The sequence below is a fragment of the Sporosarcina highlanderae genome, assembly GCF_030433715.1.
Lineage (GTDB): Bacteria > Bacillota > Bacilli > Bacillales_A > Planococcaceae > Sporosarcina > Sporosarcina highlanderae.
Genome location: NZ_JAROCC010000012.1, coordinates 55792 through 112844 on the forward strand (window position 1 = coordinate 55792; position 57053 = coordinate 112844).

Genomic DNA, 57053 nt, shown 5'->3' on the forward strand with positions numbered 1-57053 from the left:
TCGGTTCGCGAATTATTTTACGGACGTCCCGCATTTAAAAGGATCCGTCAGCCGTCGTGCTTGGCTTGGTTTTTTAGTGCGTCAGGCGAAGTTTGGACAAACTTCACCACAGCGATATTTATTGAAAAGGACACTTATCCGGACAGATGATACGTTTTGGCTTTGGGTCAGATTAACGGCTCTTTCCATGATCGGAGTCGTTCTTATTCCATTCCCGATAGTGGTCTATCTATTTGTCGGTGCATTGGCTTTTGCCTCATCAATCCAACTTGTTCATGCACTACAAGCCGGCAATGATTTCCGAATGGATATGCTTTTTCCTGAACCGATAAACACTCGGACACCTGCAATTCGTAAAACGGTAAGTTCCGTTCAATTGCTGCAAGCACTATTTGTGCTCATCACAGCCCTTATTACGATTGGGATTTCGGTGACGCCTCTACTTATGGCAATCGTCGTTTTACTTGTCTCAGAAGTGACAATCCGTTCTTCAAATGTAAAAAATAGAGATTGGTAAGAGATTCAGCCGAACGGAAAATAATAATAGAATATTCTCAAAAACCTTGCAACTGGACCTGCATGTTAGTATAATAAAAAAAAGGCATCAGGGGTGAGGGAGATAGAAAATAATTATTCATACGCCGAGTTCTTAAAAGCCGTGGGGAAAAACAGTTCTTCAGCACAAGCGGAGAGATTATTAAATGATATCTACATGGATCTGTTCCTGAGCCATATTCACCGAGAACAAACAAAGAAACGTCTATGGGAATTGATCGATATTGCATTGGACGAAAAGGACGAATCGACTTTCAACAGACTGACGGACGAATTGATGAAAGTCGAAGATAATTAACTATAGTTTTGCGGGTCTGCCCGGGAGTCTACACTGACTACCAAGCAGACCCGCTATTTGTTTTGTTTTTTTTAAAACACACGTTCCCTTTTTCTTTTAGTCTAACAAAGAAATATGTTAAGATGTAGATAATTCAATATTGGGGAGGACTCGGTATGGTCCAAAAATTTGATTTACACGCTCCGTACGTCCCTTTAGGCGACCAACCTGCTGCTATAACTAAGCTTGTGGGTGGCATAAATGAAGGGAAAAAGCATCAAACGCTCTTAGGGGCGACTGGGACAGGAAAAACATTCACCGTTTCAAACGTAGTAACGGAAATCAATAAACCGACACTTGTCATCGCACATAATAAAACACTTGCTGGGCAACTTTACAGCGAATTCAAGGAATTTTTTCCGAACAATGCGGTCGAATACTTTGTAAGCTTCTACGACTTTTATCAACCGGAAGCCTACGTACCGCATACGGATACTTATATAGAAAAAGACGCTACCATCAACGATGAAATCGATAAGCTCCGACACTCGGCCACATCAGCCCTATTCGAACGGAATGATGTCTTAATCGTAGCTTCCGTCTCCTGCATTTACGGACTTGGATCTCCGGAGGAATATGGAAAGCATGTTGTTTCCCTTCGGACAGGCATGGAAATCGGCAGAAATGAGCTGCTTCGACGATTTGTCGACATTCAATATTCAAGAAACGACATTAATTTCACTCGAGGAACATTCAGGGTGAGAGGAGATGTAGTTGAACTATTCCCGGCATCGCAGGACGAACACTGCATTCGTATTGAATTTTTTGGAGATGAAATCGACCGGATCCGTGAAGTCGATGCATTGACAGGCGAAATCTTAGGCGATCGGGACCATGTTGCCATATTCCCGGCATCCCACTTCGTTACCGGCGAAGAAAAAATGGTGAAAGCCATTGCGAATATCGAAACGGAATTGGAAGAACGCCTTAAAATATTAAAAAAAGAAGATAAGCTGCTTGAAGCGCAACGGCTTGAACAAAGAACTCGTTACGACCTCGAAATGATGAGGGAAATGGGTTTCTGTTCAGGTATCGAAAACTATTCAAGGCATTTAACACTAAGGCCTGCTGGTGCAACGCCTTATACATTATTAGATTATTTTCCAGATGATTTCCTTATTGTCATCGATGAAAGCCACGTCACGTTGCCGCAGATTCGCGGAATGTACAATGGTGACCAGGCGCGTAAGCAAGTATTGGTCGACCACGGATTCCGCCTGCCTTCAGCATTGGACAACAGACCGCTTATGTTCGAAGAATTTGAGAACTATGTACATCAAGCAATCTATGTTTCCGCAACTCCGGGCCCATACGAGATCGAGCATACCCCGGAAATGGTTGAGCAGATCATCAGACCGACAGGATTGCTTGACCCGGTAATTGAAGTGCGGCCGATCGAAGGACAGATCGATGATTTGATCGGTGAAATAAATGAGCGTATTAAACGCAATGAACGGGTATTAATAACAACATTAACGAAAAAGATGTCAGAGGATCTTACAGATTACTTGAAAGATATCGGCATTAAAGTCCAATACTTGCATTCCGATATTAAGACTCTTGAGAGGATCGAAATTATCCGTGAGTTAAGATTGGGTACCTATGACGTGTTGGTCGGCATTAACTTATTGAGGGAAGGGCTTGATATTCCGGAAGTTTCCCTTGTTACCATTTTAGATGCGGATAAGGAAGGATTCCTTCGTTCTGAACGTGCTCTTATCCAGACAATTGGACGTGCAGCCCGAAATTCAGAGGGCAAGGTCATCATGTACGCGGACCGCTTTACTGATTCGATGAAAAAAGCGATTGACGAAACATCAAGGCGTCGGGAAATTCAGAAGGCTTACAATGAAAAGCATGGCATCACCCCGACGACTATTAAAAAAGAAATTCGTGATGTCATCAGGGCGACCCAAGTTGCTGAGGATACTACGACAGCTCTCGAAAAAGTAACTCAAGGTAGGAAATTAACGAAAGAAGATAAAGCGAAGCTACTTGTAACGCTTGAAAAAGAAATGAAGGAAGCGGCTAAGGCGCTTGATTTTGAAAGGGCTGCGGAACTTCGAGATAGTATATTAGAATTGAAAGCTGAAGGGTGAAGACGCGATGAAGAATAAAGAGATCGTCATTCAAGGGGCCAGGGCCCATAATTTAAAAAACATTAACGTCAACATTCCACGTGATCAAATGGTTGTGATAACCGGACTGTCAGGCTCAGGTAAATCATCACTTGCTTTCGATACGATTTATGCAGAGGGGCAAAGGAGATATGTCGAATCCCTTTCGGCATATGCCCGCCAGTTTTTAGGCCAGATGGATAAACCCGATGTGGATGTCATTGAAGGACTGTCACCGGCGATTTCCATTGACCAGAAAACAACGAGCCGAAATCCACGTTCCACAGTTGGAACAGTGACGGAAATATACGATTATTTACGATTGCTATATGCACGTGTCGGCAAGCCGATCTGTCCGAATCATGGTATCGAAATCACTTCCCAAACGATTGAGCAGATGGTCGACCGGATTATGCAGCTGCCCGAACGTTCAAGGCTGCAAATTCTTGCACCTGTCATTTCTGGCAGGAAGGGAACCCATGCAAAGCTGATTGAAGACATAAAAAAGCAGGGCTATGTCCGAATCCGTGTGAATGGGGAAGTAATGGATCTCGATGATAATATTGAACTGAATAAAAATAAAAAGCATACAATTGAAGTCGTCATCGACAGGATTGTTGTGAAAGAGGGAATCGAAGCCCGCTTAAGCGATTCCTTGGAGTCGGCTTTACGATTAGCCGAAGGGACCGTTTTAGTCGATGTGATGGAAGTTGAAGAATTGCTATTTAGCGAGCATCATGCCTGCCCACTTTGCGGTTTTTCAATTGGGGAGCTTGAACCAAGGATGTTCTCATTCAATAGTCCGTTCGGCGCTTGTGGAGAATGTGACGGCTTAGGGACGAAATTAGAAGTTGATCCGGAACTTGTCATCCCGGACACATCATTATCATTGAATGAAGATGCAATTGCACCATGGGTACCGACGAGCTCACAATATTATCCTGAGCTTTTGAAGACAATCTGCCGTCATTTTAAAATTCCGATGGATGTACCTGTCCAAGACCTTTCGGACGAGGATTTGAATATTATCCTTTACGGTTCTAAGGATCATATGGTCAAATTCCAATATACGAATGAATTCGGAAATACACGCGTGAATAATATCTATTTTGAAGGTGTCCTTGCAAATGTTGAACGTAGATTCAAGGAAACATCCTCTGATTATATTAGAGAACAAATGGAGAAATATATGGCGAGCCGTGCTTGCCCGACCTGCCACGGCTATCGATTGAAAGAGGAGACGTTGGCAGTCAAAGTGAATGGCTCGCATATCGGAAAGATAACCGAATTATCCATCACGGAAGCCGATCGGTTTTTCAAAAATCTCACACTATCCGAAAAGGATGCCCAAATCGCTAATCTCATCCTACGTGAGATTGAAGAAAGGTTAGGCTTCCTCGTGAATGTAGGTCTCGACTATTTGTCATTGTCGAGAGCTGCAGGTACATTATCGGGCGGTGAGGCACAGCGGATCAGGTTAGCCACACAGATCGGCTCCAGATTGACAGGGGTCCTCTACATTTTGGATGAACCTTCGATCGGTCTTCATCAACGAGATAATGACCGTCTGATCGGTACGCTGCAAAGCATGCGTGATATCGGAAACACGCTTATTGTTGTCGAACATGATGAAGATACGATGATTGCAGCCGATTATTTGATCGATATCGGACCTGGAGCTGGTGAAGCGGGAGGACAAATCGTTTCAGCTGGAACACCTGAAGAAGTGATGAATGACCCTAAGTCGTTGACCGGTCAATACTTGAGCGGTAAGAAATTCATTCCATTGCCGCTTGAAAGACGCGAATCGGATGGACGATTAGTTTCGATAAAAGGGGCATCTGAAAACAACTTGAAAAATGTCGACGCAGATTTTCCGTTAGGTCAATTCATTGCGGTTACGGGTGTCTCGGGTTCAGGTAAGAGTACGCTTGTTAACGAAGTATTGCATAAAGTGCTCGCCCAAAAACTAAACCGATCGAAACAAAAACCGGGCCGTTTCACATCGATCACCGGACTTGAGGAATTGGAAAAAGTGATCGATATCGACCAGTCTCCTATCGGAAGGACGCCAAGATCGAATCCGGCAACGTATACTGGATTATTTGACGATGTACGTGATGTGTTCGCGATGACGAACGAAGCGAAAGTTAGAGGATACAAAAAAGGCCGTTTCAGTTTCAACGTAAAAGGCGGACGTTGTGAAGCCTGCCGCGGAGACGGGATTATCAAAATCGAAATGCATTTCCTTCCGGACGTCTATGTGCCGTGTGAGGTTTGTCATGGGAAGAGGTACAATCGGGAAACACTGGAAGTGACGTATAAAGGTAAAAATATTGCCGATGTCCTATCAATGACTGTAGAGGATGCGTTACTTTTCTTTGAAAATATCCCGAAGATCAGCAGGAAACTACAAACAATAGCTGACGTCGGTCTTGGTTATGTCCAACTTGGTCAGCCGGCTACGACGTTATCAGGCGGCGAGGCGCAGCGGGTCAAGTTAGCATCCGAATTGCATAAGCGTTCAAACGGAAAATCATTTTACATCTTGGACGAGCCGACAACTGGACTGCATGTCCATGACATTGAAAAGCTCCTTCATGTGTTACAGCGTTTGGTCGATACAGGAAATACGGTCCTTGTCATTGAACATAATCTTGATGTGATAAAAACTGTCGATCATATTATCGACATGGGACCTGAAGGTGGAGACAAAGGCGGTCAGATTATCGCAACAGGCACACCAGAAGAAGTGGCTAAAGTTAAGGAGTCATACACAGGGCGCTATTTAAAACCGATTCTTGAAAGGGACCGCCAGAGAATGAAAGACCGGATTGAGTCAATTGCATTGGAAAGATAGTGAAACCTTATGAAACGTCATTCGTATATATAGTATGGAAAGTAAGAGTGATTTAAGGACTCTTGCTGAAGTTGAAATAAAAGGTATACCAAACTAGGAGGCGGAAAGATGCAAAACGAACGCAAACGTATCTTGACAATGCTGGAAAACGGTACAATTTCAATGGATGAAGCCTTAACTCTTTTGGAAGCGATGGAAAAACCCCCTACGGGAAGTTCCGATCAGGCGGAAGAAGTGGTCTTTACAAATGAAAACAGATCCGAACAAGGAAAGCATCAATCTTATTCACAAAATAAGAAAGATCCATCCATGGATGAATTCATTGAAGACATAAAGAAAGACTTTGTCACAGTTGGTGACCGCTTCATGCAATTCATGCAGACAGCCGTCGATAAAATGAAAGGGTTCGATTTCGACAAACCTTTTGGCGGAAGTTCCATCTTCCATCATTCCATTGTAAAAGAAGCGGATGATTTAGATGAAATACTGATTGACGTTGATAATGGGAATATAATTATTCATGCAACAGACACTCCCGAAATAAAAGCCGATTTCGTTGTTAAAGCATACGGCGGTAAAACCGAAGAAGAAGCAAGGAAGGAATTCCTTGATAAGTTGATCTTCTTGATAGATGAAGGGAAGCTGCGCTTACTTAGCGATTTAAAGCTGATTCAAGTAAATGTAGATCTTTTTATCCCGAAGCAAGAGTATAATAAAATCTCAGCAAGACTCCTGAACGGCCATTTTGCAATGAAAGACCTAACCGTTGATAGATTCAATATTAAAACGGGGAACGGCAAGGTCGACTTGGAGCGGATTGACTTTAAAGAGGCGGAACTTGAAACAGGGAATGGTTCAATCCGGCTGAATGAAGGCTCCGGAGAGATGATTGAAGCCGAAACGATGAATGGACGCGTCTATTTGTTAGGTAAATTAAAAGATGTTGAAGCAAAATCGCTGAACGGCAATGTTATTGTAACAACAACTGATGATGCGGCCCAGAGAATAGATGCGAAAACAGTAAGTGGAACTGTAGAGATGTATATTCCATCCGACGTTCCGTTACGCGGTGAAATTTCTACGAATATGGGACGCTTGGATCTTCAGTTGAAAGATGTCAACAAGACGAATGAGCAAGAGCAATTCCTTCAACGGACAATCAGCTTCTCGAAGGTTGCTGAAAACGAAACGACGCCGCCACTTTCTATTCATGGCGAAGCAAAAACAGGCTCAGTAATCGTTTGCTATACTGTCAAGCATGACTGAATGAGTTTTAGACTGTAGGACCCAAGAAATTGGGTGCTACAGTTTTTTTATTTTAGTGGAAATGATAGTAGGACATCCAGAAAGATGTACAAATTCAGACGAAATTATTTCAAATGTGATTCTTCATGGTAAAATGGAACATAGGTTTAACGGTGGAGGAAAGGATGGGTGTATATGTCTGTTGTAACAATAAAGGATGTTCAAAACCAATTTGGACTCGAACTGTTAGCTGGCGAAGGCGGAATCGAGCGAACGATCGCAATGAGCGACATTTCACGCCCAGGACTTGAAATGGCGGGCTACTTTGATTTTTATACGAATACACGTGTACAGTTGCTTGGTAAGACAGAGGTCTCCTTTTTTAATAAACTAAGTCCGGGCGAACGGCTCGATCGCATGGATCGACTATGTACAGCCGAAACACCTGCATTCATTATTGCACATAATATGCAATGTCCGGTTGAGTTGAAAGAATTGGCGGAAGTACGAAATATCGCCGTACTTCAGACGGAACATCCAACAACAAGATTTTCATCGATGTTGACAAATTTCCTTGAAGGCCAGTTGGCTCCAATGACAACCGTACATGGCGTGCTTGTAGACGTCTATGGAATCGGGGTCCTAATTACAGGGAAAAGCGGTGTAGGTAAAAGTGAAACCGCGCTGGAACTTGTGAAAAGGGGACATCGCCTTATTGCGGACGATGCTGTAGAGATTCGACAAGTCGCTAAAAATGTTCTAATCGGTAACGCCCCGAAACTATTAAATCATATGCTTGAAATACGTGGAGTCGGCATTATCGATATGATGACTCTTTTCGGTGCAAGTGCAGTGAAGGATGACAAGCGGATCCTGATGGTCATTGACCTTGAAGTGTGGGATCCAGACAAAGTTTATGACCGCTTAGGCATTGATGAAGAGAAGATGAAAATCATGGATTCCGATTTGACGAAGCTTACGGTACCTGTCAGACCTGGACGGAATTTATCGGTAATTATTGAAGTGGCAGCAATGGATTATCGCATGAAGCGATTAGGCATTAATGCGGCAGAAACATTTTCGAAAAGACTTGATATGGCTATCCAAAATAGCAATGTAGAAGGGATAGAGTAAATAATGTTCGATTTTCTAACAATTAACCCAATAGCCTTTGAATTAGGCCCCATATCGGTCCGTTGGTATGGAATTTTAATAACAACTGGAATTATTCTTGCATTCTTAGTCGTTCAAAAAGAAATGGTGAAACGTGGAATGCATCCGGACTTTTTAACGGATCTCCTTATTTGGGCAGTACCAATTTCCATTATAAGTGCACGGATCTATTATGTTATTTTCTCTTGGGACTCGTATAGGGATAATCCCGCCGAAATGTTTAAAATTTGGGAGGGCGGCATCGCGATTCATGGTGCATTGATCGGAGCCTTTTTAACAACGTACTTTTTCACTAAGAAACGCGGTGTTTCTTTCTGGAAAGTGGTGGATATAGCTGTTCCGGGAATTTTAATCGGCCAGATCATTGGTCGATGGGGTAACTTCATGAACCAGGAGGCGCATGGCGGCCCTGTTTCGGAACAATTTCTTGAAAACACTTGGATTCCCGATTGGATAATGAATCAAATGACGATCGAGGGAGTTACCTACCATCCGACGTTCCTGTATGAATCCCTATGGAATGTAGTCGGTCTTATCATTGTTCTAATCCTAAGAAGAGTGCGCTTGAAGCGTGGAGAGATCTTCTTCTTTTATTTAGTGTGGTATTCAATCGGAAGGTATTTCATCGAAGGAATGAGAACGGATAGTTTGTATGGTGGCGATCTTCGCGCTGCTCAAATTGTATCGATCATTGCAATCCTATTCGGTGTGATTATGTTCGTTTATAGAAGGTTCGTCAAGAAAGTTAAAGTGGTTTATCAGGATAAATAGAAAAGGGTTGGGGAAATGCAGACATTAAGAACTGGGTTGAATGCGGGTTTGAAGACGACATGGACGTTAGGGAAAATCATTTTTCCGATAACGATTTTAGTCGTCATTTTACAACATACTCCAATCTTACCTTGGGTTGTGAAGCTTGTCGCACCTTTCATGGGGTTATTTGGACTAAGTGGGGAAGCGGCCATTCCGTTGGTACTTGGAAACGCATTGAATTTATACGCCGGTATCGCGGGCATACTTTCACTTGATCTGACAGTGAAGGAAGTTTTCATCTTAGCTGTAATGCTCAGTTTTTCGCATAATCTTTTTATCGAAACAGGGGTTGCGTTAAAGGTCGGAGTTAAATTATGGATCGTCTTACTCGTACGATTCGGATTAGCGGCGTTCTCAGCAGTCATTATTAATGTGTTTTGGAGTGGCGGAAGTGAACTGGCTAAGTACGGAATGGCTCCAGAAATTGCGACGATTCCGGAAGGCTGGGTGGAAATCGGCTTAATGGGATTGCAAAAGGCTTCCTTTGGTGTATTGCAGCTTGCGCTAATTGTTATCCCATTGATGATTATTGTTCAGTATTTAAAGGATAATCATTACTTGCAGAAATTCTCGGAGAAGCTTGCTCCTTTCACGAAGGTCATTGGGGTTAAACCAAATGCATCGATGACGCTTGTTGCAGGCCTTGTCATCGGATTGGCATATGGTGCTGGTGTCATGATCCAAGCGGTGCAGGAAGATGGTGTAAGCAAGAAGGATGCGACACTTGCCTTCATTTTCCTCATCGCCTGTCATGCGGTAGTGGAGGATACGCTCATCTTCATACCTTTAGGGATTCCGATACTACCGTTGCTGATCATTCGCCTCGTGACTGCATTCGTTTTGACAATTGCAGTGGCTTATTTCTGGAGGCAAAGCGAGCGGAGGAAGGAAAAGGAGGTCACTGTCTTAAATGGCTAATAAAATCACAACATTACTATTCGATTTTGATGGAACATTGTTAGATACGAATGAATTGATCATCCAAACGTTTCAGACCGTCCTTGACGCCCATTATCCGGGAAAATACGAACGGGTGGATATCATTCCGTTCCTTGGACCGACTTTGAGAGAGACGATGGAAGCAGTGGATCCATTAAAATATGCAGAACTTATGAAGGAATACCGTGAGTGGAATTATGCAAATCATGATCTATTGGCAACTGAATTTGACGGCGTTACCGAGACGCTGAGGCAATTGAAAAACAATGGGATGAAGATGGCGATCGTATCGACGAAACGGAATGATATGATCAGGAAAGGTTTGGAATTAATTTCAATCCAAAATCTATTCGACACGGTAATCGGGTTGGATGATGTGCAAAATGCGAAGCCCCATCCTGAACCGTTACTTCTTGCGATGGAAAGATTGAATTCCACACCGGAAGAAACGCTCATGATCGGTGATAATTCTCATGATATCGAAGGTGGGAAAAATGCAGGAGTTCGCACAGCTGGAGTGGCCTGGTCGATAAAAGGGGAAAAATTCATACGTGAGTTGGAGCCTGATTTTGTTCTCCAGCATATTTCAGACTTGTTAGAGATTACGGCAGGGGAAGAAGTTTGAGGCGCACGGAGCGTTTTCCGGCTAAAGGAAATGCGAACTCCCTTTGGCATATTTACAAGACGGTCTCATTTTTCAAAGTCGCCAAGAATTTCATCTTCATTCAGATAGGGAGATATACGCCCTTTATTCCGATGAAGAATTTCATCTATCGCACATTCTTAGGGATGAAAATAGGCGATAAAACGTCTTTTGCTCTTATGGTGATGCCAGATACAATGTTTCCCGAACGAATTACAGTTGGCAACAATACGATTATTGGCTTCAATACAACCATTCTTGCACATGAATACCTGATTGAAGAATACCGGGTTGGGGATGTAGTGATCGGGGACCGTGTAATGATCGGCGCCAATACGACAATCCTTCCAGGTATTGAAATCGGGGATGGTGCGATCGTCTCCGCGGCATCACTCGTGAATCGCGATATTCCAGCAGGTGCGTTGGCGGGCGGAAATCCTGTACGGATTATTTATACTGCCGAACAGATGGCGGAGCGCAAGCAAAAAGAGAAGTGTCAAGAAATTGAATGACGGGTATGGAAGTTATGTTATAATTTTTAGTGGAGGAACGTTTATAGTACGTTCCTTTCTAATTTTTGCGGAGGAAATTTGATTGGATAAAATGCATAGGAACATAGATAAAAAAATTATTTCCTTTGTCCCAGACGGTGAATTTTATTATCAGAAGGGCATTAAAGCGATGCAACGTGAACGCTATGATGATGCCCATAAATATTTGCAACGTGCTGTTGAGTTAAGTCCAAATGATCCGCTCATTCTTATGCAATACGGCATTCTTATAATGGAAGAGGGCATGTTCGAGGAAGCTTATGAGATTCTCGCGGCTGCACATGGCATTGATCCGGAAGAAGAGGACATCATCTTCTATTTAGCGGAAGTCCATGCTCATTTAGGTCTTCTTCGCGATGCGAAAATTTACGCTGAAAAATATATTGCGTTAGCTCCAGACGGACCTTTAGCCGATGATTCAATGGAAATCATTGATTTTGCCGAGCAAGAGGAAGACTTCTTCGACGAAGAAGAAATGCCGGATGGGGAAGTGTATTTCCTTCAAGAAAAGGCAAGACGATTGATGGAAGGCGGACTGTTTGACGAAGCCATCGAAATTCTTGAGTCCATCATTGTCGATCATCCAGAGTTTTGGGCCGCTTATAATAATTTGGCGTTAGCTTATTTCTACATCGGAAAAATCGAACAGGCAAAGGAATTACTTTACGAAGTACTTGAAAAAAATAAAGGTAATATTCATGCACTATGTAATCTTGCTGTCTTTTATTATTACGAGAAAGACAAAGAGGAATTGGATTCATTGCTTGAACTCCTTTTGAAGATAAAACCTTATCAATTCATACATCGATATAAATTAGGCGCAACATTCGCTTTGGTCGGTAAACATAAGGAAGCATACGGGTGGCTCAGGAGCCTGAAGAAAAAAGGGTTTGAAGGCGACGCAGGCTATTATTTCTGGCTCGCCCATTCCGCTTATTTCTCTGGAAATGAAGCAGCAGCCAAAGAAGCATATGAAAAATTGGTCGAAATCGATCCAAGCAAGTCTGGTTTAGAGCCTTGGAAAAGTGTGCAGTCGGAATCTACACCTGAATCATATGAACAGGATCGTGAATTCCTATTAGGCAAGATTATGAATAAATATCGGAGTGAGCGGATGTTAGGTTTTTATTTATTGGGGAAGTCAGCCCATAAACAAGAAATCATTTCGCATCCGAAATATATTGACTTGGAAAAGTTGAGTGTCATTGAACAGCTGTTTTTAGCCCATAGCCTCAATTATGAATTCACGTTGGAAACTGATTTTGACCATTCCTTTATGAGGGCTCTCAAAACGACCGATTTGATGTACGATAATTATCAGCCTCTTGATAAGCAGGGAACGCATCTTTTCCAAATGTGGTTCACTCTCTGCGAAGTGGCACTTACTCGATCATTTGACTTCAGGAATCCAGCCGCCTTGGCTGCTGCCACTGATTATATGTTCCAATCTTCGCGATATAAGGGAGTTACCAAAACAGCGATTGCCAAGAGCTATGGCATTTCCGTACCTACATTGACGAAGTATGTTCATAAATTAATGGAGTTTTTGCCGCAGTTTAGTGAGTGAAAACACCATGCGCTCAACTCCTCCAAGCAAATAGATTGATTGGATTTGATAAATCTTATACGATTTGGTCAGTGTAATGTATGAGGAGGAAAACCAATGACAACAGAGAAAATATATGACGTCATTATTATTGGTGCTGGCCCGGCAGGTATGACTGCAGCTGTGTACACATCCAGAGCCAACCTGTCGACCCTGATGTTAGAACGTGGAATTCCAGGTGGACAAATGGCGAACACGGAAGAGATTGAAAACTACCCAGGGTTCGAATCAATTTTAGGCCCGGATCTCTCCAAGAAGATGTTTGACCACGCAAAAACGTTCGGTGCAGAATATGCGTACGGGGACGTAAACGAAGTCATTGACGGTGAAAGCTACAAAACGATCATTTCCGGCAAAAAAGAATATAAAGCACGTGCGATTATTATTACAACAGGTGCTGAGTATAGAAAAATGGGCATTCCAGGTGAAGCTGAGTTGACTGGCCGTGGCGTCAGCTATTGTGCTGTATGTGACGGTGCCTTCTTCAAAAAGAAAGACATCGTTGTTATCGGCGGTGGAGACTCCGCTGTTGAAGAAGGAGCTTATCTAACTCGCTTCGCGGACAAAGTAACAATCATTCATCGACGTGACGAATTGCGTGCACAAAAAATCTTGCAAGACCGTGCGTTTGCGAATGAAAAAATCGATTTCATCTGGAATTCAACTGTTAAGCAAGTGAATGAAAAAGACGGCAAAATCGGTTCTGTCACACTTGTCTCCACTGAGGATGGTACGGAAAAAGTGATGGAGACTGAAGGTATGTTCGTTTATATCGGCATGGATCCATTAACTGCCCCATTCAAAAACTTGGACATCTTGGATGAACACGGCTATATCGTGACAAATGAAGAAATGGAAACGAAAGTTCCCGGCATTTACGCAGCAGGCGATGTGCGTCAAAAAACACTACGCCAAGTCGTAACAGCAACTGGCGACGGAAGTATCGCGGCGCAAGCATGCCAAAAATATATCGAAGAACTTGCAGAGAGACTATCTGCTAAAGCTTGATTGAAGGAAGAGATCCAGGAATGGGTCTCTTTTTTAAAAACGTTAACGCAACCTTAATATTGCTGTAACTCAAATGCAACACATAAAGGTTATGATAAGAGTAGTAATTGACCCCCCTTTTATATAGAACTACTTTAAGGCTGCCTGCAGATGCAAAATCGCAGGTGGTCTTCTTTTTTTGTTGTTTAGGGTGTAAACATTGTATAATAGAACTATGCATGTTCTAAAAAGCGAGGAAATCAGATGCAAAGAATTGCTAACTTACTTGTCGTTAAAGACAATCAAGTACTACTATTAAAAAAACCAAGAAGAAATTGGTATGTTGCCCCCGGAGGTAAGATGGATTCAGGCGAATCAATCTACGAAGCCGCAATCCGCGAATTTGAGGAGGAAACTGGCGCAACACCAGTAGATCCGCACGTCAAAGGGATTTTCACGATGATGATTGTGGACCGTGAATCCAAAGAATTGATCGACGAGTGGATGCTGTACACATTCGTCGCCAAGGATCTTGTAGGCACACCATACGAGTCCAATCGGGAAGGATTGCTTGAATGGCACGAGATCGAAAGTTTGAAAACGTTGCCAATGGCTGAAGGCGACCGCTCCAATTTATTATTTGCCGTCTCCAAAAACGGTGTCCAATATGGTACATTTTATTATACAGAAGAGTTCGAACTGTTAGATGAGCGTCTACAAAACTCGATGGAGGGCGATCTACGATAATGGAAAACGAATTACCGAACAGCGATGTTGAATTGGTCATTATTACCGGGATGTCTGGTGCCGGTAAAACGGTAGCGATGCAAAGCTTCGAAGACTTAGGCTTTTATTGCATCGATAACTTACCCCCAGAGCTTTTAGTTACATTTTTAGACCTGATGATGAAGTCGGAAAACAAGATGAGACGGATTGCTGCTGTCATGGATACAAGAGGTGGCGACCTATTTGACGCGTTGATCGGGGCATTGGATAATTTACTGCAAATGGAAGGGGTTTCATCTAAGCTTCTGTTCTTGGATGCAGATGACGAAACTCTTGTAAGACGCTATAAAGAAACAAGAAGATCACATCCACTGGCGGAGGGTGGGCTCCCCCTTACCGGGATTCGAAAAGAGAGAACATTGCTTTCCGAAATGAGGGGCCGAGCGCGTTTCATCTATAATACTTCCGAACTCAAACCGAGAGAGTTACGTGAAAAAATCATGTCCACTTTCTCTTTCAAAGGCGACACCGCATTCACATTGAACTTCATCTCATTCGGGTTTAAGCATGGGATGCCGATAGATGCCGATGTTGTTTTTGATGTACGCTTTTTACCGAATCCTTATTACATCGAAGATCTTAGACCGATGACCGGACTAGATAAGGATGTCTACGATTATGTTTTAAAGTGGAATGACACACAGGTTTTGATCGACAAACTGACAGACCTTTTTAAATTCATCATACCGCAATATAAAAATGAGGGTAAATCACAAGTCGTTGTAGCATTCGGTTGTACAGGGGGCCAACATCGTTCTGTGACGTTGGCGGAGTACTTTGGAAACCGATTCAGAGAAGAATATAAAACACTAATTACACATCGGGATGTGGAAAAGAGAAAGGGTTGACACAATGCTGCAATCCGGGAATATGAAGAAAATCGTCGTTTTCGGAGGCGGGACCGGGTTGTCCACTATGCTACGGGGATTGAAAAATTATCCCGTTGAACTCACTGCGGTTGTAACAGTAGCTGACGACGGTGGCAGTTCAGGTAGGTTGTTGGACCAATATAACATTCCTCCTCCGGGCGATATCCGGCAAGTGATGGCAGCACTTTCGGACGTAGAACCGTTAATCGAAAGAATGTTCCAATACAGATTTACGACTTCGGATGATTTAAGAGGACATTCATTAGGCAACCTGATGCTTGCTGCTTTAACGGATATTACAGGTGATTTTGCGCGTGCTGTGGAAAAAATGAGTCAGGTTTTGAACATCAAAGGTAAAATATTACCTGCTGCAAACCAAAAGATCACCTTGCATGCTGAGCTTGATGATGGCACAATTGTAACCGGCGAATCTAAAATTCCAGGGTATGGACGTAAAATACGCAAGGTTTACATTTCACCTCAAGAGGTTGAACCGTTGCCTGAAACGGTTAAATCCATCGAAGAGGCGGATCTCATCATATTTGGTCCAGGAAGCTTATATACAAGCATCCTTCCGACAATCCTTGTTAGAGGCATAAGAGATGCCATGTTAACCTGCAAAGCTAAAAGGGTGTACATCAATAACCTGACAACACAGGAAGGTGAAACGTATCAGTATACGGCTTCCGAGCATGTGTTGGCATTGTTTGATCATGCGGGCAGCAAGTTCATTGATACGATTCTGTTGAATAATACTGACTTTGAAACACTCTTACAGGGAAATGAGCCACCAGAAGTTCAATTGCCCGTAGAGAATGATATCGAAGCATTGAAATTGCTTGTTCCTGACATCGTTCTTGAAGACATCTCCACTTTTTCCGAGGGACGCATCATTCATGATGCTGATAAGGTTGCTGCATGGGTTATGGAGTATATGAAAGGCAAGGATGTAAACAAGGAGACTTGATCATCGCCGAGAGGGAGGGGGACAGTCATGTCTTTTGCATCAGAAGTAAAAAAGGAATTAACGAATATTGAGTCGGATGATTGCTGTGTGAAATCAGAAATAGCCGCCTTTATAAGGATGAACGGAGCATTATCTTTCTCCAACAAGCAACTAAGCTTGGATGTGCAGACTGAAAATGCTGCAATCGCAAGAAGGCTATATTCCAACATAAAACGGCTTTACCCATATAAAGTTGAATTATTGGTCCGTAAAAAAATGCGTTTGAAAAAGAATAACGTCTACATATGCAGGATCCGTGACGGTGCAAAGCATTTATTGGAGGACTTATATATATTAACGGGAACGTTTCAATTCAAAAATGAGATTGTACCTGAATTAGTGAAGGATGAATGCTGCGAGCGAGCCTATTTGAGGGGCGCATTCTTAGCTGGAGGTTCAGTCAATAACCCAGAGACATCATCCTATCACCTGGAAATTTTCTCATTTTATAAGGAACATAGCGAGGCCCTCGTTGACTTGATGAATAAATCAATGCTGAATGCCAAATCGATTGAACGAAAAAAAGGGTATATCGCATACTTGAAAGAAGCAGAAAAGATTTCCGATTTCCTTGGCATCGTCGGCGCACACGTTTCATTAATGAAATTTGAAGATGTGCGAATCATAAGGGATATGCGAAACAGCGTTAACCGCCTTGTTAACTGTGAAACAGCTAATATGAATAAAACAATAGGTGCCGCGCAAAGGCAAGTTGAGAATATCAAGTTCATCCAAAGTACGATTGGCTTGGACCAATTACCAGACCGTCTGCAAGAAATCGCCCAGCTACGTATTGAACATCAGGACATCACGTTAAAAGAGCTTGGTGAGATGGTATCTGGCGGTACCGTCAGTAAATCCGGTGTGAATCATCGATTGAGGAAAATAGAAGAAATCGCAGAAAATCTTCGAAGCGGCGGGATTGCGCATCGTTAAGAATTTGTAATGGCAGAAAGGAGTCGAATGATTGATGGCAGAAAAAACAGTTGAAGTGAAATTGAAGACAGGCTTACAGGCGAGACAAGCTGCATTGTTCGTCCAAGAAGCGAATAAATTTTTATCTGACGTGTTCTTGAAAAAAGATGAACGCCAAGTAAATGCTAAAAGCATTATGGGCGTGATGAGCCTTGCAATCGCTAAAGGCGTTTCAGTAACACTGATCGCGGAAGGTGTAGATGAAGAACAAGCGATCAGCACATTGGCCTTGCTTGTTGAAAAAGAGAATTAACATACAAAAGCGGAGGGCGCTTGCTTAGATGCGACAGGCATAAGTCGAAGATACGGAGTGGCGGTTTTTGCCACATAGTAGATTTGACTTATGACCCGAGCATCTAGCGCCCGGAGCTAGACGTAAACAAGAGTATAGCGTAGAATAAAAAAAGCCGTAAACATAAATGTTTACAGGCTTCTTTATACAACTTATATGCCCTCGGCGGGAGTCGAACCCACATTTCAAGCTTCGGAGGCTTGCGTGCTATCCATTGCACCACGAGGACGAAATATAGAGTCTGTCGGTAACAGACAACACTCATTATACAAATAAAGCCATAAGAATGCAATAGCAATTTTAAAAGCGTTATATTTGACCTTAATTGACCATAGTATGTATGATAGGTGTACAGTTGAAATAACTAATTTCAGCAACACGCTTAAATTTGAACCACCTAAAAAGGAGGATTTATCATGAATCTAATACCTACAGTTATTGAACAAACAAACCGGGGTGAACGCGCTTATGATATTTATTCCCGTCTTTTAAAAGACCGGATTATCATGTTAGGCAGCGCAATCGATGACAATGTTGCCAACTCCATTGTTGCGCAATTGCTATTCCTTGAAGCGGAAGATCCAGAAAAGGACGTTTCCATCTACATCAACAGCCCAGGCGGAAGCATCACTGCTGGGATGGCGATTTATGACACGATGCAATTCATCAAACCGGACATCCAAACAATTTGTATCGGTATGGCTGCGTCAATGGGATCTTTCCTATTAACAGCTGGAACAAAAGGAAAACGCTATGCGCTTCCAAATGCGGAAGTGATGATTCACCAACCGCTTGGCGGAGCACAAGGTCAGGCAACTGAAATTGAAATTGCTGCGAAACGCATTCTTTTCCTACGCGAGAAATTGAATACGATTCTTTCTGAGCGTACAGGGCAACCTGTTGATGTAATTGCGAAAGACACAGATCGTGATAACTTCATGACTGCTGAACGCGCGAAAGAATACGGTTTGATTGACCATATTATCACACGCAGCGACATGAAAGAATTGAAAAAATAAGTCCCATTTTGCAAACCGACTTCTCTTTATGGAGTCGGTTTTTTAATTATCCGAAAAATGTTTGAAACCTTTTTGTCCTACATACGATAAATAGGATACGGACTCGAGTTTGAGTCATGATATTTCGGGGGTATCCCATAGTATGGAGAATAGGAGTGTGAATGAATGAAAAAACTATTAGGACCACTTACGATCATTATTGTTCTTCTTGTACTCTTAGCAATTCTGTTTGTGCCAAGCTACAATAAATTTGTTAATTTAGAGGAAGATGTAGATGCGTCGTATGCACAGGTTGAAAACCAATTGCAACGCCGGCTCGATCTTATTCCGAACTTGGTGAACACGGTTAAAGGGTATGCAAGTCATGAAAAAGAAGTAATCGCGGAAATTTCCGATGCACGCGCAAAACTGTCAGGTGCAACTGGGCCTGCCGAACAGGCAGCTGCAGATACAGAGTTGTCGAATGCCTTAGGACGTCTGTTAGTGGTTGTGGAAAATTATCCGGATTTGAAGGCGAATCAGAACTTCACTCAGCTCATGGATGAGTTAGCTGGCACCGAGAACCGGATTGGTGTGGCAAGAAAAGATTATAATGATGTCGTTTCCCAATACAACCGACAAGTGAAAAGGTTTCCGGGGAAATTAGTCGCTTCGATATTTGGCTTTGACGAGAAAGAGTATTTCCAAGCGAATGAGGCTGCAAACCAAGCACCTAATGTTGACTTTGGAGATGGCAGCAAGTGATTCGGAAAATCGTTCGATCAATTGCGATCGCATGCTTACTCTTAATGTGTATGCCATTCGGGGTGTTGGCAGCCGAATTCCCCGCTTGGAATAAATTCGATTACTTCATCCAAGACCATGCAAGGATTCTTTCGAATGAACAAAAAGAAGAGCTGAACCGACTTGGGAAAAACTTGGAACAGGCAACGGGAGCGGAATTGGCGGTTCTAACACTTCCAAGTATAGGTGACGAGCCGGTTGAACAATACGGGGTCGATGCGCTTCGGAAATATGGGCTTGGAAAAGAAGGTAAAGATAATGGTGCTTTGCTAGTCGTAACGACGGTACCGAATTCAGCTGATGATCGCCATTTTGAGTTGGCCGTTGGTTATGGTCTTGAAGGTGCGTTGCCTGACGGGAAAGTCGGGCGGATCATGGATGAAGTTTCCGTTCCATATTTGAGGAATGAACAACCCGATTTAGCAATAATGAATGCATACAAGTCCTATTACAACGAAATAGCTGCTGAATATGGCTGGAACGGGGAAGTTGCTGAAGTGAATACGCTCGCCGGTCAAGGCGGCGGTTCAGGTGTCGGCATCCCTGCGCCTGTAATTATTTTCATCGTCATTTATCTGCTGTTCCGCTTTATGGGCGGCGGTGGCCGTGGAGGTCGTGGTGGCGGCCCAGGCGGAAGAAGAGGTAGACGAGGCGGTATGATTTTCTTCCCCGGCTCCTTTGGCGGCGGTGGAGGATTCGGCGGCGGCGGCGGTTTCACCGGCGGAGGTGGATCCGGTGGTGGCGGCGGTGCTGGACGGAGCTGGTGACACCTGTGCTGGGAATATGTCAGCTTTTGTATAGTACAAAGGTAACGAAATGACCATATATCTTGGGAAATGATCGATATATTCCGGGAAATGATCGATAACCCAGCCCAATTGATCGATAACTCTTGGGAAATGATCGATAAAACCTGGGAAATGACCGATAACTTTTCACCCGACTCTAAAACACCATAAAATCAAAAGGATGTTCTGCAAATCTTTTGCAGAACATCCTTTTTCCCTTATAATAGTGAAAAAACAGGTAATCGAGGTGCTGCAACATGCATGTTCAATTTTACACAAGACCGGGATGCCATCTATGCGAAGAAGCCGAGGCAATGATGAAATTAGTCCAAGAGGATTTTCCGCTAACATGGTCCACAATAAACATCGAAACAGATGATGAAAGCCATGAAAAATATATGCTGATGATTCCCGTAATCGAAAAAGATGGCGCTGTTTTATTATACGGGTCAATCGGCTACGCCGACATAATTGAACTTTTTTAAAGGTTAAATGTTTGAATTGTATAGCAAAGAGGTATACAATAAGAGCAAGAATAATATTTTTTTACCCAAGGTGGGACAAAAATAAATTAAGTGGGCATAATTTGTCCCTCATGAAAGAAGGGCTTTCCTTGAACCCGAATATACTTGAGGCACAACGGAAGCTTGTGCCGGAAATGATGGAAATTCTACGTCAACGATATAGGCTTTTAAAGTTCATCGGAGTTTCTGGTCCGATCGGCAGGAGACCACTTAGCATTTTGGCGGATATTTCTGAGCGGGAATGCAGAAACTTAATGGAGGCCTTGCGCAATGAGGAGCTGATTCGAATTGCGAAAGAAGGGGCCACAATCACAATTGAAGGATCGAGAGTCCTTGATCTACTTGCGCCAAGTATTGAGGAATGGACTGGGCAAAATGTGATTGCCGGCAAGTTGAGTGCTTTGCTTAAAATTCAAAGTGTTCACATCGTCCAAGGGAATTGTGACGCGAATCCGACGGTGAAAAGTCTGATTGGAAAAGAAGCGGCAACTGTATTCATGCAAAGGATTGGAGAAGGTAAAGTCATCGCTGTTACTGGTGGAAGTTCGGTTGCGGCGATTCCGCAACATATCCACTCGATTGATAATCCTGATAACCTTCACTTCATTGCCGCAAGAGGCGGGGTTGGGGATGATATCGGGCTGCAGGCAAATGTCATCGCCGCGTCTTTTGCCGAGGCAAGCGGAGGCACGTATAGCACATTTTATTATCCCGAATCCTTGAGCCAAGAAGCGCATGAAATTTTCAAACGCGAACCATCTGTCATTGAAATGACGGAGCTGTACGGGAAAACGGATTGTGTCTTGCATGGAATTGGCGACGCGGAAAAAATGGCTGAATTACGCAATACGCCTGAAAGTGAAAGGCGACTGCTCCAAGAAAAAGGGGCGAAAGGTGAAGCTTTCGGCTATTACTTCGATGATAGCGGGAATGTTGTCCACCGTATCAGGACAGTCGGCATACAGACTGAACAGCTTGAACAAGTTCCCCTGATCATAGCTGTTGCAGGTGGAGCAAGCAAAGCGGATGCGATTTTATCCTATATGGAAAGCGCTCCCCGTCAAACCATTTTGGTGACGGATGAAGGGGCGGCAAACGCAATTTTAGAGAAGTTGGAAGGTAAACAATAACCTACTGGAGGTAAAGGAAATGACATTAAAAATAGCGATCAATGGGTTCGGCCGTATTGGGAGACTTGTTTTCAGGGAAGCACAGAAAAACGAAGAGATCGAAGTTGTCGCAGTTAATGATTTGACCGATGCTCCAATGTTGGCGCATTTATTGAAATACGATTCCGTACACGGGATTTTCGATGCTGAAGTTGGTTCTGAAGATAATCACCTTGTCGTGAATGGGAAAAAGATCAAGGTTTACGCTGAAAAAGACCCTTCCTCTTTGCCATGGGGGGAGTTGGGTATCGATATCGTTATCGAATCCACTGGTGTGTTCAGGGATGAAAAAGGTCTGATGAAGCATATCGAAGCAGGCGCTAAAAAAGTCATCCTATCTGCGCCAGCGAAAGGTGATGTCAAAACGCTTGTTATGGGTGTCAATGTAGATTCATATGACGCAACTCAAGATAAAGTCGTTTCAAACGCATCCTGTACAACAAACTGCCTTGCACCTGTCGTGAAAGTGCTGCACGACAAATTCGGCATCAAACGAGGCATGATGACGACAGTCCATTCATATACAAACGACCAAAACATTTTGGATTTACCGCATTCTGACTACCGCCGTGCACGTGCTGCAGCAGAATCGATGATCCCTACAACAACTGGCGCGGCATCAGCTGTAACGAAGGTTATTCCTGAACTAAAAGGAAAATTGGACGGAATGGCAGTTCGCGTACCAACTCCGAACGTTTCACTTGTCGACTTCGTCACTGAGCTTTCAACAGAAGTGACGGTTGAAGATGTAAATGCCGCATTGAAAAATGCATCGGAAAATGAATTGAAAGACATCCTGTTCTACAATGAAATACCATTAGTCTCACGCGATTACAACGGCAACACAGCATCCTCCACAGTAGATGGTCTGTCTACGATGGTATTGGACAATAATATGGTGAAAATCATTGCCTGGTATGACAATGAATCCGGCTATTCAGCTCGATGCATCGATTTGGCACTCTATATGCACAACAAAGGAATATAAAACATAGCCATTCTTAGGGCAACCCATTATAATAGTGATGGGTAGAAGGAACGGAGGAAACCCGTTCCTTTTTTTATGTAAATACGTTGGAAAATTAAGGGGTTTTAACCAACTCCCGATTTCCTTCGCTTTATTTCTTGGAGGTGTGCAGTTTAATGAAAGCTAAACAAACAATCAAGGATATTGACTTAAACGGGAAACGTGTATTTTGCCGTGTGGATTTCAATGTACCGATGGAAAATGGAAACGTATCCGATGATACAAGAATCCGTGCAGCAATACCGACAATCGAATACATGGCTGAAAAAGGAGCAAAAGTGATCCTTGCGAGCCATCTTGGAAGGCCAAAAGGCGAAGCGAAAGATGAACTACGACTTACTGCGGCTGGTGAAAGATTAGCCGAACTCCTTCAAAAGGACGTAAAAAAGCTTGATGAATCAATTGGCGAAAACGTTGAAAAAGCAGTCGCTGAAATGAAGAACGGCGACATTCTCCTTCTTGAGAACGTTCGATTCCATGCTGGTGAGGAGAAGAACGATGCTGAACTTGCGAAACAGTTTGCTACACTTGCGGATGTATTCGTCAACGACGCATTTGGAGCGGCACATCGTGCGCACGCATCCACTGCGGGCATCGCGGAATTCATCCCGGCAGTAAGCGGATTCCTGATGGAGAAGGAATTGGATGTACTTGGAAAAGCACTCTCGAATCCAGAGCGTCCATTCACGGCAATCATCGGCGGCGCAAAAGTGAAAGACAAAATCGGAGTCATCGATAACCTCTTAGACAACGTCGACAATTTATTGATCGGCGGAGGATTGTCTTACACATTCACAAAGGCTGAAGGATATGAAACTGGAAACTCCCTCGTTGAAGAGGATAAAATCGAGCTTGCTCAGTCATTCATTCAAAAAGCGAAAGAGAAAAATGTAAAGCTCTATTTACCGGTTGATGCAGTTGTCGCAGATGCGTTTTCTGAATCGGCAACTGTGAAAACGGTTAAAATAGATGAAATCCCTGAAGGTTGGATGGGACTTGATATTGGACCTGCAACAGCGGAAATGTACGCGGACGTCATTAAAAACTCCAAATTGGTCATTTGGAATGGACCGATGGGTGTATTTGAAATGGAACCATTTGCGAACGGAACGAAGCAGGTTGCAGTGGCGATGGCTGAAACAGAAGCCTACACAGTTATCGGTGGAGGAGATTCTGCGGCGGCTGTTGAAAAATTCGATGTTGCGGACAAAATGGATCACGTGTCAACAGGCGGTGGCGCTTCCCTTGAGTTCATGGAGGGTAAAGAGCTACCAGGCGTGACTGTCTTGCAGGATAAATGATTGGAGGGGAAACAATTGCGTAAACGAATCATTGCAGGAAACTGGAAGATGTATAAAAAGATCGGCGAAGCAAAAGATTTCATTGCAGAAGTGAAAGGACGTTTACCGGTCACGGACAACGTCGAAGCTGTCATTTGTCCACCCGCGCCTTTTCTGTCGGTGCTTGTGAATGAATCGGAAGGCACTGCATTGAAAATCGGTGCTCAAACGATGCATGACGTTGAAGAAGGTGCTTTTACGGGCGAAGTTAGCCCAAGCATGCTTTCGGATATGAATGTCGAGTATGTCATCCTTGGACATTCCGAACGCCGTCAATATTTCAATGAAACCGATGAATCCGTTAACAAGAAAGTGCATGCTGCATTTGCACACCAATTAACACCAATCGTCTGTGTCGGTGAAAGCCTTGAAGAGCGTGAAGAAGGTAAAACGGTTGAACGCGTTTCATCGCAAGTGGAAAAAGCGTTCAATGGCATTAGCACAGATCAGGCGAAAGAAGCAGTCATTGCTTACGAACCGATCTGGGCAATTGGCACAGGAAAGACTGCAACTGCAGAAGATGCAAATGAAGTATGTAAGGAAATTCGTGTGAAAATCGGCAAACTCTATGATGAAGAAACTGCATCTGCGGTGCGCATCCAATACGGTGGTAGTGTGAAACCGGGTAATATTGCTGAGCTACTCTCAATGGAGCATATTGACGGAGCACTTGTCGGCGGAGCAAGCCTTGTTGCAGACTCTTTTGTAGAAATGGTAGAGGTAGCAGCTAATGAATAAAGCACCTGTCGCATTGATCATCCTTGATGGATTTGGGTTAAGGGATGAGAAGTTCGGCAATGCGGTTGCACAAGCGAACACACCGAACTTTGATATTCTTTGGGAAAACTATCCGCATTCGACGTTAACGGCATGCGGAGAAGCTGTCGGCCTTCCGGAAGGCCAGATGGGAAATTCGGAAGTCGGCCACTTGAATATCGGTGCCGGCCGAATCGTCTATCAAAGTTTGACGCGTATTAATAAATCCATCAAAGATGGGGATTTCTTGACTTGCCCTGCGCTTCTCAGAGCAGTGGAGCACGCGAAACAACAAGGTACTTCCCTCCATTTGATGGGATTGCTTTCTGACGGCGGTGTACATAGTCATTATGAACATCTCTTCGCCCTCCTTCGATTAGCGAAATTGAACGGGATCGAAAAGGTATATGTTCATGCATTCCTTGATGGAAGGGATGTCGGTCCACAAACCGCTGCGGGCTATGTTGAGCAGACCGAAAAAGTGATGGAGGGCCTCGGAATCGGTAAGATCGCTACTGTTTCCGGCCGTTATTATTCGATGGATCGAGATAAAAGATGGGACCGTGTCGAGCTTGCATATCGCGCAATGGTTGACGGGCAAGGGGACGCCTTTGCTTCAGCCACCGCCGGTATTCTTTCATCTTATGAGGAAGAAGTGTATGATGAATTCGTCAAGCCGTTCATCATCGAGAAAGATGGTAAACCTGTTGCGAAGATTGAAGATGGGGATGCTGTTGTTTTCTTCAACTTCAGACCGGATCGCGCGATTCAATTATCCCGCGCATTTACGGATCCAAAATTCGACGGTTTCCATACGGGACCTGAAACATATGACAACTTGAAATTCGTGACATTCACGCATTACAGCGAGGATGTACGAGCCGATATTGTCTTCGATACTCAAAACTTAGACAACACAATCGGTGAAGTGATATCGGAAAATGGATTACGTCAGCTTCGGATTGCCGAAACTGAAAAATATCCACATGTTACTTTTTTTATGAGTGGCGGAAGGGAAGAAGAGTTTGAGGGCGAAACAAGGATTTTGATTGCGAGCCCGAAAGTGGCAACCTATGACTTAAAGCCGGAAATGAGTGCAGTGGAAGTAACGGAAGCTTTGCTGAAGGAAATCGAAGAAGATCGCCAGGATGCGATCATTCTTAACTTCGCGAATCCTGATATGGTTGGCCATAGCGGAATGCTTGAACCAACAATAAAAGCAATCGAAACAGTCGATGTCTGTTTAGGCAGAATCATTGATGCCCTCATGCTGAAGGGCGGTACAGCAATCGTTACCGCGGACCACGGGAACTCCGACGAAGTATTGACGTTGGAAGGAAAACCGATGACTGCACATACGACAAACCCTGTGCCCGTCATCATCACAAAAGATGATATCGAATTACGAAAAGGCGGCATCCTTGCCGACCTTGCCCCAACTATGCTGAAATTACTGAATATCGAACAACCAAAAGATATGTCCGGAACACCATTATTTTAGGAAAAGGGAGAGATTGTAATGCCTATTATTACCCATATCCAAGCAAGAGAAGTACTTGATTCACGCGGTAACCCAACAGTCGAAGTTGAAGTATTCACGGAAAGCGGTGCATTCGGCCGTGCAATCGTTCCTTCAGGTGCATCAACAGGTGAATATGAAGCAGTCGAACTACGTGACGGCGACGTATCCCGCTACCTTGGAAAAGGTGTTTTACGCGCAATCGATCACGTGAATGAAGTGATCGCAGACGAAATCGTCGACAATTACTCAGTATTAGACCAAGTCGTCATCGACAAAGCACTTATCGATTTAGACGGCACTAAAAACAAGGGCAAACTTGGTGCCAACGCAATCTTAGGGGTTTCCATGGCGGTAGCACATGCTGCAGCTGACTACTTGGACCTTCCACTATACCAATACTTGGGCGGCGTAAACGCGAAACAATTGCCTGTTCCAATGATGAACATCCTAAACGGTGGAGAGCATGCGGATAACAACGTCGACATCCAAGAATTCATGATCATGCCAGTAGGCGCAGAATCATTCCGTCATGGACTTCGCATGGGGACTGAAATCTTCCATAGCCTGAAAGACGTTCTAAAATCAAAAGGCCTAAACACAGCTGTTGGTGACGAAGGCGGATTTGCTCCGAACCTTGCATCGAATGAAGAAGCACTTTCCACAATCATGGAAGCGATTGAAAACGCTGGCTATAAAGCAGGCGAAGAAGTCTTGCTTGCAATGGACGTTGCAGCTTCCGAGTTCTACGACAAAGATGCAAACACATACTTCTTGGCTGGTGAAGGCATCACGAAAACATCAGAACAAATGGTTGATTGGTACGAAGAGCTTTGCAATAAATACCCAATCGTTTCAATCGAGGACGGCCTTGACGAGAACGACTGGGCTGGCCACAAGCTATTAACAGAACGCCTTGGCAAAAAGGTACAGCTTGTTGGAGACGATCTATTTGTTACGAACACTGAGAAGTTGGAACGAGGAATCGAAGAAGGCGTCGGCAACTCAATCCTTATCAAAGTGAACCAAATCGGTACGTTGACGGAAACATTCGATGCCATCGAAATGGCTAAACGCGCTGGCTACACAGCAGTCATCTCCCACCGTTCTGGTGAATCAGAAGACACGACAATCGCTGACATCGCTGTAGCAACAAACGCAGGCCAAATTAAAACAGGCGCACCATCACGTACAGACCGCGTCGCTAAATACAACCAATTACTTCGCATCGAAGACCAATTGGATGAAACATCTGTTTACCTTGGTACGAAAACATTCTATAACTTAAAGAAATAATGAATGGAAACAGCCGGCACTAGCCGGCTGAATTCTTACATATCGAAAACTTGTTGTAACAATTTAAAGTATTTGATAGAATATAAGTATTGTTATGTTCGACGCAGGAGGTGGAACAAAGTGCATGCTTTGTTAATGACTTTACTAGTAATCGTATCATTGGCGTTAATCGTTGTAGTATTATTGCAATCCGGAAAAAGTGCAGGTCTATCTGGAGCCATCTCCGGTGGTGCTGAACAACTTTTTGGTAAACAAAAAGCACGTGGATTGGATTTGGTACTTCAACGAGTGACAATTATCCTTTCAATTGTATTTTTCCTTTTGGCTCTTGCCATTGTAAAATTTTGATTGGTAATTCAATAATGCATATAACTAACGCCTGGCCACCCGTATGGTCGGGCGTTTTTTTCCATACTGAATGGGAATGATAATATACATATGAACTATTTTTGTCAGCAGTTGAAAGGATGGAAGAAATGAGAATTGCGCAACCGAAACCGTTCTTTTTTGAACAAGGGAAGAGGGCGGTGCTGTTACTGCACGGTTTTACAGGAACTTCGGCGGATGTAAGGATGTTAGGCCGTTTCCTTGAAAAGAAGGGGTATACATCTCTTGCGCCACATTACCGTGGACACGGCGTTCCGCCTGAGGAACTTATCAAAACAGGTCCCGACCAATGGTGGGAGGATGTCGAAGCCGGCTATCAGCAATTAATCGACGCGGGCTATGAAGAAATTGCAGTTTGCGGATTATCGCTTGGTGGAGTATTTTCATTGAAAATAGGGGTTAAAATGCCAATAAAGGGTATTGTAACTATGTGTGCCCCGATGTCTATGAAACGCACGGATAAAATGTATGAAGGCGTGTTAAAATACGCTTCAGAATACAAACGATATGAAGGAAAATCGAAGCCGGAAATCGAAGAAGAAGTGGAAGCGTTACGTGGGAAAACAATGCCGGCCTTAAGTGAATTAAGTCCGCTTGTTGACTCCGTTCGGGATCAGCTTCCTTCCGTCGAGGCTCCTCTTTTCGTTGTTCAATCAAGAAATGATGAAGTAATTGACGTGAATTCCGCGAACGTCATCTTTGATAACGCATCGTCTGCGGACAAAGAGATTAAATGGTTTGAAAAGTCCACTCATGTGATCACACTTGGTCCAGAAAAAGAGCAACTTCATGAAGATATATATCAATTTCTTGAATCGCTTGATTGGAACGTGTGAAAATGAATGGAATTGACGATAGTGAAGAATGGAGGGATGTAATTGGACTTTATAGATGAAGAATTAAAAAATAGGCTGATTTCCTTTATGAGAGAGGAATCGTATAAGCCACTAACCGTTCAAGAAATCCAGGAGGCAATGGGGATTGAAGGAGCGGCTGAATTCAAAGAGTTGGTGAAAATGCTTGTCCAACTTGAACAGAAAGGTGAAATTATCCGATCGCGTACGAATCGGTACGGTGTCCCTGAGCGCATGAACCTCGTACGAGGCAAATTCATTGGACATGCCAAAGGGTTCGGATTCGTCACACCTGAAACGGAAGGAATGGATGATATCTTCATCCCACCACCTGAAGTGAATGGGGCAATGAATGGTGATATCGTTCTTGTGCGTGTTTCAAAAGGTGATTACGGTGGACGCCGAGAAGGGACGATTATCCGAATTGCTGAGCGGAAAACGACGAAGGTTGTCGGGACGTACCAGGATAATCGCGGATTCGGATTCGTCATTCCTGATGATAAAAAGCTTCCGATGGATATTTTCATCGGTAAAGGTGATTCACTCGATGCAGTAGACGGGCATAAGGTAGTAGTGGAAATCACGGATTGGCCGAGCGAATTGAAATCAGCGACTGGAATGGTCGTACAAATCCTTGGACATAAAAACGATCCAGGCGTCGATATTTTATCGATCATCCATAAGCACGGCATTGAAGTCGAGTTCCCGAAAGAAGTGATGGACGAAGCGAATCAAACACCTGACGAAGTACAAGAACAGGATCTTTTTAAGCGGAAGGACTTGCGGGATGAGCTCATAATCACAATTGACGGGGCGGATGCAAAAGACTTGGATGATGCAATTTCGCTAAGGAAAAATGATGACGGCACATTCACGTTATCAGTTCATATCGCGGACGTCAGCCATTATGTCAGGCAGAATACTGCGCTCGACGATGAAGCATATGATCGCGCAACGAGCGTCTATTTGACGGATAGGGTGATTCCGATGCTTCCACATAAGCTGTCGAACGGAATCTGTTCATTGAATCCTCATGTGGATCGGTTGACGTTATCCTGCTCGATGAAAATCGACCGAAACGGTAAAACGATTGACCATCAAATATTTGAAAGTGTCATCAAGTCGAAAGAGCGGATGACATACACGGATGTCTATAAGATCATCGAAGAGAAAGACGAAGAGCTTATGGAAAAGTATGCGCATATCGTCCCGATGCTGAATGATATGGCGGAACTTGCTTCGATATTAAGACAGAAGAGGATCGATAGAGGGGCCATCGACTTTGATTTCAAGGAATCGAAAGTGATTGTCGATGAAAATGGCTGGCCGACAGATATCGTCTTAAGGGAGCGGACAGTTTCCGAAAGGCTGATTGAGGAATTCATGCTTGCAGCGAATGAAACAGTCGCAGAGCATTTCCACTGGCTGCAAGTACCGTTCATTTACCGTATACACGAAGATCCAAAGGCGGAGAAGCTGCAACGTTTCTTCGAATTCCTGACGAATTTCGGTATTGTCGTGAAAGGTACTGGGAATAAAGTGCATCCTCGCGCATTGCAGGAAATTGTCGAGTCAATTGAAGGAATGCCGGAGGAGACGGTCATTTCGACGATGCTTCTACGTTCGATGCAACAGGCGAAGTATTTCGAAGAAAGCTTAGGCCACTTCGGGTTATCGACCGATTTCTATACGCATTTCACGTCGCCAATCAGACGATATCCGGACTTGATTGTGCATAGACTAATCCGTACGTATTTGATCGAAAAGGATCTATCTCCGGAAACAATTGCGCATTGGAAAGCGAATATGTCAGAAATTGCGCAGCATACTTCGGAACGCGAACGCCGGGCGGTTGACGCCGAACGCGATACGGACGCATTGAAAAAGGCGCAGTATATGCTTGATAAGATCGGTGAGGAATTCGACGGAGTCATTTCTTCTGTCACGAATTTCGGGATGTTTGTCGAGCTTGAAAACACGGTTGAAGGTCTTGTCCACGTCAGCTATATGACGGATGACTATTACCGTTTTGACGACCGTCAAATGATGATGATCGGCGAGCATACCGGCAAACAATTCAGGATTGGCGATGAAGTGTCGATTCGCGTCGTCTCCGTCAAGCCTGAGGAATCTGCGATCGACTTCGAAATTGCGGGCATGAAGCAGTCATTCCATCGTACACGGAAGGAAACGCCGAAAGTTATCCATGCGAAAAAGCCTTCAAGTGGCGGCGGACGCAGTGGAGATTCCGAAAAGCCTAAGGGCGACAAGAAAAAAGGTGCACCGAGCCAGAAAAAGAAGTTTTATGAAGGTGTAGCGAAAAAGAAGAAGAAACAAGCTCCAAGAAAGAGAAAATAAAGGCTTGCGGCATTCGTTAAGACGAGTGCCGTAGCATTTTTGATGTAGTTAGGGGGAGAGTTATATGGCAAAAGGGCAAGGCAAAGTTTTGGCAATCAACAAGAAAGCGAATCATGACTATGCGATAGAAGAAACAATTGAAGCAGGAATCGTCCTACAAGGAACGGAGATCAAGTCGATTCGTAACGGCAAAGTGCAATTACGCGACGCATTCGTTCTGATTCGGAACAATGAAGCATGGATTTCAAACATGCATATCAGTCCATACGAACAGGGAAATCAATTCAATCATGATCCACTACGTTCAAGGAAATTGCTACTTCACAAAAAACAGATTGCGACATTAGTCGGGCAAGTAAAGCAAGAAGGCTATACAATTGTGCCACTGAAAATGTACTTGAAAGACGGCTTCGCAAAAGTATTGATCGGCGTCGGTAAAGGGAAGAAGTTATACGACAAACGAGATGATCTGAAGAAGAAAGAAGCAAAACGTGAAATGGAACGCGCCTTCAAAGCGAAACAGCAGTATTGATTTTTACGTTAAAATGTTGTATACTATTTGTAGTGAAATAGTTCAGAAGCCTTTCAGTAGGCATTCCTGACATCCCTTTAAAGGCTTAACAACCTTTTATAACGGGGACGTTACGGATTCGACAGGGGTGGTCTGGGCTTGAGCTGCGCGTCGGAGGGCTCGTCTCCGTCAGAAACGGCAGTTAATAATAACTGGCAAAACAAACAACAACTTAGCATTCGCAGCTTAATAAGCTGATGAATCTGCCTAACAGTTCCATCGCCCATGTGGCATTGTTAGGCTCAACTTAAGTGGGATACGGTAGCGGTCGCCTCCTGAGGCCGTTACAAGAGATTATCAGGATAGCGCTCAAGACGCCTTGATTGACGGCATAATGCAGTGCGAATCGCAAATAGTCAATCTACACGCGTAGACGCTGAAGTAGCAGAGCCTTTGGACGCGGGTTCGACTCCCGCCGTCTCCATTTCTAAACCTCGGTATAAACCCGATGGTATCAACGTTATAGTCAATTGCGGAGAGTGTACGGGTTCGAACTACACTCGCAATATTACGGAAAAGCCTTCTATTTACTAACGTAGATAGGAGGTTTTTTTGTGTCTGTAAATAACCGTAAACACGGCGTATTTAGCGTAAAGCCTACCGAAAATTTTAAAGTAAGGTCGCGCAAAAAGAATCATGATGGCATAACGATCGAGCAAGCATTAAACGTCATCTTCCGTCAAATGGAATTGTCGGGCCGGCGCGAACGCACAATACAAAGCTACGAGTATATTTTTAATGACTTTGCTACTGCGGTAAGTATCGACTATGTAAATGAAATTAATGCGGAGAAGATATACGAATACCTTGCGCATTGCGACGTACAGCCCGCAACGAAGTTAATTCGGTTGAAAACGATTAAAGCCGTATTAAGTCGTTTTCGAGATAACCGGTGGATTGAGCATAACTTTTGGAAGAATATCCACGTAATAGTGGACAAGCATATCAAACAAGGCGCGGACGAGAACGATATAGAGGTTTTGCTAACGTTGATTGATAAGACGACGTTTATCGGTTTCCGTGATGCCGTCGCAATCCTAACGCTATATAAAACTGGCGTACGTATCCGCACACTGGGCGAATTGCGTGAACGTCATATAAATTTCGATGATATGACGATTAATCTTGACGGCGATATTATGAAAAATCACGATATGTTGATTTTACCTATCGACGATCAGCTTGCGGATGCTTTCAGAATGTTAATCGAGCAGAATAACAAAATACGTCGAAATTACAATAAACGAAATGATTTCATATTCATAACGCAAAATGGGATCGGCGTTAATCAAGGTGCATCGAACAGTAACGCAATTAGTAAGCAGCTTACAAAGTATGCGGAGCGGTACGGCTTGCGAAATATCAACGCCCACGCATTACGGCGAGCTTTTGCTAAGAATCTACTCAATAGGGGCGCAAATATCGCGTTAATAAGCAAGGCTCTTGGCCATTCAAGTTTAGGAGTTACAACGCAATATCTTCAATTTGACGCGGAAGAAGTGGCGGAAGGATTGCGTGATTATCTGTAAATAAAAAAGAGGCCCGGCGCGGTAACGCCAAACCTCTACAAATTAATATCGAATACTCGCCGTATTCAAAGCTAACCTTATTATATCGAAAAAAATTCGATATTGCAAGGCTTCTTAACTGATGCCTTTTTTCGGCGGGTACTCACGAGGGGTAGCCGTTAAACCTCGTTAAATCCTACGTCAGGTCACGCCGAGCCACCGCAATAAATTCGGCTATACCGCATGTGTAGCCCGTTCCTTATTTCGGGTTGCGGTGAAGGGTGAGCGCCACCATTAAGGGCGCGGGATGGTTTACTGGCGAGCTACGGCTCGGGTAATCGTTCACACGCGGATATGCATACACAGCCGCACGGCAAGGACAGTAATTTGACGAGTGAATGACGGTCGAGAGATCGCGATTAAAATAAGGGCATACGGGAACCCTCGGCCGTCACTATGACGCTGATTTATGCAATCGTTACTTAACTACTAATCTTCGATTTTATTCGTTGTTTAGTAGAACAAGGTAACGATACTCGCGCCGATTTCCTGAACCGAGCAGCTATTCTGCTGAATTGAGAGCGTCAAAGTCAAGTGCAAAATAAAAAAGATTAAAAGATTTATAAGTATAGGCGAAAACGGCGGATTAAACCTGCTACAAAGTGTTTATAGGCGGTAGTGTGGCGGGGATATTTTAACAGTCTTGACCGATCAATGCAGAATATGGACCGATAAAATGCTGCTATTTTATACCAGTGTATTACGTACGTATTACGAGTGCATTGCAAAATACAGCAACTGTTATACCTATGTATTACGTACGTAATACGAGTGCATTACAATGTATAGTGGTTGCTATACCAATCCACATAAAAAAGACCTCGCAATTATTCTGCGGGGTCTTCTTCATCTTCTACAAGTATCAGTAAGTCATTAATTTCCACGCCCAACACTTCACATACACGGCCGATTGTATCGCGTTGATATTGTTTAGTATCATCATTGTACAATCTTCTGACCGTTTCAGTAGGCAGCCCGGCCTCTATCGCGAATCCTCTTATACTTTGACCACGTGCGTCAAGTAGTGCTTTTAGATTTGATTTAGCGCGCATTTCAATCCCCCTTTATTCGATGTATTTACAGTATACGATAAAATATTAAAAATAACTACGGAAAGTAGTTGACAACGATTCGTGGTCATTGTATAGTTAGGTTAATCCTACTACACAACGTAGTCACAAAAGGAAGGAGTGAAACAGTTGAGACATATTAAAGTATTCCGTACCGATTTTGATACCGTTTCAAGCGAGCGTTGGATTGCATACACCGACGGTTATTTAATCAACCCGCAGGTCGTACTTGAAACAGACGAATTAGGAATATGCTTCTTTTTCTTCGAGAAGTCAATTTCAGTCGATCAGGACACGGTGAATTTAAGCGATGCTACGATATTCGAGTTGCTATTATCGACCGATACCGAACATGTCGCGCAAATCAAACTGGATAAGTTGGCGGATATGACTATCGCAGAATTGGGCGCATTTATCACGGGCACACAAAAATAAAACGCGTAGGGGGAATGGGTTATGTTGCAAACAGCAGAAATATGTGAGGTTGTTTTACCGGAGTGTTCGCTATTCTTTCGAAAGGTGACGATTATCCCGAACGTGGAACTAATCGTATATGAAGCGGCAAATGAAGCAGTTCTTCGCATTAATGATGCAGACGTCATCGAGTTCAGATGGAATTCGGAAGCTGTGGCTATGTTCGCGGGAATTGATACGGTCGAGCCGATCGAACTGCTCGAAATGTTGGCGCGGTTAGACTTAAACAACGGAAAGGGGGCGGCTTGATGCCGGACTACTTCGCAGACCTATCCGATGCGGATATAAGCGATTTACAGCGTCGGTTAGTCCGCAACGATGCAAACGACTGGCCGATTATCCGCTATACATACCGTGCGTATGTCAAGTGTGAATATATCGGAGATTACAGTTTGACACGCGACCAAGTGAAATCGTTGCATGTTTACGATGACGGCATTGCGATGTTGCCGAACGGTGAGAAGTTCGTAGGTGCGCCGTCACTGGCAAAGTTTGCCGAATACGTACGAAAGGGGCGCAGATGATGTTCGCAATAAACTTAACGTATCACCAAGTCCTCGGCTTTGCGCGTGAAATGGCAAAAGCAAAGGAGAAGGGTACGGAATATCACAGGGGAGTTTATGACGCGTATCGCGATCTATTATTTAGAGGTGGTTACAGCGACGAGGAAATTGCGGAGTTAATGCAAGAGGCTTGCGAATAACAATCGAAAGGGGAGCGGTATGACAGTTATAGTCACAGGTAATGGAGGTTGGCAGATGTTGGCGCCAAGTGAGGCGTTGAATAGCCCGGCGCACCTGGGCGAAGTATTTCGTATGTTGGACCTTATTGACAAGGTAGACCGCGAGATTGAGCACGGGGCGCAGTTTGAACAGGAAGTAGCAGATAAGGCGCGAGTAGCAAGCAAAGCTCAGGAGGCTTATGTAATACCGTTGACTATCGCGGAAAACGTTAGAAGCCTTATACGGGCATTACAACCGCAAGTAGCGCGTTTCCAGTGGATGGACGTAGAACTACGGCAACAGAGTAGAGAGCGGTTATTTCTTCTTGCGGGAGAGTTATTAGCAGCACAGTTGCTACTTGCGCATGTAGAAGGCTATGAAGAACTTCATCGCGAAGTTAGCATACTGAAAATGCGATTAGATCGAGTAGTTTATTCGGAAAGACCGGTTGGCGCCGGTTGGAGGGCTATTTAGTTGTGGGATGAACATAGAGCGTTGGAAGGGCGCGGCGAACTGTGGCAACGGTTCGGATTTGGTACGCGCGAATGATGCAAGGGCGATGGAGATTGTAAATATATGGGGCGGAAGGGCGCACTGTTTGGCGGCAGTAGCGCTTTTCGTAATTAAAATAATAAGCGTATTTAATTATTTTGATATAGCAATAAGGCGAAAACCCGAAATGTATAAAATTTACAGCAAAAGTTTGTGAAATTAATTCGTGGGACATTTTGCAACATCGTTTTTAAATTTATTTTAAGGAATTTACGTGACTTTATTCTTATTTTAGACACAAAGTTGTCACAAACAGAGTTACCTTAGTCATTATTTAACCTATTTTATTACATTCACAAACTACTATAAGTGAGGAGACTATTTATTTTTCGAGAGGAGGGTAAGCCGCAGGGTTTTAGGGGATCGAGAAACGTGTGATGTGTTTAGAGCCTGTTTTTAACGCGTAGAAACCGTTTTAAGGTCGTTTTAGGGTATTCGTAGCCGAAATGATTTAAACGCGTCTAACGATGCATCTGACGCGGTTAAAATGGATTCGCTATTTTTGAATCCAAAAAAGGTGTATTTTTACCATTTTATAGGCTTTTTTATTATGTTTATATAATGACTACGGAGTTCCTTCATCCCTATTATACCATGAGTTTTTGGTTTTGCAATAGTAAAAAAAGGAGATGACGCAAATGTCGACAATCAAACAAGGCGCAAATAAATGCGTATTAAGTCTACGGGTGGCACGCGCATTAATCGGACAAGGCTATCAAGTTGTAGACGTTGGTACTTCGCATAGGTTTCCGGGGCGTGTCGTTATCAAGTTCGACAATACGCCGGAACTTAATGCGGCATTGGACGAGATACGGCGCGATATTAGGGCGGAGCGGCAAGGCGAAATGTCTACGGATTAATACCGCGGTTAAAAAGTGTAGCAAAACGCTATATAAGGTTTATATAACGATATGCACCACTTTTACGTAAAACGCAGACTGCGGAGGGAATTTATTCCCGACGCTACGGTTTTAAATCTTTAAAAGATTAAGAGCGTTGTCGTCAGGGCAAGCCCTTCCGACTGTCAGGTTATTATAACGCGTTTCAATCGCAATAAAGAGCAGGCGCGCCCTATATATGATTGCGCCAAGTCTTTTACGGAATAAAAGAACGTTCAACTCGTCTATTAATCCGTAAACAATCTACGATATTCAATCAATCCAAAGGAGACGATTACATGACAAATTATGCGACAGTATCAAGACAAGCGCGGGAACAATTCGATTTAGATGGCCTAATTGACACGGATGCAAAGACAACTCGAGGTCAGTACGCGGAGGCTGCCCTAATTGCGAGGCAATGGAGAAAAGAACTAACTACGCAGTTCGGGGTATCCAATATCACGGACGATGAGGAGCAGTTTGCAACAATGACGTTTAATGCGTGGCTAAGAGATCAGCGGCTCGACCGTCCCGTAATTATCGCTGCGCCTCCCGCATTCGGTAAATCGTCCATGCTCGCATTATTCTTGCGGACGATGTGCGCGCAGTACCCGGACACGTTCAGCGCCCTTGTCGTAAAGGAGCGCGTGGCGGATATTGAAGCGTTACGTGACGAGATTAACGATTATTGCGGAGCGCCCCGGGCATTCGCGATTAAGGGCTATGACTCGAGTACGGATAATCGGCTCGATTACGAGGAGCAATTCTTTAAGCAACGAGACTATAATGTTGTTTTGATGACGACTAAGCAGTTAGAGCGGCAGGCTATGCGCGACAACTTAAGCAGCTTTACGGAATTTATTACGGAAGATGGTCGTAGTTTGCGCCGTTCCTTACTGCTGATTGATGAAAAGCCGTCGCTTGTGCTATCGCATACACTTTCCGCGCGGAATCTTAATGACTTTATGAGCGATGTTCTCGAAGTCAGTCGCGATCATAAAGGGAGATTGAAGTCGTATTATAACCGCGTGCGCCAGTTGGTCGATGAATTGCGCTCTATGCTTGAATCCCCGGAAACTAAAGCGGGGGAGTTGCCTGCTATTGCGTCCGGCTATACGATGCCGGTTCGGTTGGTGCGTGACTTTGCGGAAGCATACGGCCACGATCGTATGACTACATTACGAGCGGTGGAGCGCGTTATAAATGCGGGTGGTGAGTATAGTAACGGCGTTGTTACGAGTACACATGTTGTTCACTATAAGTACACGCTATTCCATACGTACATTTTAGATGGCACGGGGGCGACCGATCCCGACTACATGAGTAGCGACTTTTACACCGTTCAGCCGATGGCTTTGCTTGATTACAGCAACGTTACTTTCCGCGTGTGCGACAGTTATAACTTATCGCGGACAGCATTGCGCCAGTCACCACAGAGCGTTGAGGCGGTCGTAGAAATGACAAGGCAGATTATTGCGGAACATAAAGGGAAAAAGACGCTTGTTGTCAGCTATATGGAGAATGTCGCGCAACTTGAAAGCGAATTAGCTGCGGAAATTAAGGCAGGACAAGCTCGTGTGAAACACTTCGACGGCGGGCGCGGTAGTAACGACTATGTAGATTGCGACAATGCCGTTTATATCGGTTCGTTATTTAAAGGCACAGCGTACTACACAACGGCTTCACAGGCGGTTATAGGCGACCGTATGGGCGTCAAGTTGGATACGAGCCATACGATTACAGGTGCGGGCCTTACGTTTGATGATGAATATACAGAAGGCTATAAACGTGCCGATATTGCCGTTAATTTGGTGCAAGAGACTAATAGATTGCGTGCAAGTCGCAAGCCGGGCAGGGTTACGATTTACTTGTTTAATCGTGATGCCGATATGATCGACATTATTAGGCAGCATTACCCTCTTGCGAAATTCGAGGAATATGTACCTTTACAAAAGTTGACAGGCAAAAAGACAGCTATCGACGCAATTATTGACTATTTCGCGGCGATGAAGTCCGGCGAACGAGTAAAGCAGTCTGCTATATATAGGGAGTTAGAAATTAGTAGGCATACATTCGCAAGGCAGGCCGAGACAGAACGTTTTCAGCAAGCTCTCGAAAAATACCGAATTACAAAAGAAAAGACATCTTATACAAAAGTGTGAATTTTCACTCAACGATAAAAAATCTACTAAAAGGGGAAATGCGGAATGGTAACAGCTAAAACGTCAATTAAGATACCAAAAGGGTGTGTGATGGAGCCGACTGCTTTGAAAGTGTGGCCGGGGGAGGGTGCGGTACTTTACGCGCTTCACCACATGCTCCGACGCTCGTCTCGCCACTCCGGGAAAATGACTATCGCGCATATAGAGGCGGTTTGCGAGGATTTAGTTGCGGGCGATTTCGATGAAATAGGGGACAAATGGGTAAGGCGATGCCAATACTGCGGCTATTACTACAAGGACACCACGCGCAACAACAGCTCGCTCGTATGCTCGGATGATTGCAAGACGGGCAAGGATATTGCATTAAAGGCGTTTCGTAGGAAGGTTAGGAGAGCGAGCAATCCGAATCGTCGCCTAACATACAAGGAACGTTATTACGCAGACCTCGAATATGCGTTTTGGAAAAGCGATTTTCACATGTTCGAATATGATCGTAAGCGCGACGATTACTCTTATGGCGATGACATCGAGGAAGTTATTGCGCGGAGTCAGTTAAATGCGGAAATGGGCGGTAAGAAGAAGGCTGTCGAAGTCGTTCCGTATAACGGCAACGAAAAGGGAGTAAGAGACGTACACGTCCGATTTTCGAATCACGGGCAACGCAAGCCGGGTGAAGTTGTTTCATATAAGATGCCGCGTGAAGAAGTGGACGCGTATATGATGGAAACCTATGGCGAGGCGCAATTGAAGAATGAACGTAAGCGTTCGATTATTTGGGGGAAGGGGCGTTTTTAATGGTGCGACCAACTCAGCTATACATGAGAGGAAGTTTTTGCTCGCGATTTTTATTGGAATATAGGCACATAAAGGAGGGTTAGGGATGGATAGTAACAGTGGGAAAATACTTCGTGATATTCGTTTTGAAAATAGGATGACACAACAGCAACTCGCTGATGAACTCGGTGTGTCGCGATCGCATATTGCGCACATCGAGGCTGGGCGGCGCGAGATTTCTCGTGCCACTAAAATACGACTTGCGCAAGTTGTTGATATTAGCGCCAGTCTTTCTTTTTTTGAACGATTAAAAGAAATTGACAAGATATTCCCAAGTAAACCATAACACGCAATTAATAATACGTCAAGCAAAAGGAGAAATGAAAATGAATTGTGATTACAAGCTCACGGGTCGCGCCGGTTCAACGCTGAAAGAGGGCGCTTTTCATGGCCGAACCTATTCGAGCAATTTCTAAGTATATAGCAGCAAATTGCGCTAATTACGACAGTAACGGTCTTTGCCACCTTGAAACAGATAGCACCGGCGGACGGCTTTGCCCGTTCTTTGCGCCAACCGGTAAAACATGCAAGTACGCAGAGCAAGCCGTCATTCCCGGCGATGCAACAATAGAGGCAATATACAACGCGGGCAAAACGGGAGCGACCGGCGATATGTGCGAACGTTGCAAAGCGCTTTTCGAAAGGACAAGCAACAGACAGAAATATTGTTCCGAATGCGCAGCCGAAGTCCGACGAAATAAACGGATTGCATACGACGCGGAGCAGTATCAAAAAGCGAAGTCGAATCCGTACATTTAGAAACGCTAACGCTTGATTTAACCCCGATAATCGTTCGTGTAACGGCGGTAATGATGTTGGGAGTGTATTTGGTAGGGGTACGCCTATTTGATGTTCTAAATGTACGGAATAACGAAGGGGGAAATCAATCGTGGAAGTGTTCGAGGTAAAGAAGGCGATCGCTCAAAGCGTCGCAAAACTTACAGTCACCGCGGCAATATGTACGGTCGATTGTTACGGCGTCCCGGCATCTATTACAGTTGCGTTGCAAGATGACTTGCGGGAGCTGAACAAGTTAGATAGTTCGCCGTTAGTGGAGGCAGCGCAGGACATGGTTAAAATCGCCATTCGTCACAGTATCGAGCCAACTACAGAAACATACGACGAAGCGAGAATCGCAAGGGATAAGCTCGGAGATTTGCTTATTTACTCGAAGGTGGTGCGGTAATGCAGGAAATACAGATTCAGCGCCGGCAAGGGCCTTATAGCAGTACGCGCGTCATCGTTACCCGCGACGGCATGGATTTCGTATTTTTTGCGGGGCGTCACGTGGGCGAGAGGCGCATTTATGAGTTAGCACAAACGCTCGAAGGAAAATTATAAAGGGAGATTAAAACATATGACACAAATTGAGTTATTACAGGAGTTTTTAGATAAAAACTATCCGGCAGACGTAATATTTGGTGAGATTGTATTTACCACAAAGAGGGTGGCACATCAAAAGTTCCAAGTTACTGTTCGCCTCCAGCCGGACGGCCTAAGAGAACCGTCAGAAATCACAGTTACAATGGAATATTTTGATGATGCGTATAAAGTGGTCGATCATTACACCAAGTTTTTACGCCTAAAACACAGATATAAAGGTAAAAACGAATGATTGACGTACATTACAGCGCAATATCACGCCAGGTATTCGTAGATGAAGGAACAAAAACGACCGCTATCGACTTGCCGGACGGACTGGACGCCGTGGAAATTGCGTATGTCCTTCAATCGGATACTTTGCGGGAGATTGTCGCGGCTTTGGTCGGAAAGGAGCGGGTCAAATGACGTTCTACTTGATGCAACAACGACGTAGGCGGTGGAAACTATGATTACTTCTCGCCAACTTTACCACGAAGAACCGCAGGAACGTCCGTTAATGCCGACGCGTCAGGCAACATCGACACCGGCCACGCCCGTAAAGATTGCGCGCATTGTGGTAAGTGCGAGGTATTACGATAGCAGTCGGGGCGATACGGTGACAATTAACGCGGTAGATATGGAGACGGGCGACATTATCGCGGCGAAGACAATAAGCGGTATGCTATCACCTGCGCGGATATTCACGGCGAAGAATGAGGTTAAAACGAATATAATTGAAGCCGGCTATACGGTGGAAGGGGAATAAAATGCTTACTCGACAAGATAAAGCGATACAACGGCATTATGCGGATAAGCTCAAACGACAGCAACGCGCAAAATTGGAATCGGAAGCAGCCGAAAGAGCGGCACAGTTAAGGGCGGCGGAAAATCAAGCAACTGCGGAAGAAATCGAAAGGCAGCTACGGGCGGATAGAGAGCAGAAACGCGCACAGTTGGCGGAAGCAGAAGCTGCGGCTCGGAAGTTAGGAACGGTTCAATCCCGCGTGGAATATGCGAAATTAAAGCGCGAACTGGACTTTTACAATGAATGAGCGTTACTTCGCAATTGTCAATATTGAACAGCTCGAAAGGCAACGCCTATTCGTCGCGAATATATACGGTGACAGAAGTGGTCATTTAACTAATCGCATTATCGTAGCTTTTGACGGATACGATGCAGCTATCGCAAGACTAAAGGAAGCCGGCGTACGGCATGTGTGGACGAGCAATCGGCGACTTTATGGCGCAATCATTAAGGATTCGGTGATTTCCGGCGAATTGAAGCACCGCACCGAAACGGCAGAAACGGCGCGGGAAGTCGAACAAGACGCGGAAGTGCTGCGGGATATATTCGGATTGCGGGCGGCAGACGAGTTAAAACCGAAAGAGGTCGGGGGATTGCTTAAAATCCGTCGATGGATTGCGGATCAACTAATAAAAATGGCAATTAAATTGGGAGGAATGTAAAAATGACAGAACTTATTAAATTTGACGTATACGAGAAATACCGAGCAGAAGGAACACAACGCGCAGAAGCGGTTGGGGCGTTTCATGAGCGGGAACAGAAAGCAAGGCAAGAGCTCTCAGCATTGCAGGCGGAATATCAGCAGAAAATCGAGGACAGCGTAAAGACCGGCAAAGACGCTACAAAGGCACTCGATGCACTCGACGCAAAAATTGCGGAAGCTGAACGATTAGTAACCCGACGTACTACCGAATATGAGGCAGCTAATAATGCGCATGGCAATCAGCAGACAACCGAGATGGACGTTATTAATGCATGGCTACAAGATTATGCGCCAAAAGTTAAACAGTCAATCATGGGGCCGGTTAATGAGCGTTTGGAAATGGCGCGCGCCTTAATTTTATCCGCAGTCGTGGACATATATCAAGCCAACGCGGATTATAGCGATATTCATAGCGAGGTTGCGGAAGTATCAAGGGCGGCACATAGTAGCGGAAAAACAGGATTTATGTATTCGTTAAGCAAGCCGATTGATGTCATGGAAATTCAGCGTTTCGTCAGCAAATTTTCCGATGAAATTGAATCGACGAGTCGATCGAAGCAACTTCCGGCAGGCGTGGAATACATCGAGAAAGTTGCGGACGTAAATAAAGTTGAAAATGGGGAGGGACAATAATATGACAATGAATCACGCGATTGGGACAGCACTTGAACGTAAATTAAAAGCCGGCGATCCGATTACGACGGATGACATCGAGCAGGCAAGACAGTACGCACAAGCATACAGCACGGCACAAGCGATTGGACTTTATGCAAGAGTCAAACGCCAAGCGGATGGACAGCAAGAATAAGACGGGCGCCCTTTGGGGCGTCTTTTTATTACGCAAAAATAACGGAAAGAAGGCGATGAAATGGACAAAGTATATCAGTCGCGAGTAGATCAGCTTGTTTTATTGGGCGAGTTGTTGGAGGAGTATTTCCTAAAACACGGAGATATTACGCCGGCACTACGTAGAAAGATTATAGCCTACAGGTTCGCGCTCGCAATTATGAAAGCTGACGACAGGCTTGCGCCGGCTGCGAAGAAGTTTTCCGATGTAATCAGCGCAATAGAAAAGAACAATTTTAAGGCGGCTGCGCAATATGCGGCAGAAGCATTAGCGCTCGGTGAGGGTGTGATTACGTAATGGCCATGGATTTAGTTGCGAGAATATCATTACAGGATAATCTATCTGCTCGCATGAAGAAGGTAACGCGGTCGATGGGGGACGTAGAAAAGCGTACACGGTCTACTACTTCCGCATTTAGCAAAATGGGCGGCGTACTCGCCGGATTAGGTGTCGGCGTCAGTTTTACGCGTCTCACAAAGTCGATTGTCGGTATTGGTGCGGAGTTTGATACGCAAATGTCGAAAGTACAGGCGATTAGTGGCGCTACTGCGGATGAATTTAAGAGATTGCGTGATACTGCGCGTCAGCTCGGTAAAGATACGAAGTTCACCATGACCGAGGCAGGTTCCGCGATGGAATACTTAGCGCTGGCCGGTTGGAAGACGGATGCAATTATTTCCGCGATGCCGGGAATGCTTAACCTCGCAGCAGCGGGCGCATTAGACCTGGGGCGTGCGGCAGATATTACGTCAGATACGATGCAAGCGTTCGGCATTGCTGCGGAAAATGCTGCTCATGTTGCCGATGTGTTTGCGTATGCGCAAGCAAATGCCAATACGAACGTGGAACAGCTCGGAGACGCAATGACTTACCTCGCACCGGTCGCAAATGCGTTAGGGTGGGAGTTAGAAGCGTCAGCCGCAGGAATCATGGCGGTATCAGATGCCGGAATTAAAGGCGGTATGGCAGGACAAGCGTTTGCGACTTCACTTGCAAGGTTAGCAAAACCGACGAAAGCCATGAATAAGGAAATGAAACGGCTCGGTATCAATCTATTCACGGCGGACGGCAAGTTAAAGACGTTACCTGATGTTATCGGAGAGCTTGAAAAGTCAACTAACGGCATGAATAATGCGCAAAAGTCCGCAGTATTAACGACTATGTTCGGCGCACAGGCGTATAAACATTGGGCGGTCTTATTAGAACGCGGATCAACTGATTTATCGCGCATGACCGACGAGTTAAAAATGGCAGACGGCGCAGCGCAACGAATGGCTGATACGATGATGGACAATTTAGGCGGCGATTGGGAACTCTTTAAATCCGGCATGGCGGAAGCGGCATACAGCGTATACGAGAAGTTTGCACCGATGTTGCGCGGAATTGTACAGTCCGGTATCGAAGTAGCCGCGAAGTTACCTGCGGCGACAGATGCACTAATTGCGTTCAGTAAGCCATTTTTACCATTAATCAAGGCAGTCAGCACCGCGTTAGCCATTATCGGCGGATTTATGGCGGTTGTCGGCGTGTTTAAATTGATCGGCGTAGCAATTGCGTTCCTTAGTCCCCCAATGTGGGCGGCAATCGGCGTTATAACTGCGCTTACCCTCGGATTCCAAGCATTATACGACAATAGCGCACCTTTCCGTAGCTTTATAGACGGCGTAATAGGTGGCGTTAAGGGACTATTTAAGGTGCTATCCGGAGATAATTCGGGCGGACTAACGGAAATGCTTGAAGCAGGACTCGATACGGGCATTATACGCAAGATATTCGCGATTGCGGACGGTGTAAAAGGCGGAATCGACTACCTTAAAAACGTATTTAAGGCGTTCGGTACGGGTGACGTTAGCAATATTGCGACGGCGTTAGGATTCTCACCAGAAACAACGGGTAAAATCGTATCATTCGTAGAAGGCATTAAGACGCGGGCAGGCGAGTTTGTTGCATACCTATCGCAAAAGTGGACGGAATTACAGCCGGGACTCGCTACGTTGTTTGAAGCGTTCACTATCGCAAAAGATACGGTTATCAGCGTGCTATCTTCGTTATGGGACTACGTTCAGCCGGTATTAGGTGCGTGGGGTAATGCCTTGAAGATTGTCGGGGATATTGTCGTTATGGTCTTTAATAACGTGATAGCACCGGTTATTAAGTTCGTTTTGAAGACGTTCCAGGCGTTGTGGAAACTATTGGGGCCAATACTCGAATTTATAGGCGCGGCTTTCGGGTTAGCGTTTGGCGTGTTAAGGGTCGTATGGGATACAATTTTACGTCCGGTTGTCGGGTTTTTACTCGGTGAATTTAAGAACGCATTCGAAAAGGCTACACCGGCAATTGAAGCGATTGGCGACGTGTTCGGATGGATAGGAGACAAGATTTCGGGCGCAGCAGACTTCTTGCGAGGCTTTGCGGATAAGATTAAGAACTTCAAAGTGCCGGATTGGTTGTCATCGTTCGGCGGTGGCGTTGTTAATTTCTTAACCGGAAATAAAGGCGTTGCGTCCCACTTCCACGGTAAAGACCGAGTGCCACGTGATAACTATGCGGCAGTCTTGCACCGCGGGGAACGTGTGTTAACCCGTCAAGAGGCCGACGTAATGGACGCGGTTAAACCGAATATGGGTAAAATTATTGAGTTCCCACGCGTTAAATTGCCTAACTTCGATGATAAGAACGATAGATTCAGCGGGGATGCGTACTCATACGAGAACGTAGTAGGTGGCGATACCTATAACGATAATCGTTCGTATCATAACGTTACGAATACGCAAGAAGGCGGTAAGATGGGCGGCGGTATTCATATTGCGAAAATTGCCGATCAAGTGGTTATCCGCGAAGAATCCGACATACAGAAGGTTGCGGAGCATTTGGCAACAATAATAGAGCGCGAAGAGGCGCAAATGGGTTGAAGGGGGAAATTATAATGACGAAAACAAAACTATCAGAGGCGCAATTACGCGCCATCGAATACCTTGCATTACCGGATAAGGGCGGACTAACTTACGCAGAGGTAGCCGCAGAGGTGGGCGTAGACGAGCGCACATTGCGCAGGTGGCGCAGTGATGACGCATTCTACGAGGAGTTGAAGCGTAAGATTATTAAGGACAGCGCTAAGGACTTACCGCGTGTGTTTGCGTCAATGCCGGAACATGTGATAAGCGGTGGCAATGCGGCAATGGCTCGCATAATCCTACAGGCGCATGGCATGTTATCGGATAAGGTCGAGGTTCATGCGCAACATAGCGGCGGGGCGGTCGATGTAGATGCGATTAGGGCCCGTATGATGGCGCAGGCTAAGGCGCATTCAGACGGGGAGTGATTACGGAGTTAGGCGTAGACAGATACGCGCTTGTCGCAAAATGCGAAGACCAAACGCGTGACTACGGAGTTATTACGTAGTTAGGCGTAGACAGGGCGGGGTGGTTGCGTTAATATATGACGTGGCTACCTCGCCTTTTTTGCGTTGTTAGGGCGATAGGGGCGTAGCAAGGGCGGACAATGATGAATAAATCTGTTATAGTGACGCTATAATAGAAGGAAGTTGAACGGGTAGATTGCGGTGAATGTCCGGTTATGTCCGATGGAGGTTCGATTCTACGGGAAAGTCGCCTTAACGCGCGCACCTCGCCGACACTTTGAAAAGCCGTCCACAATTGCGTGTATTGAATGTACAACGTACACAATTAGGAGTATTGCGTCATGTATAAACGGCTGTATAATCGGAGTAGAAGATCGGGAAATAACGGATACCACAAAATGGTAAACGTGATACTTATGCGGTTAGTTGACGTATGTATAAACGATGTATAACGATAAATAGCGTAAAGTAAGACAAACGTTGATGTGATGCGCTTTTGGTCGAGATTTAAGTTTACATAATTAAGGTTAGAATGAGTTAAAAATGAATAAACATACATTTTTCGATTGTTTGAACAACGATGATAATTTATATTAATTGTGTATATAGACATGAATATTCAGAAAATGGTGTTCCCCCCAAGCGGGTATACGAAAAACCGCCAAACTGGACATACATAAATCTACGTATCAAATTATCGTTTCGGGTCGTAAAATATTCGCCGCATAAAATTATCACTTCGGAGAATAGACTTCAAAAGACGCAACAGGACGATATGCGAGCGTTGCTACAGCGTGCATTTGCGGAGAATGTATTCAAAGTCAATCATGCGCCTAAAGTGGCGACAATGACGCGTGGAGAGGCGTTAGACTTACTGATTAGCTACGTTGCGCGACAGGCGTAAATGCGATAGCACATGAATAGATAGATTAAAAGGCGACATACTCGGATTATATCGGGCGGGTCGCCTTTTTTGCGTTATTTCCAACGATTAATAAATGTATTCACCGTTTCCGCAACCGATTGCGCGCCGTCCCGTACTTCGTGATAGATATACGCGAGTAGGTGAGTCCATGTAATATCCTCGTCATATGGGTTGTTTTTGCGCAGATACCGCAATACCTTCCGCAATTCTTCCATGCGCCTTTCATCGAGTTCCTTGCGTAGATATTCGCGGATATAACTGTTTAAAAAGTCGGTATCCCGTATCGCGGCGTTAAGCAGTATAGCGGTTGCGCGCGATGGTGTACAATCGAGGCTATACGCCAACGCTGATAACAGTTCGTAGTCACGTGCCCTCAATCGAGTTGATACGCGCCCCGTCTTGCCTGCCGGTATCTTGCGGAATTGCGGGGGCCTTTCGGGTACACCGCGGTATAGTGTATTGCCGAAATATAAGTCCCTGCGGAAATACTGCGATAGGTGTTCGATTACTTTTCGCGAGGATAATCCGCTATGGCAAATCGCCTCGCAAACGTCCTTGACCGGTATGCCCGTTATGTAGTTTAATCGGTAAATTGTATCTCTTAATTCCATTGAAATAGTGGGCGCAACCTGCCTCTTTTTATCCGATCGTTGCTTGCGTCTAACACCCTGCCCTGCTGACATATTACCGTCCCTTCTATGCATTTTACCTGCTAACGTGTAACTGTGTAGCAGACTTAATAGTACGATATGCGCGGTAGGGGGGTGAGTATGACTACGAAATGTGTGCGCAATGTTTAGAACGTGAAAAGACCGTCCATACTGCAAGTATCATGAAAGAAATATAGTTTTGGAGGCGTTCTATATGACGAAAAAAACAAGTAAGCAACAGGCGCGGGAGGAAGCTGCGCGTATAGTCGAGTTCGGCCGCAAGATTGGATTACCGTCCAAGCCACGCAAAAGGAAATAGAAAACACCGAAAAGTAACGCTTGCTAATCCTAATTAATTGCGGTATGATTGCGGAAATAGAAGGCGCGCGTGCCTAAGTATCAATATCGTTAAATGACGTTGGTATCCCGCAATAGTCACCGTATGAGTGTCCGTTACTACTACCGCAATAGATAGCGTTAATGCTGGACGCGGGTTCGACTCCCGCCGTCTCCATAGTTTAATTTCATGGAGTTTCATTGAACGTCATAAACCTTGTTACATCAAGGTTTGTGGCGTTTTTTCGTGTCATACGATTTCATTGGATTTCAATGAAATATAGTCAAAACATACTCAATTCATAGTCAAAAGTCGATTTTAGTTCGATAGATAGTCTTATCGTCCAGCTTTATTGTACGTGGTAATCCATTTTTAGTGGGGCCAAGGTAAAGAACTTTTTTGCCACGTGCAACATCCTTAGTTATACATATTTCGTTGTTCATGAAGTCGATGTCCCGCCACATAAGTCTGACCAATAAATCTTGAGAAATTAATTTTCTGAATGTTTCCAAGAAATCAGAACCTATTGTTGTGCTAAGATATAAATATTGGTATTCAACAAACGGGCCATATAATGAAACAAGGACGATATGATATTAACCGTTCTAATACATTGATAAGGATGATTTTAAATGCTCGGAATAAAAGATTATAACCCTAAAATTTATACTAACCCATCCGGCATATTAAAAGACCATAAAGTTCAGCTTGAAAGGCTAAAAGGGAAACAAATACAAGAAATTTGGGTTGCTTGGGAACAGGCTAGCGATGAATGGTTTAGGGATTGTCCAGTTATTATTTGTTTTGAAGAGTGTCAAATAGAGTTATGTGCCTTTAAGTGGGATGAATACTTTGTTACATTTGATGAGATCTCTGTTTTACAAGATATTGAATGGTATGGAACAGGTTTACCGATTAAATGGGAAAAGAACAAAATAAATGGGCTGAATTTTGCGATTAATAAACGCATAAATGGTATTGAAATTATTGAAAGATGTGAAGGGAAAAGCACCGAGTTTTGTTTTTTAGATGGCATAATAATCTCCTTATTGGGGTGATCTTACTAATTGCTTCAAATTTTTTTAAAGAGAAAAAATATAATTAGAAATGAAAATACTGATCTAATACTTAGCTTTGAGTGACTTGCCAATGTGGTGAGTCATTTTTTATTTTTCGGAATTTTTCTTGACATTCAAGCTACTTTAAGGTTTATCATTAAATTTAAGGGGTGTGATAATTTGACCAAGTTCATGAATATACAGGATTTTTCTGAAAGAACAGGTATTTCTAAAAGTGCATTAAGGTATTATGAACAGAAAAAATTATTCTTCCCTCGGGAAAGAAGTGCAAATGGCTACCGGGTATATTCTGAGGATCAAATCGCAACAGTGAAGTTAATCTCGAGTTTACGCTTAGTTGATATACCTATAAAGGATATTCAAGTTTATTTATTGGAGAATGACGAGACAAGACGTCAGCAAATGCTGGGTAATTGGATTTACAACATAAAAAAGACAAGGGACCTTTTAAATGTTAGTTTACGCTATCTAGAAAGTGATTCTTTTAGTAAAGATATTTATCTAATAGAAAAAAGTCCAGAACAAATTATTTGGTATGATGCTGAATCTAAAATAGGAGAATTCAAACAGCACTTTTTAGATAGAGAAAATGAGTTGAAAAGACTAAATATTTCATTTAAAAATTGTTACTTGAAATATGTATCTGGTAAAGATTTCATTAAAGCGCAAATTGGTTTTGGTGTCCCATTTGACTTGAGAATAAAGGGTCTATCAGAAAATGTGTTAATCGAACAAATACCCCAATGCTTCTGTATTGCTATGCCGTTTAAAGATTCAATCACAAATATTCAAAGCGGCTACCATAAACTTTTAAGCTATGCACTCGAACATGATTGGACACCAATGTCTTCCGTATTGGAGTGGTATCATGGTGTGGATTTTACACAATTGGATTTATTAATGCCTGTTACTCAAATTGAGAGAAGAGGGGAATGACATATGGAAGAGTTGATTGTAAGTGTAGTAGATTTAATGGGAAGTTCATATGAATTGGGGTTGAAGCAAGGCGAAGAAGTTAAAACGACGCAGCTTATAAAACAACTTGGTCTTCTAGAGAATTTAACTGCTAATTCAAATGTGAAGAAAGCTAAAGAGATACTAAAGACTATCTCACCGAATCTTTTAGAAGAATTAGGAGGTCTTGCAAAAGGGTTAGAGATGGAGTTAGATACCATAATTAGACTTTATAGCGGTTATGACGTGACCTTTCCATCAATGGGTTGTACTACATTTATAAATGATGACTATTATGTACGAAATTATGATTTTAGTCCAGATCTATATGATGCAAGACTCGTTTTTTCTAATCCAATAGGAGGTTATGCGAGTGTTGGGTTTAGCCAGCAAGTAATTGGAAGGCTTGATGGGATGAATGAAAAAGGGCTTGTTGTTGGATTACATTTTGTTAATAATCAGCACGGGGCGGAAGGTTTTATTGCGACGACAATTGTTAGAATGTTGTTGGAGCAGTGTGGAAGCATAAAAGAGGCAATAGACTTAATCTCAACCATTCCCCATGGATTTTGCTACAATTATTCGATTACAGATCAAAGTGGAAGAGGAGTGGTAGTGGAGGCCTCTCCCGAGAAACAGTTTGTCAATTTCGGAAATCCACTAATGTGTACAAATCATTTTGAATCTACTAGTTTACAAGAAAAAAATATGAAAGAGATACAAAGATCAATAAAACGTAAGGAGTATATGAATAGTTTATTAACAGAGGAATTATCACCAATAGCTGCATATCGTCAGTTTAATGATGGAAACTCTCCTTTATTTTTTAATAACTATAAAGAGCATTTTGGAACGCTGCATACCGTCGTCTATTTACCAAAAGATTTAAGCCTCATCATAGGTGTTGGTGAGAATAGTGAACCAATGATGCTTTCGCTAAGAAAATACTTGGATGGAACTACTAATCTTCCTGAAGTTATAAAAGGGGTAATTAATCAAAGGGTTTAAAATTGATTACCCCTTTCTATTTTTAGAAATGTCTTCAAATGCAAACGAAATATGAAGTCAATTTACATTAGTTTTTTATAAGTATCAACCGAACGTTGTAAAAAATATAGTCAATATGTAAGCCTCCAATCAAACAACGCATAAAAGGTACGCTAATTTTTATTTTAGGCTTACGTTATTATTTCTATGAACTTTAGTAAAAGTAATTCAATTAACCAAGCTCTTCCTTCTAAACTGCATACTTTAAAGTATTACGTTTAAGGAGGTGATTATAGTGGTTAGGATAATTGATTACGAAGCAGTACAACCCATTCGTAGGTTTACTCCCGCTAGACCAATTACGATTCCTCGTTCACCATTAAGGGTTTCATTGGCAACTATTCGAATAAGAATTCCCAGTGGTGCAACTCTAAATCGTGTAGAATTAATTGCGACAGTAGGAGTGCGTGGGGTTACAGGCGTATCCCAAATTTTGTTTAGGATCTTCAGAGACGGCAGAGAAATCTTCGATACCCAAGTAGGGATAGAATCCGATTCTGAATCAGAAGTAAACTATGTAGAAACATTCCAAGCAATAGATTTTAATGTTGGACAAGGTACACATGTTTATCAAGTAACTGCACAAAATTTGACTCGTGGGACAGAAGCTGAAATTGTAGGCCCTGTTTCCTTTAGTGGCTTAGCAATTGCTCAATCATAAAGGGTGATTCTATTGTTAAGGAATGCTTGGCTTTAGTAGTAGGCCAAGCATTCCCTTTTTTAATCTTGTATGTATGGCAGTTTTACAAAGTCGCTCTATTTGTACAAAGAAGGGTCCCTACATAAAACCGAAACCGAAGAGGGTGAAATTAGGGTTGAATACTCAACTGATGGGATATAGAAAGATAAAGGGAAGTATTCAAAACTAAAAACATTTTAGGAGGGAAAATATAATGAAGAAAATTTACATCTTATTTGTCGCGGCATTTGTACTGATCTTAGGAGCTTGCGCCGAATCCGGCGTTTCAACTGGCGGAGATGGTAATTCTGTAGAATCGAAAAACACAGGGGATAAAAAAGGGGCACCGAAAAAAGACGACGGTTCGAAATTGGTGGATGCTACTGCTCAAACAACTGAAGCTGCGGGACTGAAAGTAAACCTTGGTGAAATTAAAATTTCCGAAGATCGAATTGCAGTAGGAATGAACATAGAGAATACGACTACTGACGTACTCACTTTCTACCCGGATATGGGCGGTACTGTCGTTATTGGAGACATGCAGCTCGATGCGAACTTCATGTACACGGAAGGTTCTATTGGGGGGGAAATTCAAAGTGGCGTTAAAAAAGATGGCGTGATTGTATTCTTGGTTTCAGAAGGCAAAACAATCGATATATCAGCTGTCAAAGAACTGAAATTTATTTTTGGTGATGTTACTACGAGTGACTATATGACAAGCGAACCTGTGAACTTTACTGTTCCAGTTCAAGAATAAAGGTAAAAGGCATACTTCATAAAAAAAGGCACATTATATTCATTGAATAGGTTATCATTATAGACGAGAAAAGAAATGTAGGTGAACTAAGTGGGGAAATATCAATTGGATAACAAAGGTAAATCGGCTGTGACAAAGTATCATGAAAAAAACAAGCCGGCCAAATTTGATAAAAAGCAGCACTTGGAAAAATTACGTGCGGAGTATTTGAAAAAGAAGCAAAAACAAACAGATGAATAATATGAATTAAAACATAGGGAGGCTAAATCTCCCTATGTTTTTTCTTATTCCAAGTTCTCTTGTTCAAATTTGAAGAGAGACCTTCTATTTCTTAAAGGGAATATTCAACAATTCCGGAACAGTGACAAACTCGTACCCTTGCTCTAACAGTGTCGGGATAATCTGGTGAAGCGATTCGATCGTATTGGTTCGATCTCCACCCGATTCTGCCCCATCGTGCATGAGAATAATCGCGCCTGGATGAGTAATGTCTAACACATTTGAAGCAATAACTTCTGGCGGCTCTTCCTGCCAATCCAACGAATCAACCGACCAGCCAATCACGTAGTAGTTCATGTCGCGTAGCTTTTCGACTAATTCATTGTATAAGAAGCCATATGGTGGTCTAAATAGTTTTGTCCGGTAACCAATAATGCCGTTTAGAGCGTCCTCCGTTTTAGTTACTTCCTGCTCTAAGGTTGAAAGGTCGGATTCTTCGACAAGGTTAGGATGGGCGTACGTATGGTTCCCGATTACATGCCCCTCGTTTTGCATTCGCTTGACAATTTCGGGATTGGCAACGGCCCTTGAACCTAACACGAAGAATGTTGCTGGTACATTGTACTGTTTCAATACATCTAATACATCATTTGAAAATCGAGGGTCAGGACCATCATCAAAAGTTAAAGCAACTCGTTTTTGATCAGTAGGACCTTGCAAGAAAAAGATATCCGGGTACCGTTGTTGTAGGATTCTTAGATCAACGGGCTGCTGAGGGTCTCGAACGGAGTTTTCAGATCCCCCGTCAAGGTCTGGCAAATCCTCTTCTGGATCGCCTTGTATGACCGATTTCGACCCTTGCTGCGATACATTTATCAAGGGTTCCTGATTCGCATGAACAGTTATGATATCTGTGATATAAAAACTAAATATAACCCCCGTAACCAACAACCACTTGACTATCAGATCTTTCATTCATTCATTCATCTCCTTTTTAATTCCTACATGTTGATAACAGAGACTATTTATTATCACCATTGTTAATTTGAACGAAAGAGGGTTAATTATTCTAAAAAGGAGTGAACGTGGTGCTAATGCCATAGTTTGAATTAAGGAGGGTTTCAATAATAGAAAATAACAAAACCAGTTCTGATCATTAAGAAAATGATTTGAACTGGTTTTTAAATATACAATGATGAAATAGCAAAAACACACAGTTAAACCTGCTCTATCACTGTTGATTGCAACTTCCTTATTTCCACAACACCCTTGTCCACAGAAGTTTCTACATACCCAATGATCTGCTCAAGGGTAAAGACATGCAGTTTATCATTCAAAACTATGTCTTTATCATACTCCATATCCCCAATGACAGAAGGCAGAAATTCCATTACATCCTTGGAGGATACTTCATCTAAATCTATAACGGCGGGAATATGGGTTAGGCTATTTTTCAGCTCATCCTTAAGCCCATAGTACTCTAACAATTTTCCGTTAAGCAGCTGAAAGTCGTTGTGATAGCGTTTGAATACTTCATTATCAGCCTCCATTCTATTTTTGAGCCATGGGAGGTAGAAGCCCTTAAGCCAAATGTCGTCAGCTATTAAATGTGTAAAGTAGCCCAATACATAAAGATTTTCTGAGGCATCTTGGTATTTCTCCAAGAAAGCCATATAATCCACATGTCTTGAATAGTCCTTCAAATCTCCTGCAAAGAAGTGGGATGTATCCTTGGATGGGACGGCGTCAGGAGCTACGCCCCCAATAAGAAAGGGAACCTTATCTTCTATTGACAGCTTCTCAGCTATTTTACGTACAATGATTACATGCATGATCCTTGAGCCCATAGTAAACCTCCTCCTTTTTTGTAAATTTATGAATTAAAACTAAATGTCCTGTGATTACTATCGTAAACCACTACTATGATTCTGTAAAATTGGTTTAACTAATTTTCTCTGGGGAAAAGTTAGTGTATGTAAATCTCGGGAGGTGTGTTCATGAATTCGAAATATGAAGAAGTCCTAAAGGTGATTAAAGATTGCATTGAGGCATGTAATACTTGCTTTGATGCATGCTTGAAAGAAGAAGATGTGAAGATGATGGCTGAATGTATTCGGTTGGATAGGGAGTGTGCCGATATTTGTGCGTTAGCTGTGCAAGCGATAACGCGAAATAGCCCATTCACTAATCAGATTTTAGAACTATGTGCAACTGTTTGCGACCGTTGTGCGGAAGAATGCGCTAAGCATGAAGCGGAGCATTGCAAACGTTGTGCTGAATCTTGCAGAAGATGTGGGGAAGCATGCCGTCAAGCGGTGGCTTAACGGTATTGAGAAACATTTGTCATGGAGTATTTTGGGAAATTGCAGTTGGGTTATGTTAGGTTCTGGTGAAATTTTGAATTAATTCAGAACCTAACGCCCATCACTGCTTTATTCAATCATATATTACATTTTTTCCTTGTTCTTTTAATGTATTTAAAGATGTAAGCATTTGATTTATTTGTTCATCCGAATGGCGTTCCCATGAACTTAACTCGGCTATTATTTTTAAAGGGAATTTAGACCTGTAAGAACGTGTTGGGTTTCCTGGAAATCTCTTGTCGGTTAGGTTTGGATCATTTTCAAATTCACCGGTTGGTTCTACGATATAAATTCTTTCTTTTGCATTCGATTTTGCTAATTCTGCACCCCATTTAGCAGCTTCCAAAGTTCCAGTAAAATAGATATGATTCGATTTTTTATCCTGATAATTGGATAAGTGGAAAGGCTCAAGCAGATCTCCGGTTTTCAGTTCTGCTTTTGTGCCGTGAAAGAATGGACCAGGATCTAAGACATTTTTGTTCTCATTCATAATAGATACACCCCTACTGTTTATTGACTTGCGTACTACAGTATAAGACACGGAATGGAGGAAAAAC

The 57053-nt window shown here is 43.6% G+C and carries 67 protein-coding genes, 1 tRNA gene and 1 other RNA gene (1 of these 69 running past the window's edge); 63 read left to right on the top strand and 6 right to left on the bottom strand.

What is annotated here, in order from left to right; genetic code table 11:
* The 17 genes from P5G49_RS14125 to P5G49_RS14205 form a co-directional block, all read left to right on the top strand.
* Positions 1-517: the final stretch of an ABC transporter permease gene (locus P5G49_RS14125; RefSeq protein ID WP_301244760.1), read on the top strand. The gene continues 695 nt to the left of window position 1, outside the view; 517 of the gene's 1212 nt are visible here — the last part of the coding sequence; its start codon lies off the left edge, out of view; it ends in the stop codon at positions 515-517.
* A 93-nt stretch (positions 518-610) separates the two neighbouring features.
* Positions 611-853 (top strand): IDEAL domain-containing protein, encoded by a 243-nt coding sequence (locus P5G49_RS14130; RefSeq protein ID WP_398299006.1) that lies wholly within the window; start codon positions 611-613, stop codon positions 851-853.
* Between the two features lie 155 nt (positions 854-1008).
* Positions 1009-2991: an excinuclease ABC subunit UvrB gene (gene uvrB, locus P5G49_RS14135; protein ID WP_301244762.1), complete on the top strand. Its 1983-nt coding sequence runs from the start codon at positions 1009-1011 to the stop codon at positions 2989-2991.
* Positions 2992-2998: 7 nt separating this feature from the next.
* Positions 2999-5869, top strand: coding sequence for an excinuclease ABC subunit UvrA (gene uvrA, locus P5G49_RS14140; RefSeq protein WP_301244764.1), 2871 nt, complete (start codon positions 2999-3001; stop codon positions 5867-5869).
* A gap of 108 nt (positions 5870-5977) precedes the next feature.
* Positions 5978-7135, top strand: coding sequence for a DUF4097 family beta strand repeat-containing protein (locus tag P5G49_RS14145; protein WP_301244765.1), 1158 nt, complete (start codon positions 5978-5980; stop codon positions 7133-7135).
* Between the two features lie 174 nt (positions 7136-7309).
* A complete protein-coding gene (gene hprK, locus P5G49_RS14150) occupies positions 7310-8248 on the top strand; it encodes an HPr(Ser) kinase/phosphatase (RefSeq protein WP_301244766.1) in 939 nt (312 codons plus the stop codon).
* Positions 8249-8251: 3 nt separating this feature from the next.
* Positions 8252-9058: a prolipoprotein diacylglyceryl transferase gene (lgt, locus tag P5G49_RS14155; RefSeq protein WP_301244768.1), complete on the top strand. Its 807-nt coding sequence runs from the start codon at positions 8252-8254 to the stop codon at positions 9056-9058.
* A gap of 15 nt (positions 9059-9073) precedes the next feature.
* Positions 9074-10018 carry a nucleoside recognition domain-containing protein gene (locus tag P5G49_RS14160; protein ID WP_301244770.1) on the top strand — a complete coding sequence of 315 codons (945 nt, stop codon included), beginning with the start codon at positions 9074-9076 and terminating at the stop codon, positions 10016-10018.
* Positions 10011-10664, top strand: coding sequence for a pyrophosphatase PpaX (gene ppaX / locus P5G49_RS14165; protein WP_301244772.1), 654 nt, complete (start codon positions 10011-10013; stop codon positions 10662-10664). Before P5G49_RS14160 ends, ppaX begins: the two co-directional genes overlap by 8 nt.
* A complete protein-coding gene (locus P5G49_RS14170) occupies positions 10661-11194 on the top strand; it encodes an acyltransferase (RefSeq protein ID WP_301244774.1) in 534 nt (177 codons plus the stop codon). Before ppaX ends, P5G49_RS14170 begins: the two co-directional genes overlap by 4 nt.
* Before the next feature lie 91 nt (positions 11195-11285).
* Positions 11286-12800 (top strand): tetratricopeptide repeat protein, encoded by a 1515-nt coding sequence (locus tag P5G49_RS14175; protein ID WP_301244891.1) that lies wholly within the window; start codon positions 11286-11288, stop codon positions 12798-12800.
* 96 nt (positions 12801-12896) lie between these two features.
* Entirely contained in the window at positions 12897-13847 is a 951-nt protein-coding gene (gene trxB, locus P5G49_RS14180) for a thioredoxin-disulfide reductase (protein WP_301244776.1), read from the top strand.
* A gap of 243 nt (positions 13848-14090) precedes the next feature.
* Positions 14091-14573 carry an 8-oxo-dGTP diphosphatase gene (locus P5G49_RS14185; RefSeq protein ID WP_301244778.1) on the top strand — a complete coding sequence of 161 codons (483 nt, stop codon included), beginning with the start codon at positions 14091-14093 and terminating at the stop codon, positions 14571-14573.
* A complete protein-coding gene (rapZ, locus tag P5G49_RS14190) occupies positions 14573-15460 on the top strand; it encodes an RNase adapter RapZ (protein WP_301244780.1) in 888 nt (295 codons plus the stop codon). The genes P5G49_RS14185 and rapZ overlap by 1 nt, the downstream gene beginning before the upstream one ends.
* Positions 15461-15464: 4 nt before the next feature.
* Positions 15465-16448, top strand: coding sequence for a gluconeogenesis factor YvcK family protein (locus P5G49_RS14195; RefSeq protein ID WP_301244782.1), 984 nt, complete (start codon positions 15465-15467; stop codon positions 16446-16448).
* Between the two features lie 27 nt (positions 16449-16475).
* Positions 16476-17423 (top strand): DNA-binding protein WhiA, encoded by a 948-nt coding sequence (whiA, locus tag P5G49_RS14200; protein ID WP_301244784.1) that lies wholly within the window; start codon positions 16476-16478, stop codon positions 17421-17423.
* Between the two features lie 34 nt (positions 17424-17457).
* On the top strand, positions 17458-17715 hold the full coding sequence (locus tag P5G49_RS14205; protein WP_301244786.1) for an HPr family phosphocarrier protein: 258 nt from the start codon (positions 17458-17460) through the stop codon (positions 17713-17715).
* Positions 17716-17911: 196 nt separating this feature from the next.
* Here P5G49_RS14205 and P5G49_RS14210 read toward each other — a convergent pair.
* Positions 17912-17983 (bottom strand) — tRNA-Arg (locus P5G49_RS14210).
* A gap of 187 nt (positions 17984-18170) precedes the next feature.
* Here P5G49_RS14210 and clpP point away from each other — a divergent pair.
* The 16 genes from clpP to P5G49_RS14290 all read left to right on the top strand — a co-directional run bounded on the left by clpP (position 18171) and on the right by P5G49_RS14290 (position 33674).
* Positions 18171-18773, top strand: coding sequence for an ATP-dependent Clp endopeptidase proteolytic subunit ClpP (clpP, locus tag P5G49_RS14215; protein WP_301244788.1), 603 nt, complete (start codon positions 18171-18173; stop codon positions 18771-18773).
* A 165-nt stretch (positions 18774-18938) separates the two neighbouring features.
* Complete coding sequence (locus tag P5G49_RS14220; protein WP_301244790.1) at positions 18939-19517, top strand: LemA family protein; 579 nt, start codon at positions 18939-18941, stop codon at positions 19515-19517.
* Positions 19514-20323 (top strand): TPM domain-containing protein, encoded by an 810-nt coding sequence (locus P5G49_RS14225; protein WP_301244792.1) that lies wholly within the window; start codon positions 19514-19516, stop codon positions 20321-20323. The genes P5G49_RS14220 and P5G49_RS14225 overlap by 4 nt, the downstream gene beginning before the upstream one ends.
* A gap of 278 nt (positions 20324-20601) precedes the next feature.
* Positions 20602-20829, top strand: a complete 228-nt coding sequence (locus P5G49_RS14230; RefSeq protein ID WP_301244794.1) for a glutaredoxin family protein — start codon at positions 20602-20604, stop codon at positions 20827-20829.
* A 128-nt stretch (positions 20830-20957) separates the two neighbouring features.
* Positions 20958-21998: a sugar-binding transcriptional regulator gene (locus P5G49_RS14235; protein WP_301244796.1), complete on the top strand. Its 1041-nt coding sequence runs from the start codon at positions 20958-20960 to the stop codon at positions 21996-21998.
* Positions 21999-22017: 19 nt separating this feature from the next.
* On the top strand, positions 22018-23025 hold the full coding sequence (gene gap, locus P5G49_RS14240) for a type I glyceraldehyde-3-phosphate dehydrogenase (protein WP_301244798.1): 1008 nt from the start codon (positions 22018-22020) through the stop codon (positions 23023-23025).
* 155 nt (positions 23026-23180) lie between these two features.
* Entirely contained in the window at positions 23181-24365 is a 1185-nt protein-coding gene (locus P5G49_RS14245; RefSeq protein ID WP_301244800.1) for a phosphoglycerate kinase, read from the top strand.
* Positions 24366-24380: 15 nt separating this feature from the next.
* Positions 24381-25142, top strand: coding sequence for a triose-phosphate isomerase (gene tpiA / locus P5G49_RS14250; protein ID WP_301244802.1), 762 nt, complete (start codon positions 24381-24383; stop codon positions 25140-25142).
* Positions 25135-26661: a 2,3-bisphosphoglycerate-independent phosphoglycerate mutase gene (gene gpmI, locus P5G49_RS14255; RefSeq protein ID WP_301244804.1), complete on the top strand. Its 1527-nt coding sequence runs from the start codon at positions 25135-25137 to the stop codon at positions 26659-26661. The genes tpiA and gpmI overlap by 8 nt, the downstream gene beginning before the upstream one ends.
* 18 nt (positions 26662-26679) lie before the next feature.
* Positions 26680-27975, top strand: a complete 1296-nt coding sequence (gene eno / locus P5G49_RS14260; RefSeq protein WP_301244806.1) for a phosphopyruvate hydratase — start codon at positions 26680-26682, stop codon at positions 27973-27975.
* Positions 27976-28095: 120 nt separating this feature from the next.
* On the top strand, positions 28096-28323 hold the full coding sequence (gene secG / locus P5G49_RS14265) for a preprotein translocase subunit SecG (RefSeq protein WP_301244808.1): 228 nt from the start codon (positions 28096-28098) through the stop codon (positions 28321-28323).
* A gap of 128 nt (positions 28324-28451) precedes the next feature.
* Positions 28452-29198: an alpha/beta hydrolase gene (locus P5G49_RS14270; protein ID WP_301244810.1), complete on the top strand. Its 747-nt coding sequence runs from the start codon at positions 28452-28454 to the stop codon at positions 29196-29198.
* Positions 29199-29285: 87 nt separating this feature from the next.
* Positions 29286-31574: a ribonuclease R gene (rnr, locus tag P5G49_RS14275; RefSeq protein WP_301244893.1), complete on the top strand. Its 2289-nt coding sequence runs from the start codon at positions 29286-29288 to the stop codon at positions 31572-31574.
* Positions 31575-31638: 64 nt separating this feature from the next.
* Complete coding sequence (smpB, locus tag P5G49_RS14280) at positions 31639-32106, top strand: SsrA-binding protein SmpB (protein WP_301244812.1); 468 nt, start codon at positions 31639-31641, stop codon at positions 32104-32106.
* Positions 32107-32209: 103 nt separating this feature from the next.
* Positions 32210-32572, top strand: a transfer-messenger RNA (tmRNA) gene (gene ssrA, locus P5G49_RS14285).
* Positions 32573-32699: 127 nt separating this feature from the next.
* Complete coding sequence (locus tag P5G49_RS14290; protein WP_301244814.1) at positions 32700-33674, top strand: tyrosine-type recombinase/integrase; 975 nt, start codon at positions 32700-32702, stop codon at positions 33672-33674.
* 866 nt (positions 33675-34540) lie between these two features.
* Here the strand turns inward: P5G49_RS14290 and P5G49_RS14295 are convergent.
* The gene (locus tag P5G49_RS14295; protein WP_301244816.1) at positions 34541-34765 is read right to left on the bottom strand and encodes a helix-turn-helix domain-containing protein; all 225 of its coding nucleotides are present in this window, start codon (positions 34763-34765) and stop codon (positions 34541-34543) included.
* 147 nt (positions 34766-34912) lie between these two features.
* Here P5G49_RS14295 and P5G49_RS14300 point away from each other — a divergent pair, with 147 nt between their 5' ends.
* The 23 genes from P5G49_RS14300 (at position 34913) to P5G49_RS14410 (ending at position 48390) form a co-directional block, all read left to right on the top strand.
* Entirely contained in the window at positions 34913-35218 is a 306-nt protein-coding gene (locus P5G49_RS14300) for a hypothetical protein (RefSeq protein WP_301244818.1), read from the top strand.
* A 21-nt stretch (positions 35219-35239) separates the two neighbouring features.
* Positions 35240-35506 (top strand): hypothetical protein, encoded by a 267-nt coding sequence (locus P5G49_RS14305; protein ID WP_301244820.1) that lies wholly within the window; start codon positions 35240-35242, stop codon positions 35504-35506.
* Positions 35506-35781, top strand: coding sequence for a hypothetical protein (locus P5G49_RS14310; RefSeq protein ID WP_301244821.1), 276 nt, complete (start codon positions 35506-35508; stop codon positions 35779-35781). The genes P5G49_RS14305 and P5G49_RS14310 overlap by 1 nt, the downstream gene beginning before the upstream one ends.
* Positions 35781-35960, top strand: coding sequence for a hypothetical protein (locus P5G49_RS14315; protein WP_301244823.1), 180 nt, complete (start codon positions 35781-35783; stop codon positions 35958-35960). The genes P5G49_RS14310 and P5G49_RS14315 overlap by 1 nt, the downstream gene beginning before the upstream one ends.
* 19 nt (positions 35961-35979) lie before the next feature.
* Positions 35980-36453, top strand: coding sequence for a hypothetical protein (locus P5G49_RS14320; RefSeq protein WP_301244825.1), 474 nt, complete (start codon positions 35980-35982; stop codon positions 36451-36453).
* A gap of 716 nt (positions 36454-37169) precedes the next feature.
* Entirely contained in the window at positions 37170-37391 is a 222-nt protein-coding gene (locus P5G49_RS14325) for a hypothetical protein (protein WP_301244827.1), read from the top strand.
* Between the two features lie 317 nt (positions 37392-37708).
* The gene (locus P5G49_RS14330; protein ID WP_301244829.1) at positions 37709-39574 is read left to right on the top strand and encodes a hypothetical protein; all 1866 of its coding nucleotides are present in this window, start codon (positions 37709-37711) and stop codon (positions 39572-39574) included.
* 186 nt (positions 39575-39760) lie between these two features.
* Complete coding sequence (locus P5G49_RS14335) at positions 39761-40369, top strand: hypothetical protein (RefSeq protein WP_301244831.1); 609 nt, start codon at positions 39761-39763, stop codon at positions 40367-40369.
* 85 nt (positions 40370-40454) lie between these two features.
* Entirely contained in the window at positions 40455-40694 is a 240-nt protein-coding gene (locus tag P5G49_RS14340) for a helix-turn-helix transcriptional regulator (RefSeq protein ID WP_301244833.1), read from the top strand.
* Positions 40695-40795: 101 nt separating this feature from the next.
* Positions 40796-41167 carry a cysteine-rich VLP protein gene (locus P5G49_RS14345; protein ID WP_301244835.1) on the top strand — a complete coding sequence of 124 codons (372 nt, stop codon included), beginning with the start codon at positions 40796-40798 and terminating at the stop codon, positions 41165-41167.
* A gap of 130 nt (positions 41168-41297) precedes the next feature.
* Positions 41298-41594: a hypothetical protein gene (locus P5G49_RS14350; protein WP_301244837.1), complete on the top strand. Its 297-nt coding sequence runs from the start codon at positions 41298-41300 to the stop codon at positions 41592-41594.
* Positions 41594-41749 carry a hypothetical protein gene (locus tag P5G49_RS14355; RefSeq protein ID WP_301244839.1) on the top strand — a complete coding sequence of 52 codons (156 nt, stop codon included), beginning with the start codon at positions 41594-41596 and terminating at the stop codon, positions 41747-41749. The genes P5G49_RS14350 and P5G49_RS14355 overlap by 1 nt, the downstream gene beginning before the upstream one ends.
* A 16-nt stretch (positions 41750-41765) precedes the next feature.
* On the top strand, positions 41766-42023 hold the full coding sequence (locus P5G49_RS14360; RefSeq protein WP_301244841.1) for a hypothetical protein: 258 nt from the start codon (positions 41766-41768) through the stop codon (positions 42021-42023).
* Positions 42020-42196: a hypothetical protein gene (locus tag P5G49_RS14365; protein WP_301244842.1), complete on the top strand. Its 177-nt coding sequence runs from the start codon at positions 42020-42022 to the stop codon at positions 42194-42196. Before P5G49_RS14360 ends, P5G49_RS14365 begins: the two co-directional genes overlap by 4 nt.
* Positions 42197-42236: 40 nt before the next feature.
* Positions 42237-42536 carry a hypothetical protein gene (locus P5G49_RS14370; protein ID WP_301244843.1) on the top strand — a complete coding sequence of 100 codons (300 nt, stop codon included), beginning with the start codon at positions 42237-42239 and terminating at the stop codon, positions 42534-42536.
* 1 nt (position 42537) lies between these two features.
* The gene (locus tag P5G49_RS14375; protein WP_301244844.1) at positions 42538-42822 is read left to right on the top strand and encodes a hypothetical protein; all 285 of its coding nucleotides are present in this window, start codon (positions 42538-42540) and stop codon (positions 42820-42822) included.
* A complete protein-coding gene (locus P5G49_RS14380) occupies positions 42815-43237 on the top strand; it encodes a hypothetical protein (RefSeq protein WP_301244845.1) in 423 nt (140 codons plus the stop codon). The genes P5G49_RS14375 and P5G49_RS14380 overlap by 8 nt, the downstream gene beginning before the upstream one ends.
* A gap of 2 nt (positions 43238-43239) precedes the next feature.
* Entirely contained in the window at positions 43240-43911 is a 672-nt protein-coding gene (locus tag P5G49_RS14385; RefSeq protein WP_301244846.1) for a hypothetical protein, read from the top strand.
* 1 nt (position 43912) lies between these two features.
* The gene (locus P5G49_RS14390; RefSeq protein ID WP_301244848.1) at positions 43913-44086 is read left to right on the top strand and encodes a hypothetical protein; all 174 of its coding nucleotides are present in this window, start codon (positions 43913-43915) and stop codon (positions 44084-44086) included.
* 60 nt (positions 44087-44146) lie between these two features.
* On the top strand, positions 44147-44422 hold the full coding sequence (locus tag P5G49_RS14395) for a hypothetical protein (RefSeq protein WP_301244850.1): 276 nt from the start codon (positions 44147-44149) through the stop codon (positions 44420-44422).
* Complete coding sequence (locus P5G49_RS14400; RefSeq protein WP_301244852.1) at positions 44422-47037, top strand: phage tail tape measure protein; 2616 nt, start codon at positions 44422-44424, stop codon at positions 47035-47037. The genes P5G49_RS14395 and P5G49_RS14400 overlap by 1 nt, the downstream gene beginning before the upstream one ends.
* 14 nt (positions 47038-47051) lie before the next feature.
* Complete coding sequence (locus P5G49_RS14405) at positions 47052-47447, top strand: phBC6A51 family helix-turn-helix protein (RefSeq protein ID WP_301244853.1); 396 nt, start codon at positions 47052-47054, stop codon at positions 47445-47447.
* 814 nt (positions 47448-48261) lie between these two features.
* Complete coding sequence (locus P5G49_RS14410; RefSeq protein WP_301244854.1) at positions 48262-48390, top strand: hypothetical protein; 129 nt, start codon at positions 48262-48264, stop codon at positions 48388-48390.
* 74 nt (positions 48391-48464) lie between these two features.
* Here the strand turns inward: P5G49_RS14410 and P5G49_RS14415 are convergent, their stop codons facing one another.
* The gene (locus P5G49_RS14415) at positions 48465-49094 is read right to left on the bottom strand and encodes a hypothetical protein (protein WP_301244855.1); all 630 of its coding nucleotides are present in this window, start codon (positions 49092-49094) and stop codon (positions 48465-48467) included.
* 936 nt (positions 49095-50030) lie between these two features.
* On the opposite strand from P5G49_RS14415, the gene P5G49_RS14420 reads away from it, so the two are divergent.
* The 6 genes from P5G49_RS14420 (at position 50031) to P5G49_RS14445 (ending at position 54154) form a co-directional block, all read left to right on the top strand.
* Positions 50031-50456 carry a hypothetical protein gene (locus P5G49_RS14420; RefSeq protein ID WP_301244856.1) on the top strand — a complete coding sequence of 142 codons (426 nt, stop codon included), beginning with the start codon at positions 50031-50033 and terminating at the stop codon, positions 50454-50456.
* A 180-nt stretch (positions 50457-50636) separates the two neighbouring features.
* Positions 50637-51413, top strand: coding sequence for a helix-turn-helix domain-containing protein (locus P5G49_RS14425; protein WP_301244857.1), 777 nt, complete (start codon positions 50637-50639; stop codon positions 51411-51413).
* Between the two features lie 3 nt (positions 51414-51416).
* Positions 51417-52439 carry a C45 family autoproteolytic acyltransferase/hydrolase gene (locus tag P5G49_RS14430; protein WP_301244858.1) on the top strand — a complete coding sequence of 341 codons (1023 nt, stop codon included), beginning with the start codon at positions 51417-51419 and terminating at the stop codon, positions 52437-52439.
* 274 nt (positions 52440-52713) lie between these two features.
* Positions 52714-53139 (top strand): exosporium protein C, encoded by a 426-nt coding sequence (locus tag P5G49_RS14435; RefSeq protein ID WP_301244859.1) that lies wholly within the window; start codon positions 52714-52716, stop codon positions 53137-53139.
* Between the two features lie 232 nt (positions 53140-53371).
* Entirely contained in the window at positions 53372-53914 is a 543-nt protein-coding gene (locus tag P5G49_RS14440) for a hypothetical protein (protein WP_301244860.1), read from the top strand.
* Between the two features lie 90 nt (positions 53915-54004).
* Entirely contained in the window at positions 54005-54154 is a 150-nt protein-coding gene (locus P5G49_RS14445; protein WP_301244861.1) for a hypothetical protein, read from the top strand.
* A gap of 84 nt (positions 54155-54238) precedes the next feature.
* Here the strand turns inward: P5G49_RS14445 and P5G49_RS14450 are convergent, their stop codons facing one another.
* Complete coding sequence (locus tag P5G49_RS14450) at positions 54239-55108, bottom strand: polysaccharide deacetylase family protein (protein ID WP_301244863.1); 870 nt, start codon at positions 55106-55108, stop codon at positions 54239-54241.
* 242 nt (positions 55109-55350) lie between these two features.
* Positions 55351-55980, bottom strand: a complete 630-nt coding sequence (locus P5G49_RS14455) for a zinc dependent phospholipase C family protein (RefSeq protein ID WP_301244865.1) — start codon at positions 55978-55980, stop codon at positions 55351-55353.
* A gap of 150 nt (positions 55981-56130) precedes the next feature.
* Here P5G49_RS14455 and P5G49_RS14460 point away from each other — a divergent pair, with 150 nt between their 5' ends.
* Positions 56131-56457, top strand: a complete 327-nt coding sequence (locus P5G49_RS14460; protein ID WP_301244867.1) for a four-helix bundle copper-binding protein — start codon at positions 56131-56133, stop codon at positions 56455-56457.
* 112 nt (positions 56458-56569) lie between these two features.
* On the opposite strand, the gene arr is transcribed toward P5G49_RS14460, so the two are convergent.
* A complete protein-coding gene (gene arr, locus P5G49_RS14465) occupies positions 56570-56986 on the bottom strand; it encodes an NAD(+)--rifampin ADP-ribosyltransferase (protein ID WP_301244869.1) in 417 nt (138 codons plus the stop codon).
* Positions 56987-57053: the final 67 nt, after the last annotated feature.

What these genes read in the sequence shown, in the direction of transcription:
- P5G49_RS14175 (WP_301244891.1), top strand. Translation starts at nt 11,286, where the DNA reads ATGCATAGGAACATAGATAAAAAAATTATTTCCTTTGTCCCAGACGGT.
- P5G49_RS14365 (WP_301244842.1), top strand. Translation starts at nt 42,020, where the DNA reads ATGATTGACGTACATTACAGCGCAATATCACGCCAGGTATTCGTAGAT.
- P5G49_RS14220 (WP_301244790.1), top strand. Translation starts at nt 18,939, where the DNA reads ATGAAAAAACTATTAGGACCACTTACGATCATTATTGTTCTTCTTGTA.
- P5G49_RS14270 (WP_301244810.1), top strand. Translation starts at nt 28,452, where the DNA reads ATGAGAATTGCGCAACCGAAACCGTTCTTTTTTGAACAAGGGAAGAGG.
- P5G49_RS14455 (WP_301244865.1), bottom strand. Translation starts at nt 55,980, where the DNA reads ATGGGCTCAAGGATCATGCATGTAATCATTGTACGTAAAATAGCTGAG.
- P5G49_RS14390 (WP_301244848.1), top strand. Translation starts at nt 43,913, where the DNA reads ATGACAATGAATCACGCGATTGGGACAGCACTTGAACGTAAATTAAAA.
- P5G49_RS14450 (WP_301244863.1), bottom strand. Translation starts at nt 55,108, where the DNA reads ATGAAAGATCTGATAGTCAAGTGGTTGTTGGTTACGGGGGTTATATTT.
- P5G49_RS14295 (WP_301244816.1), bottom strand. Translation starts at nt 34,765, where the DNA reads ATGCGCGCTAAATCAAATCTAAAAGCACTACTTGACGCACGTGGTCAA.
- P5G49_RS14230 (WP_301244794.1), top strand. Translation starts at nt 20,602, where the DNA reads ATGCATGTTCAATTTTACACAAGACCGGGATGCCATCTATGCGAAGAA.
- P5G49_RS14205 (WP_301244786.1), top strand. Translation starts at nt 17,458, where the DNA reads ATGGCAGAAAAAACAGTTGAAGTGAAATTGAAGACAGGCTTACAGGCG.
- P5G49_RS14405 (WP_301244853.1), top strand. Translation starts at nt 47,052, where the DNA reads ATGACGAAAACAAAACTATCAGAGGCGCAATTACGCGCCATCGAATAC.
- P5G49_RS14310 (WP_301244821.1), top strand. Translation starts at nt 35,506, where the DNA reads ATGCCGGACTACTTCGCAGACCTATCCGATGCGGATATAAGCGATTTA.
- lgt (WP_301244768.1), top strand. Translation starts at nt 8,252, where the DNA reads ATGTTCGATTTTCTAACAATTAACCCAATAGCCTTTGAATTAGGCCCC.
- hprK (WP_301244766.1), top strand. Translation starts at nt 7,310, where the DNA reads ATGTCTGTTGTAACAATAAAGGATGTTCAAAACCAATTTGGACTCGAA.
- trxB (WP_301244776.1), top strand. Translation starts at nt 12,897, where the DNA reads ATGACAACAGAGAAAATATATGACGTCATTATTATTGGTGCTGGCCCG.
- P5G49_RS14360 (WP_301244841.1), top strand. Translation starts at nt 41,766, where the DNA reads ATGACACAAATTGAGTTATTACAGGAGTTTTTAGATAAAAACTATCCG.
- smpB (WP_301244812.1), top strand. Translation starts at nt 31,639, where the DNA reads ATGGCAAAAGGGCAAGGCAAAGTTTTGGCAATCAACAAGAAAGCGAAT.
- P5G49_RS14385 (WP_301244846.1), top strand. Translation starts at nt 43,240, where the DNA reads ATGACAGAACTTATTAAATTTGACGTATACGAGAAATACCGAGCAGAA.
- rnr (WP_301244893.1), top strand. Translation starts at nt 29,286, where the DNA reads ATGAGAGAGGAATCGTATAAGCCACTAACCGTTCAAGAAATCCAGGAG.
- uvrB (WP_301244762.1), top strand. Translation starts at nt 1,009, where the DNA reads ATGGTCCAAAAATTTGATTTACACGCTCCGTACGTCCCTTTAGGCGAC.
- P5G49_RS14415 (WP_301244855.1), bottom strand. Translation starts at nt 49,094, where the DNA reads ATGTCAGCAGGGCAGGGTGTTAGACGCAAGCAACGATCGGATAAAAAG.
- gap (WP_301244798.1), top strand. Translation starts at nt 22,018, where the DNA reads ATGACATTAAAAATAGCGATCAATGGGTTCGGCCGTATTGGGAGACTT.
- P5G49_RS14400 (WP_301244852.1), top strand. Translation starts at nt 44,422, where the DNA reads ATGGCCATGGATTTAGTTGCGAGAATATCATTACAGGATAATCTATCT.
- P5G49_RS14395 (WP_301244850.1), top strand. Translation starts at nt 44,147, where the DNA reads ATGGACAAAGTATATCAGTCGCGAGTAGATCAGCTTGTTTTATTGGGC.
- P5G49_RS14320 (WP_301244825.1), top strand. Translation starts at nt 35,980, where the DNA reads ATGACAGTTATAGTCACAGGTAATGGAGGTTGGCAGATGTTGGCGCCA.
- P5G49_RS14410 (WP_301244854.1), top strand. Translation starts at nt 48,262, where the DNA reads ATGCGAGCGTTGCTACAGCGTGCATTTGCGGAGAATGTATTCAAAGTC.
- P5G49_RS14355 (WP_301244839.1), top strand. Translation starts at nt 41,594, where the DNA reads ATGCAGGAAATACAGATTCAGCGCCGGCAAGGGCCTTATAGCAGTACG.
- P5G49_RS14305 (WP_301244820.1), top strand. Translation starts at nt 35,240, where the DNA reads ATGTTGCAAACAGCAGAAATATGTGAGGTTGTTTTACCGGAGTGTTCG.
- P5G49_RS14440 (WP_301244860.1), top strand. Translation starts at nt 53,372, where the DNA reads ATGAAGAAAATTTACATCTTATTTGTCGCGGCATTTGTACTGATCTTA.
- ppaX (WP_301244772.1), top strand. Translation starts at nt 10,011, where the DNA reads ATGGCTAATAAAATCACAACATTACTATTCGATTTTGATGGAACATTG.
- P5G49_RS14185 (WP_301244778.1), top strand. Translation starts at nt 14,091, where the DNA reads ATGCAAAGAATTGCTAACTTACTTGTCGTTAAAGACAATCAAGTACTA.
- uvrA (WP_301244764.1), top strand. Translation starts at nt 2,999, where the DNA reads ATGAAGAATAAAGAGATCGTCATTCAAGGGGCCAGGGCCCATAATTTA.
- rapZ (WP_301244780.1), top strand. Translation starts at nt 14,573, where the DNA reads ATGGAAAACGAATTACCGAACAGCGATGTTGAATTGGTCATTATTACC.
- arr (WP_301244869.1), bottom strand. Translation starts at nt 56,986, where the DNA reads ATGAATGAGAACAAAAATGTCTTAGATCCTGGTCCATTCTTTCACGGC.
- P5G49_RS14160 (WP_301244770.1), top strand. Translation starts at nt 9,074, where the DNA reads ATGCAGACATTAAGAACTGGGTTGAATGCGGGTTTGAAGACGACATGG.
- P5G49_RS14245 (WP_301244800.1), top strand. Translation starts at nt 23,181, where the DNA reads ATGAAAGCTAAACAAACAATCAAGGATATTGACTTAAACGGGAAACGT.
- P5G49_RS14145 (WP_301244765.1), top strand. Translation starts at nt 5,978, where the DNA reads ATGCAAAACGAACGCAAACGTATCTTGACAATGCTGGAAAACGGTACA.
- P5G49_RS14460 (WP_301244867.1), top strand. Translation starts at nt 56,131, where the DNA reads ATGAATTCGAAATATGAAGAAGTCCTAAAGGTGATTAAAGATTGCATT.
- P5G49_RS14335 (WP_301244831.1), top strand. Translation starts at nt 39,761, where the DNA reads ATGACTATCGCGCATATAGAGGCGGTTTGCGAGGATTTAGTTGCGGGC.
- P5G49_RS14370 (WP_301244843.1), top strand. Translation starts at nt 42,237, where the DNA reads ATGATTACTTCTCGCCAACTTTACCACGAAGAACCGCAGGAACGTCCG.
- whiA (WP_301244784.1), top strand. Translation starts at nt 16,476, where the DNA reads ATGTCTTTTGCATCAGAAGTAAAAAAGGAATTAACGAATATTGAGTCG.
- P5G49_RS14315 (WP_301244823.1), top strand. Translation starts at nt 35,781, where the DNA reads ATGTTCGCAATAAACTTAACGTATCACCAAGTCCTCGGCTTTGCGCGT.
- P5G49_RS14380 (WP_301244845.1), top strand. Translation starts at nt 42,815, where the DNA reads ATGAATGAGCGTTACTTCGCAATTGTCAATATTGAACAGCTCGAAAGG.
- clpP (WP_301244788.1), top strand. Translation starts at nt 18,171, where the DNA reads ATGAATCTAATACCTACAGTTATTGAACAAACAAACCGGGGTGAACGC.
- P5G49_RS14330 (WP_301244829.1), top strand. Translation starts at nt 37,709, where the DNA reads ATGACAAATTATGCGACAGTATCAAGACAAGCGCGGGAACAATTCGAT.
- P5G49_RS14375 (WP_301244844.1), top strand. Translation starts at nt 42,538, where the DNA reads ATGCTTACTCGACAAGATAAAGCGATACAACGGCATTATGCGGATAAG.
- P5G49_RS14420 (WP_301244856.1), top strand. Translation starts at nt 50,031, where the DNA reads ATGCTCGGAATAAAAGATTATAACCCTAAAATTTATACTAACCCATCC.
- P5G49_RS14195 (WP_301244782.1), top strand. Translation starts at nt 15,465, where the DNA reads ATGCTGCAATCCGGGAATATGAAGAAAATCGTCGTTTTCGGAGGCGGG.
- eno (WP_301244806.1), top strand. Translation starts at nt 26,680, where the DNA reads ATGCCTATTATTACCCATATCCAAGCAAGAGAAGTACTTGATTCACGC.
- P5G49_RS14430 (WP_301244858.1), top strand. Translation starts at nt 51,417, where the DNA reads ATGGAAGAGTTGATTGTAAGTGTAGTAGATTTAATGGGAAGTTCATAT.
- gpmI (WP_301244804.1), top strand. Translation starts at nt 25,135, where the DNA reads ATGAATAAAGCACCTGTCGCATTGATCATCCTTGATGGATTTGGGTTA.
- P5G49_RS14345 (WP_301244835.1), top strand. Translation starts at nt 40,796, where the DNA reads ATGGCCGAACCTATTCGAGCAATTTCTAAGTATATAGCAGCAAATTGC.
- P5G49_RS14325 (WP_301244827.1), top strand. Translation starts at nt 37,170, where the DNA reads ATGTCGACAATCAAACAAGGCGCAAATAAATGCGTATTAAGTCTACGG.
- P5G49_RS14340 (WP_301244833.1), top strand. Translation starts at nt 40,455, where the DNA reads ATGGATAGTAACAGTGGGAAAATACTTCGTGATATTCGTTTTGAAAAT.